49 protein-coding genes, 1 tRNA gene, 3 rRNA genes and 2 pseudogenes (2 of these 55 cut by a window edge) are annotated in these 57,671 nt (G+C 63.4%); 52 read left to right on the forward strand and 3 right to left on the reverse strand.

The features are described 5' to 3' along the window. The 3 genes in view from ABIB56_RS09910 to ABIB56_RS09920 are tightly spaced (at most 52 nt apart) and all read left to right on the forward strand, a layout consistent with a single transcriptional unit that may run on beyond the window. Positions 1–289: the 3' portion of an SseB family protein gene (locus ABIB56_RS09910; protein WP_354569043.1), read on the forward strand. Its footprint begins 473 nt before the window's first position; 289 of the gene's 762 nt are visible here — the last part of the coding sequence; its start codon lies off the left edge, out of view; it ends in the stop codon at positions 287–289. 52 nt (positions 290–341) lie between these two features. Beyond that, positions 342–653, forward strand: a complete 312-nt coding sequence (locus ABIB56_RS09915) for a hypothetical protein (RefSeq protein ID WP_354569044.1) — start codon at positions 342–344, stop codon at positions 651–653. After that, on the forward strand, positions 654–1,451 hold the full coding sequence (locus ABIB56_RS09920) for an HAD family hydrolase (protein WP_354569045.1): 798 nt from the start codon (positions 654–656) through the stop codon (positions 1,449–1,451). A 27-nt stretch (positions 1,452–1,478) separates the two neighbouring features. On the opposite strand, the gene ABIB56_RS09925 is transcribed toward ABIB56_RS09920, so the two are convergent. Further along, positions 1,479–1,886: a DUF1844 domain-containing protein gene (locus ABIB56_RS09925; RefSeq protein ID WP_354569046.1), complete on the reverse strand. Its 408-nt coding sequence runs from the start codon at positions 1,884–1,886 to the stop codon at positions 1,479–1,481. Positions 1,887–2,194: 308 nt separating this feature from the next. On the opposite strand from ABIB56_RS09925, the gene infC reads away from it, so the two are divergent. From infC to ABIB56_RS10140, 43 genes are all read left to right on the forward strand, one after another. Then, the gene (gene infC / locus ABIB56_RS09930; RefSeq protein ID WP_354569098.1) at positions 2,195–3,226 is read left to right on the forward strand and encodes a translation initiation factor IF-3; all 1,032 of its coding nucleotides are present in this window, start codon (positions 2,195–2,197) and stop codon (positions 3,224–3,226) included. A 37-nt stretch (positions 3,227–3,263) separates the two neighbouring features. After that, entirely contained in the window at positions 3,264–3,458 is a 195-nt protein-coding gene (gene rpmI / locus ABIB56_RS09935) for a 50S ribosomal protein L35 (protein WP_354569047.1), read from the forward strand. A 26-nt stretch (positions 3,459–3,484) separates the two neighbouring features. Beyond that, on the forward strand, positions 3,485–3,874 hold the full coding sequence (rplT, locus tag ABIB56_RS09940) for a 50S ribosomal protein L20 (RefSeq protein ID WP_354569048.1): 390 nt from the start codon (positions 3,485–3,487) through the stop codon (positions 3,872–3,874). A 175-nt stretch (positions 3,875–4,049) separates the two neighbouring features. Then, positions 4,050–4,853, forward strand: coding sequence for a TrmH family RNA methyltransferase (locus ABIB56_RS09945; RefSeq protein ID WP_354569049.1), 804 nt, complete (start codon positions 4,050–4,052; stop codon positions 4,851–4,853). A gap of 80 nt (positions 4,854–4,933) precedes the next feature. Then, positions 4,934–5,722 carry an amino acid ABC transporter ATP-binding protein gene (locus ABIB56_RS09950; RefSeq protein WP_354569050.1) on the forward strand — a complete coding sequence of 263 codons (789 nt, stop codon included), beginning with the start codon at positions 4,934–4,936 and terminating at the stop codon, positions 5,720–5,722. Positions 5,723–5,773: 51 nt separating this feature from the next. Then, positions 5,774–6,631, forward strand: coding sequence for a glutamate ABC transporter substrate-binding protein (locus tag ABIB56_RS09955; RefSeq protein ID WP_354569051.1), 858 nt, complete (start codon positions 5,774–5,776; stop codon positions 6,629–6,631). Between the two features lie 73 nt (positions 6,632–6,704). Then, positions 6,705–7,352 carry an amino acid ABC transporter permease gene (locus ABIB56_RS09960; RefSeq protein WP_354569052.1) on the forward strand — a complete coding sequence of 216 codons (648 nt, stop codon included), beginning with the start codon at positions 6,705–6,707 and terminating at the stop codon, positions 7,350–7,352. After that, positions 7,349–8,233, forward strand: a complete 885-nt coding sequence (locus tag ABIB56_RS09965; RefSeq protein WP_354569053.1) for an amino acid ABC transporter permease — start codon at positions 7,349–7,351, stop codon at positions 8,231–8,233. Before ABIB56_RS09960 ends, ABIB56_RS09965 begins: the two co-directional genes overlap by 4 nt. A gap of 52 nt (positions 8,234–8,285) precedes the next feature. Beyond that, positions 8,286–9,326: a phenylalanine--tRNA ligase subunit alpha gene (gene pheS, locus ABIB56_RS09970; protein WP_354569054.1), complete on the forward strand. Its 1,041-nt coding sequence runs from the start codon at positions 8,286–8,288 to the stop codon at positions 9,324–9,326. Then, positions 9,326–11,818, forward strand: a complete 2,493-nt coding sequence (gene pheT / locus ABIB56_RS09975; protein WP_354569055.1) for a phenylalanine--tRNA ligase subunit beta — start codon at positions 9,326–9,328, stop codon at positions 11,816–11,818. The genes pheS and pheT overlap by 1 nt, the downstream gene beginning before the upstream one ends. Positions 11,819–12,053: 235 nt before the next feature. Further along, positions 12,054–13,097, forward strand: coding sequence for an N-acetyl-gamma-glutamyl-phosphate reductase (argC, locus tag ABIB56_RS09980; RefSeq protein WP_354569056.1), 1,044 nt, complete (start codon positions 12,054–12,056; stop codon positions 13,095–13,097). Beyond that, entirely contained in the window at positions 13,094–14,245 is a 1,152-nt protein-coding gene (gene argJ, locus ABIB56_RS09985) for a bifunctional glutamate N-acetyltransferase/amino-acid acetyltransferase ArgJ (RefSeq protein ID WP_354569057.1), read from the forward strand. Before argC ends, argJ begins: the two co-directional genes overlap by 4 nt. Beyond that, positions 14,245–15,144 (forward strand): acetylglutamate kinase, encoded by a 900-nt coding sequence (gene argB, locus ABIB56_RS09990; RefSeq protein WP_354569058.1) that lies wholly within the window; start codon positions 14,245–14,247, stop codon positions 15,142–15,144. Before argJ ends, argB begins: the two co-directional genes overlap by 1 nt. Continuing rightward, positions 15,141–16,361, forward strand: coding sequence for an acetylornithine transaminase (locus tag ABIB56_RS09995; RefSeq protein ID WP_354569059.1), 1,221 nt, complete (start codon positions 15,141–15,143; stop codon positions 16,359–16,361). The genes argB and ABIB56_RS09995 overlap by 4 nt, the downstream gene beginning before the upstream one ends. Then, complete coding sequence (gene argF / locus ABIB56_RS10000; RefSeq protein WP_354569060.1) at positions 16,358–17,287, forward strand: ornithine carbamoyltransferase; 930 nt, start codon at positions 16,358–16,360, stop codon at positions 17,285–17,287. The genes ABIB56_RS09995 and argF overlap by 4 nt, the downstream gene beginning before the upstream one ends. 45 nt (positions 17,288–17,332) lie before the next feature. Then, on the forward strand, positions 17,333–18,529 hold the full coding sequence (locus ABIB56_RS10005) for an argininosuccinate synthase (RefSeq protein ID WP_354569061.1): 1,197 nt from the start codon (positions 17,333–17,335) through the stop codon (positions 18,527–18,529). A 2-nt stretch (positions 18,530–18,531) separates the two neighbouring features. Next, positions 18,532–19,965, forward strand: a complete 1,434-nt coding sequence (gene argH / locus ABIB56_RS10010; protein WP_502917589.1) for an argininosuccinate lyase — start codon at positions 18,532–18,534, stop codon at positions 19,963–19,965. Between the two features lie 3 nt (positions 19,966–19,968). Next, positions 19,969–20,115 carry a hypothetical protein gene (locus tag ABIB56_RS10015; RefSeq protein WP_354569063.1) on the forward strand — a complete coding sequence of 49 codons (147 nt, stop codon included), beginning with the start codon at positions 19,969–19,971 and terminating at the stop codon, positions 20,113–20,115. Beyond that, complete coding sequence (locus ABIB56_RS10020; RefSeq protein WP_354569064.1) at positions 20,115–20,732, forward strand: DNA-3-methyladenine glycosylase; 618 nt, start codon at positions 20,115–20,117, stop codon at positions 20,730–20,732. Before ABIB56_RS10015 ends, ABIB56_RS10020 begins: the two co-directional genes overlap by 1 nt. A gap of 61 nt (positions 20,733–20,793) precedes the next feature. Then, positions 20,794–22,095, forward strand: coding sequence for a tyrosine--tRNA ligase (gene tyrS / locus ABIB56_RS10025; RefSeq protein WP_354569065.1), 1,302 nt, complete (start codon positions 20,794–20,796; stop codon positions 22,093–22,095). A 614-nt stretch (positions 22,096–22,709) separates the two neighbouring features. Then, positions 22,710–24,230, forward strand: a 16S ribosomal RNA gene (locus tag ABIB56_RS10030). A 518-nt stretch (positions 24,231–24,748) separates the two neighbouring features. After that, positions 24,749–27,871, forward strand: a 23S ribosomal RNA gene (locus ABIB56_RS10035). Between the two features lie 112 nt (positions 27,872–27,983). Then, a 5S ribosomal RNA gene (gene rrf / locus ABIB56_RS10040) occupies positions 27,984–28,100 on the forward strand. Together the 16S, 23S and 5S rRNA genes form the textbook arrangement of a ribosomal RNA operon. A gap of 140 nt (positions 28,101–28,240) precedes the next feature. Further along, positions 28,241–29,215 (forward strand): tetratricopeptide repeat protein, encoded by a 975-nt coding sequence (locus tag ABIB56_RS10045; RefSeq protein WP_354569066.1) that lies wholly within the window; start codon positions 28,241–28,243, stop codon positions 29,213–29,215. After that, entirely contained in the window at positions 29,169–30,209 is a 1,041-nt protein-coding gene (locus tag ABIB56_RS10050; RefSeq protein ID WP_354569067.1) for an HAD-IIA family hydrolase, read from the forward strand. Before ABIB56_RS10045 ends, ABIB56_RS10050 begins: the two co-directional genes overlap by 47 nt. 16 nt (positions 30,210–30,225) lie before the next feature. Further along, positions 30,226–30,402 (forward strand): hypothetical protein, encoded by a 177-nt coding sequence (locus ABIB56_RS10055; protein WP_354569068.1) that lies wholly within the window; start codon positions 30,226–30,228, stop codon positions 30,400–30,402. Beyond that, positions 30,395–31,198, forward strand: coding sequence for a TlyA family RNA methyltransferase (locus tag ABIB56_RS10060; RefSeq protein ID WP_354569069.1), 804 nt, complete (start codon positions 30,395–30,397; stop codon positions 31,196–31,198). The genes ABIB56_RS10055 and ABIB56_RS10060 overlap by 8 nt, the downstream gene beginning before the upstream one ends. A gap of 34 nt (positions 31,199–31,232) precedes the next feature. Next, positions 31,233–32,177, forward strand: coding sequence for an NAD kinase (locus ABIB56_RS10065; protein ID WP_354569070.1), 945 nt, complete (start codon positions 31,233–31,235; stop codon positions 32,175–32,177). After that, a complete protein-coding gene (gene recN / locus ABIB56_RS10070) occupies positions 32,174–33,871 on the forward strand; it encodes a DNA repair protein RecN (protein WP_354569071.1) in 1,698 nt (565 codons plus the stop codon). Before ABIB56_RS10065 ends, recN begins: the two co-directional genes overlap by 4 nt. Before the next feature lie 66 nt (positions 33,872–33,937). Beyond that, positions 33,938–35,626: a CTP synthase gene (gene pyrG, locus ABIB56_RS10075; protein WP_354569072.1), complete on the forward strand. Its 1,689-nt coding sequence runs from the start codon at positions 33,938–33,940 to the stop codon at positions 35,624–35,626. Beyond that, positions 35,616–36,248 carry an NUDIX domain-containing protein gene (locus ABIB56_RS10080; protein ID WP_354569073.1) on the forward strand — a complete coding sequence of 211 codons (633 nt, stop codon included), beginning with the start codon at positions 35,616–35,618 and terminating at the stop codon, positions 36,246–36,248. The genes pyrG and ABIB56_RS10080 overlap by 11 nt, the downstream gene beginning before the upstream one ends. After that, complete coding sequence (locus ABIB56_RS10085; protein WP_354569074.1) at positions 36,241–37,179, forward strand: site-specific tyrosine recombinase XerD; 939 nt, start codon at positions 36,241–36,243, stop codon at positions 37,177–37,179. The genes ABIB56_RS10080 and ABIB56_RS10085 overlap by 8 nt, the downstream gene beginning before the upstream one ends. A gap of 119 nt (positions 37,180–37,298) precedes the next feature. Beyond that, on the forward strand, positions 37,299–38,189 hold the full coding sequence (locus ABIB56_RS10090) for a ParA family protein (RefSeq protein WP_354569075.1): 891 nt from the start codon (positions 37,299–37,301) through the stop codon (positions 38,187–38,189). Next, positions 38,173–39,009 carry a segregation and condensation protein A gene (locus ABIB56_RS10095; protein WP_354569076.1) on the forward strand — a complete coding sequence of 279 codons (837 nt, stop codon included), beginning with the start codon at positions 38,173–38,175 and terminating at the stop codon, positions 39,007–39,009. The genes ABIB56_RS10090 and ABIB56_RS10095 overlap by 17 nt, the downstream gene beginning before the upstream one ends. After that, positions 39,002–39,598 carry an SMC-Scp complex subunit ScpB gene (gene scpB, locus ABIB56_RS10100; RefSeq protein WP_354569077.1) on the forward strand — a complete coding sequence of 199 codons (597 nt, stop codon included), beginning with the start codon at positions 39,002–39,004 and terminating at the stop codon, positions 39,596–39,598. The genes ABIB56_RS10095 and scpB overlap by 8 nt, the downstream gene beginning before the upstream one ends. Continuing rightward, a complete protein-coding gene (locus ABIB56_RS10105) occupies positions 39,588–40,373 on the forward strand; it encodes a pseudouridine synthase (RefSeq protein WP_354569078.1) in 786 nt (261 codons plus the stop codon). The genes scpB and ABIB56_RS10105 overlap by 11 nt, the downstream gene beginning before the upstream one ends. A gap of 68 nt (positions 40,374–40,441) precedes the next feature. Beyond that, positions 40,442–41,533, forward strand: a complete 1,092-nt coding sequence (locus ABIB56_RS10110; protein ID WP_354569079.1) for a prephenate dehydrogenase — start codon at positions 40,442–40,444, stop codon at positions 41,531–41,533. Next, a complete protein-coding gene (gene cmk, locus ABIB56_RS10115; protein WP_354569080.1) occupies positions 41,530–42,198 on the forward strand; it encodes a (d)CMP kinase in 669 nt (222 codons plus the stop codon). The genes ABIB56_RS10110 and cmk overlap by 4 nt, the downstream gene beginning before the upstream one ends. 41 nt (positions 42,199–42,239) lie before the next feature. After that, complete coding sequence (gene der / locus ABIB56_RS10120; protein ID WP_354569081.1) at positions 42,240–43,760, forward strand: ribosome biogenesis GTPase Der; 1,521 nt, start codon at positions 42,240–42,242, stop codon at positions 43,758–43,760. A gap of 84 nt (positions 43,761–43,844) precedes the next feature. Next, complete coding sequence (locus ABIB56_RS10125) at positions 43,845–44,390, forward strand: MOSC domain-containing protein (protein WP_354569082.1); 546 nt, start codon at positions 43,845–43,847, stop codon at positions 44,388–44,390. Between the two features lie 69 nt (positions 44,391–44,459). Then, positions 44,460–44,533 (forward strand) — tRNA-Pro (locus ABIB56_RS10130). A 345-nt stretch (positions 44,534–44,878) separates the two neighbouring features. Then, complete coding sequence (locus ABIB56_RS10135) at positions 44,879–45,199, forward strand: helix-turn-helix domain-containing protein (protein ID WP_354569083.1); 321 nt, start codon at positions 44,879–44,881, stop codon at positions 45,197–45,199. An 8-nt stretch (positions 45,200–45,207) separates the two neighbouring features. After that, positions 45,208–46,020: an ImmA/IrrE family metallo-endopeptidase gene (locus tag ABIB56_RS10140; RefSeq protein WP_354569084.1), complete on the forward strand. Its 813-nt coding sequence runs from the start codon at positions 45,208–45,210 to the stop codon at positions 46,018–46,020. A gap of 47 nt (positions 46,021–46,067) precedes the next feature. Here the strand turns inward: ABIB56_RS10140 and ABIB56_RS10145 are convergent, their stop codons facing one another. Further along, positions 46,068–46,337 carry a hypothetical protein gene (locus ABIB56_RS10145; RefSeq protein WP_502917591.1) on the reverse strand — a complete coding sequence of 90 codons (270 nt, stop codon included), beginning with the start codon at positions 46,335–46,337 and terminating at the stop codon, positions 46,068–46,070. A gap of 205 nt (positions 46,338–46,542) precedes the next feature. On the opposite strand from ABIB56_RS10145, the gene ABIB56_RS10150 reads away from it, so the two are divergent. From ABIB56_RS10150 to ABIB56_RS18495, 6 genes and pseudogenes are all read left to right on the forward strand, one after another. After that, complete coding sequence (locus ABIB56_RS10150) at positions 46,543–48,045, forward strand: TIGR02677 family protein (RefSeq protein WP_354569085.1); 1,503 nt, start codon at positions 46,543–46,545, stop codon at positions 48,043–48,045. Then, on the forward strand, positions 48,042–49,223 hold the full coding sequence (locus ABIB56_RS10155) for a TIGR02678 family protein (protein ID WP_354569086.1): 1,182 nt from the start codon (positions 48,042–48,044) through the stop codon (positions 49,221–49,223). Before ABIB56_RS10150 ends, ABIB56_RS10155 begins: the two co-directional genes overlap by 4 nt. After that, on the forward strand, positions 49,220–53,272 hold the full coding sequence (locus ABIB56_RS10160; RefSeq protein ID WP_354569087.1) for a TIGR02680 family protein: 4,053 nt from the start codon (positions 49,220–49,222) through the stop codon (positions 53,270–53,272). Before ABIB56_RS10155 ends, ABIB56_RS10160 begins: the two co-directional genes overlap by 4 nt. After that, a complete protein-coding gene (locus ABIB56_RS10165) occupies positions 53,269–54,471 on the forward strand; it encodes a TIGR02679 family protein (RefSeq protein ID WP_354569088.1) in 1,203 nt (400 codons plus the stop codon). Before ABIB56_RS10160 ends, ABIB56_RS10165 begins: the two co-directional genes overlap by 4 nt. A 550-nt stretch (positions 54,472–55,021) precedes the next feature. Continuing rightward, a pseudogene (locus tag ABIB56_RS10170) lies at positions 55,022–56,261 on the forward strand (IS256 family transposase). Positions 56,262–56,959: 698 nt separating this feature from the next. Beyond that, positions 56,960–57,520: pseudogene (locus ABIB56_RS18495) on the forward strand (TOTE conflict system archaeo-eukaryotic primase domain-containing protein); the annotation flags it as partial. On the opposite strand, the gene ABIB56_RS10175 reads toward ABIB56_RS18495, so the two are convergent. Then, on the reverse strand, positions 57,467–57,671 hold the end of the coding sequence (locus ABIB56_RS10175; protein WP_354569089.1) for a hypothetical protein. The gene runs 365 nt beyond the window's last position; 205 of the gene's 570 nt are visible here — the last part of the coding sequence; the start codon falls outside the window, past its right edge; it ends in the stop codon at positions 57,467–57,469. The pseudogene ABIB56_RS18495 and the gene ABIB56_RS10175 sit on opposite strands and share 54 nt — an antisense overlap.

The following is a 57,671-nucleotide window of genomic DNA, read 5'->3' on the forward strand; positions in this document are numbered from 1 at the left end:
GTCCCAGGGCTGGATGCCGAGCTACCTCGATGACGGGGTACTCCGCGAGTTCATGGTTGCTGCGCGGCCCGAGCCCGCAGTCGCAGGCGTGGTGCTCGACGCCGGGGATCCGGATGCCCGGCTGGCCGGTCCAGAACTCGTCGTGCGTCTCGCCCTGGTCCCGGGCCTGGCCAAGGGCGACCTCGACGCGCTGCTCGCCCGCCTGCAGGAACGGTGGGCGACGAGTGCTCTCATCGCCACGCGGGTGGATTCGATGCGCGTACAGCTCACGGCCGCGCCATCCGCTTAGCTGGCGGTCATTCCCGGGCCTACTCGCAGCGGGCGGGTCTACGCTGACTGTCATGAGCGGCAACGGATCGGGGCGCGAGCCCAGCGGGTGGCTGTTCAATGAGAAGCCCCGGGAGCGTCGTACACCACCGACTCGCCGGCCATTCTCCCTGCGCAATCGTTCGATCTACTGGTGGCTCAATGTCATCTTCGTCGTCGTGCTGCTCGGGATGATCTTCGGCGCCGCCGCGCAGCCCTGGTTCTTCGTGGTGGCCATCGTCTGGATGGGTCTCGGTGTGTTCGTGACGGTCAGGGCGCGCCGCAACCAGCCTCCGCCACCCCGCCTGTTCGACGACGAGTCGGGCGATAGCCGGAATAATGGCTGAGTGACTTCCGAACGCACCCCGCTCCGCCTGATCGTTCTCGACCTCGATGGCACCCTGCTCGGCGCGGCCGGTCTGGTGAGTGAGCGGAACGCGGCCGCACTGCATCGCGCTTCTGAGGCCGGCGCACGCGTCGTCATCGCAACGGGACGCCCACCGAGGTGGATCGAACCGTTGAAGGTCGATGTGCCGTCGTCGACCGCGCTGTGCTGCAACGGTGGGATCATCATGGATCTCGACTCCGGTACCGTCATCACCTCCTACCCGCTCGACGGTGCACGGCTGCTGACGGCGATTACCGAGCTGCGATCTACCGGCGCCGAATTCTCGGTCGGCGTCGAGGGACTGCCGGAGTTCGGCATCGCGCTGGAACCAACCTTTCCCTTCCGTGGTGATTCGGAAGTTCGTCGCACTGAAGTGGCTGAACTCTGCGCCGCCTATGTCGTGAAGGCGCTCATCCGCACCGAGCCGGGTGAGGAACAGGCGGTGATCAGCCATTTCGACAGTTTCTACCGTGACGATTTCACTCTCACCCGCTCGACCAATGACGGTTTGATCGAGATCTCGCTCGCCGGCATCACGAAGGGTGCGGTGATCGAGGGACTCGCGAAGGAGTGGGGCATCTCTCCCGAGCACGCGATCGCGTTCGGCGACATGCCCAACGACATCGAGATGCTGCGCTGGGCCGGATGGTCGGTGGCCATGGGCAACGCGGATGACACGGTCAAAGCAATCGCGTCAGAGGTGGGAGAGCACCACGATCACGACGCCGTCGCGCAGGTGCTGGAGCGCTGGTTCTAGCGCGAGCATCCCGACGGCCTCATCGGGTCAGTTGACGGGGCCTGTCCACTTCTCGCCAGCGCCGAAACCCGGTGCATCGGGAATCGTGGATGCTTCGCGGAAGGCGAGTTGCACGGAGCGCAGTCCGTCGCGCAGCGCCCTGGCATGCTGGTCTCCGAGGTCCGGCGCGCTCGCCGTGACGAGTCCGGCAAGAGCGTTGATGAGTTTGCGAGCCTCGTCAAGGTCGAGCTGGCTCTGCGGATCATCCGCCAGACCGCATTTGACGGCGGCCGCGCTCAACAGGTGCACGGCGACCGTGTTGATCACTTCGATGGCCGGCACGTCGGCGATATCGCGGGCGGCGCTGTATTCCTGACCTGCGCTGTGTTCTTGGCCGGCGCTGTGTTCTTGCGCGGCGCTGTCGTCGAAGGCGTGGACGTGCTCTGTCTCGCTCATTAGGGGAATCCTCTGTTACACTGAACGCTGGCTTCGAGACTTTTGGTTTCGAAACGAAAGTGGAGATTCTCCCACCCGCGCTTGACCGCTTTGCGTGTCTATTCGACACACCGTTCTTTACTGAATAAATCAAGGTTACCGGGTTGTTGGTGCCCCCTCTGCGTGCTCCCAAGGCAGGCAGAGAGTCCAGGGTGCTGTGCTTGGTGACCGGATAATTCGGATGCTGGTGCACAAATTTTCTTCTTCGTCGTGAGCTTCGACATCCCGTCGGCTCGCTCTGGCCAACAGAACTGACTAAGGAGTTACGCATCAGCGATCCCCGTACCAATGACCGAATCCGCGTGCCGGAGGTCCGACTTGTTGGCCCCAACGGCGAGCAGGTCGGTGTAGTGCGCATTGAAGACGCAATTCGTCTTGCCCAGGAGGCCGACCTGGATTTGGTTGAGGTTGCTCCCAATTCCAAGCCTCCCGTTGCCAAGATCATGGATTTCGGCAAGTTCAAGTACGAAACTGCGCAGAAGGCGAAAGAAGCCAAGCGCAACCAGTCGAACACGATCCTCAAAGAGGTTCGCTTCCGGCTCAAAATCGACGTTCACGATTACGAGACCAAGCGCAAGCGTGCCGAGGGTTTCCTTCAGGGCGGTGACAAGGTAAAAGCCATGATCCTGTTCCGTGGCCGCGAGCAGTCGCGTCCGGAGCAGGGCGTTCGCCTGCTGCAGCGTTTCGCCGAGGACGTGTCGGAATTCGGCACCGTCGAATCGACCCCGACCATCGATGGCCGCAACATGGTCATGGTGATCGGGCCCCTCAAGACGAAGGCCGAGGTGAAGGCCGAGCACGATGCGAAGCGCCCCGCTTCGAAGCCCGCTCGTTCCGAGCGCCCTGCCGCAGCTGTCCCAGAGGCAGTATCTGCGGCGTCCGTGAAGGCCGCACCGGTCGTCGCAGCCCTGTCAGAAGCTCCGGCTCCGGCCGCAGCGAAGGCGGCAGAGGCTCCAGCGCAGCCTGCTGAGGTTCCCGCGAAGGCCGCAGAGGCTCCCGCTAAGGCCGCTGAGGCTCCCGCGAAGACCGCCGCTCCTGTGAAGGAAGCGCCGGTTGCTGAGGTCGCTCCGGAGAAGCCCGCCGCCCCCACAGCAGCGAAAGCTGCTCCGGCAAAGGAAGCGCCCGCCAAGGCCGCTCCGGTCGCAGCTGCACCGGCCGCAACCAAGACCCCTGCCCCGAAGGCGCCCGCTTCCAAGGCGACGCCCGCGACGGCAGCCAAGCCCGTTCCGACGCCCGGCGCTGTGCCGAAGCCTCGCGCCGTGGCACCGAAGACTGCACCAGCAGATGTTGCGACGGATTAGTCACTAATTCTGTCGAGTAGCACGAATAAGGAGAGAAATGCCCAAGCAGAAGACGCACTCCGGCACCAAGAAGCGATTCAAGGTCACCGGTAGTGGAAAGATCATGAAGCAGCAGGCTGGCATGCGCCACAACCTGGAGTCGAAGTCGGGCCAGCGCAAGCGCCGCCTCAACCAGGACCAGGTCATCGCTCCGGCGAACGTCAAGGCCATCAAGAAGCTTCTCGGCAAGTAACGCCGACTACGAATAAGGACTAGGAAATGGCAAGAGTAAAGAGGGCCGTCAACGCCCACAAGAAGCGTCGGGTAATCCTCGAGCGCGCATCCGGTTACCGCGGCCAGCGTTCGCGCCTCTACCGCAAGGCCAAGGAGCAGGTCACCCACTCCCTCGTCTACGCCTACCGCGATCGTCGTGCCCGCAAGGGTGACTTCCGTCGCCTGTGGATCCAGCGCATCAACGCTGCATCCCGCGCCAACGGCCTCACCTACAACCGCCTCATCCAGGGCTTGAACCTGGCCGGCGTCGGTGTCGACCGTCGTATCCTCGCCGACCTCGCCGTGACCGAGCCCGCCACGTTCGCCGCGCTCGTCGCCACTGCGAAGGCCGCTCTCCCGGCCGACACCTCGGCCCCGAAGGTCAGCGCCGCGTAATTCCGACCTCGAAGGAAGCCCGGTGACCGATGGTTGCCGGGCTTTCTTGGTAAGTGCGCTGTTGTTTCGGCCTTCCGCTGTCGCGAATTGCGCAGCGGAAGGCCGAAACAACAGCGCAGGGCGGAGACAGGCGTGAGTTCAGCCCGCATTCACCGCGCCCGAATAGGATGGGCCCGTGCTCGATAACCCCCGCTCGCCCCGCGTGAGAAGCGTCGCCAAGCTCGCCAAGCGTGAGGCTCGGGCGACCACGGGCCTCTTCCTGCTCGAGGGTCCACAGGCCGTCGCTGAGGCGATGACTTTTCGTCCGCAGCTGGTCGTTGAGCTCTACGCGACCCCGACCGCCATCGAGCGTTACACCGATATCGCTCAGGCCGCAGTGGATGCCGGCGTCGATGTCGAATTCGTCACGGAACAGGTTCTCGATGCCATGGCCGACACCGTCACCCCCCAGGGGATCGTCGCGGTCTGCCACCAGTTTCCGACCTCGGTCAAAGACATCCTGCGCTCGGAGCCCAAGCTCATTGCGATCCTCGAGGAGGTGCGCGACCCTGGCAACGCCGGCACCATCATCAGGGCGGCGGATGCTGCGGGCGCTGACGGCGTGATCTTCACCGGTCGCAGCGTCGACCTCTACAACCCCAAAGTGGTGCGGGCCTCCACCGGCTCGATCTTCCACCTGCCGGTCGCGGTCGGAGCCGAGCTCGAGAGTGTGATTCAGAAGGCGCGCGAGGCCGGTCTCACCGTGCTCGCCGCCGATATCAAGGGCGACGACCTGCTCGCAGCACGTCGCGAGGGCCTGCTGGTGCAGCCGACAGCCTGGCTCTTCGGCAACGAGGCGCGTGGCCTGTCCGACGAGCACTTCGCACTCGCCGATCGGGCCATCACGGTGCCGATCTACGGTCATGCCGAGTCGATGAACCTGGCGACGGCGGCATCCGTCTGCCTCTATGAAAGCGCGTTCGCCCAGCAGGATGCTTAGCGGGGATCAACGATCACAAGTCGGCATCGTCCTCGGCCTGTCACACACCCGCGACGTGCCGTGACGTATGGTGATGTCGTATGGAGCCCCTGAATTCGACACCGGCCACCTCCAATATCACTGCGCAGCGTGGCCAGCCCCTCGTGGTTCTCAGCGATGTCAACAAGCATTTCGGTGCCTTGCATGTGCTGAAGGACATCAGCACCACGGTGAACCGCGGCGAAGTTGTCGTGGTCATCGGGCCGAGTGGATCGGGCAAATCAACGCTCTGTCGAGCAGTCAATCGCCTGGAGACCATCGATTCCGGCACGATCAGCATCGACGGCACCGTGCTCCCCGAGGAGGGAGCGGACCTCGCACGACTGCGTGCCGACGTGGGAATGGTCTTCCAGTCGTTCAATCTCTTCGCCCACAAGACGGTGCTCGAGAACGTGTCACTCGCGCCCATCCGAGTGCGGAAGATGTCCAAGAAGGCGGCCGAAAGCAAGGCGATGGAACTGCTGGAGCGTGTCGGGGTGGCAAATCAGGCGTCCAAGATGCCTGCTCAGCTGTCCGGCGGACAGCAGCAGCGAGTGGCGATCGCACGCTCGCTTGCGATGTCTCCGAAACTGATTCTGCTCGATGAGCCGACCAGCGCTCTCGACCCGGAGATGATCAACGAAGTGCTCGACGTGATGGTCGGGCTGGCTCGCGATGGCATGACGATGATCGTCGTGACCCATGAGATGGGCTTCGCACGGAAGGCCGCGGATCGCGTGCTCTTCATGGCCGACGGAGAGATCGTCGAGGAGGCGAAGCCCGAAGCCTTCTTCACGGCACCGAAATCGCCACGCGCGCAAGACTTTCTCTCCAAAATACTTGCGCACTGAACGTGGCGCATGATGCACCAGTAACCAACTCCAAGAGAGGGACAACAGCGCATGAAATCAAGAAAGCTTGCACTCATCGGGCTGGCCGCGGCGAGCGTACTCGCACTGGCCGCCTGTGCGGGAGGCGATTCAGGGGCGACATCGACGCCCGTCGCGAAGCCGTCGTTCGCAGCCGGAACGACTATGGCGAAGCTGGCCGATGCCGGCAAGATCACTATCGGCACCAAGTTCGACCAGCCGCTCTTCGGCCTGGATGGCCTCGACGGCCCACAGGGGTTCGACGTGGAGATGGGCAAGCTCATCGCGTCGAAGCTCGGAATCGCCGCTAACAAGATCGAATGGAAAGAGACCGTCTCCGCGAACCGTGAGCCGTTCATTCAAAACGGCACCGTCGATCTGGTGGTCGCGACCTACACGATCAACGATGCCCGCAAAGAGGTCATCTCGTTCGCTGGACCCTACTACACGGCTGGACAGTCGATCCTGGTAAAAGCAGACAACAAGAGCATCAAGAGCGAGAAGGACCTGGTGGGAGAGTCGGTATGTTCGGTCACCGGTTCCACCCCGGCTGCCAAACTCGCTGAGATCGGTGCAAAGCCGCTGCTGACGGACACTTACTCCAACTGCCTGGAGCCGTTGCGCGGCGGCCAGGCCGTTGCGGTGAGCACCGATAACGTGATCCTCGCGGGTCTTGCAGCCCAGAACGAGGGCGAATTCAAGGTTGTCGGCAAACCCTTCACGCAGGAGCCTTACGGCATCGGCGTGAAAAAAGATGACACGGAGTTCCGCAACTTCATCAACGACGTGCTCGAGGCCTCCTACAAGGATGGCGCGTACAAGAAGGCATGGGAAGACACCGCCGGCAAGGTTCTGCCGTATGTGAAACCCCCGGCAGTCGACCGGTACTAAAAGCTCAAATGGAGCGGGACAGCCCTTAGCGGCTGTCCCGCTCCCGACATAATGCGGAAGGGACGGCCAGCGCGTGGACGCGATCATTGCGAACCTGCCTCGGTTCTTCACCGGCTTCGGCGCAACGCTCAGCCTGCTGTTGATCTCAGGGGTATTGGCTCTCGTCATCGGCACGATCATCGCGGCGATGCGAATCTCACCGATCCCCTCGTTGCGTGGCTTCGCGACGGTCTACACCGAGGTGCTCCGGAACACGCCGCTCACCCTTGTATTGTTCTTCTGCGCCATCGTGCTGCCCTACCTGGGGTCGACGTTTCCTTATTACTTCAGTGCCGTTATCGGACTGACGCTGTACACCTCGCCGTTCGTCGCGGAAGCGCTGCGCTCAGGAATCAACGGTGTTCCGGTTGGCCAAGCTGAGGCGGCGAGAAGCCTCGGGCTCGGCTTCGGTCAGAGTGTCGGCCTCATCATCTTTCCCCAGGCTTTCCGCATGGTGATTCCGCCGCTCATCAACGTCCTGATCGCCCTGACCAAGAACACCTCGGTCGCGGGCGGCTTCTTCGTGGTCGAGCTCTTCGCCGTCGCGAAGGAACTGACGAACGCCAACGGTAACGCGGTGATCCCGGTCCTTCTCGCGATAGCAGTGTTCTATCTGGTCATCACTGTGCCTCTGGGCATCCTGGCTGGTCGTCTCGAAAAAAGGTGGGTGGTGCAGCGATGAGCACCTCGGTATTGTTCGACGCACCCGGTCCCAAGACCCGTCGCCGTTCACGCATCGTGTCGATTGTCGTCCTGGTGCTCATCGCTGCGCTTCTCGTCTGGGTAGGGCTTACGCTCGGCGCCCCGCGTAAGGCGTCCGGGGGGCTCACTCTCCCGGGCTACTTCGACCCCAGCCGCTGGGACGTGTTCACTAACCCGGTGCTGTGGAGACGGGTCGGGCTCGGGTTGCTCGCCACGCTGGAAGCGGCTGCCATCGCGGCGACCTTCGCGATCCTGATCGGAATCGGATTCGCCCTTCTCCGAACCTCGGTCTATGCGGCGGTTCGGGTACCGACGACGATCATTCTGGAGTTCTTCCGGGGCATGCCAGTTCTGCTCATGATGCTGTTCATCCTTCTTGTCGCATCGACAGGTGCTTTCTGGGCCGTGGTCATTGCGCTCGCCATCTACAACGGCGCGTTGATCGGCGAGTCACTGCGTGCCGGTTTGGTCTCGTTGCCTCGCGGGCAACGAGAAGCCGGGCTGAGCCTCGGCCTCACCCGCCTGCAGACCAAGATGCGTATCGAGTTTCCGCAGGCTTTTCGGCAGATGCTGCCGATTATTGTTGCCCAACTCGTCGTTCTGCTGAAAGACACCAGCCTCGGCTACATCGTGGGTTACAACGAGCTGATTCGCACCACGATGAACAATCTCTCCAGTGCCCTCGGTAACCGATATCTGTTCTCGTTCTTCCTCGTCACCCTGGCGATCTACCTTGTCGTCAACCTGTCGCTGTCGGCCTTCGCCCGCTGGCTGGCCAAGCGCGGCGCCTCCGGCGGACGGCCGTCACGGGATGAGGAAGTCATGGACTCCAAGATCTCGGTCGTCGGCGGTCCGCAGTAGGCAGCGTCGTGCCGACACGGGAGCCGGATCCATCCCGGTAAACTTGTGACTCGTGCCAGAGCTCACCCCCATCACCGAAGACAACGTCGCCGCGGCGGTGGATGCTGCGCTCGCAGCCATCGCTGAGGCGCCAGACACGGCCAGCCTGAAGTCGGTGCGCGCGCAGCACATCGGTGAGGCCTCCGCGCTGGCCCGTATGAACGCGACGCTCGGATCGCTGCCCAACGGCCAGAAGGCTGCCGCCGGCAAGCTCATGGGTCAGGGTCGCGGTCGGGTGACCAAGGCCGTCGAGCAGCGCGAGGCAGAACTCGCCGTCGTCGAAGAACGCGAACGACTCGCGGCCGAGACAGTGGATGTCACGGCCTTGGCGTCCCGTTGGACTCCCGGTGCGCGGCATCCACTCAACCTGCTGCAGGAACTGATCGGCGACGTCTTCGTCGGCATGGGTTGGGAGATCGGGGAAGGACCGGAACTCGAGAACGAGTGGTTCAACTTCGACGCGCTCAACTTCGACGAGGATCACCCTGCTCGCGCCATGCAGGACACCCTCTTCGTCGATCCGGTCGATTCGCACCTGGTGCTGCGCACGCAGACCAGCCCTGTGCAGATCCGCTCGCTGCTCACCCGCGAGCTTCCCGTCTACGTGGTCTCTCCCGGCAAGGTGTTCCGCACCGACGAACTCGACGCGACCCACACTCCGGTGTTCCACCAGGTCGAGGGCATCGCTATCGACAGGGGGCTCACCATGGCGCACCTGCGCGGCACCCTCGAGCATTTCGCCCGCATCATGTTCGGCGAGGAGGCGAAGATCCGTCTGCGCCCCAACTATTTCCCGTTCACCGAGCCGAGTGCGGAGATGGATGTCTGGCAGCCGAACGCCAAAGGCGGCGCCCGCTGGGTCGAGTGGGGCGGATGCGGCATGGTCAATCGCAACGTGCTGCGCGCCGCGGGTATCGATCCCGACGAATACCAGGGCTTCGCCTTCGGCATGGGCATCGAGCGCACGCTGCAGTTCCGCAACGACCTCAACGACATGCGCGACATGGTCGAGGGCGATATCCGTTTCAGCCAGCAGTTCGGAATGGTGGTCTGATGCGTATCCCGATCAGCTGGCTCAGCGAATTCGTCGACGTTCCTGCCGATGTCACCCCTGAAGACGTTCACGCCGCCCTCGTCAAGGTCGGCCTCGAAGAAGAAGATGTGCACGGCTTCGAGGTGACCGGACCGGTCGTCGTCGGGCAGGTTCTCGAGTTCACGCCCGAGCCGCAGAGCAACGGCAAGACGATCAACTGGTGCCAGGTGGATGTCGGCGAGGCCGAGCCACGAGGCATCGTCTGTGGTGCCCACAATTTCGCCGTCGGCGACAAGGTGGTGGTGTCGCTTCCCGGCGCCGTACTGCCCGGACCCTTCCCGATCTCCGCTCGTAAGACCTACGGCCATGTCTCCGACGGCATGATCGCCTCGGCGCGCGAGCTGGGGCTCGGCGAGGAGCACGACGGCATCCTCCGTCTCGCCCCGCTCGGCCTCGATCCAGAGGTCGGCACGGATGCGATCGCACTGCTCGGTCTCGACGACTGGGCCGTCGAGGTCAACATCACTCCCGACCGCGGCTACGCATTCTCCATCCGTGGCATCGCCCGCGAGTATTCGCACGCCACCGGTTCCCCGTTCCGCGATCCCGCAGCCGCAGTGACGCCGATCGAGGGCTCTGGTTTCTCCGTGACCGTTGACGACCGCAACCCGGTGCGTGGCGAGGTCGGTGTATCCGTCTTCGCGACCCGCGTGGTCCGCGGCATCGACGCGACCGCGCCGTCGCCCGCATGGCTGGTCGGGCGCCTCAAGCTCGCCGGCATCCGCTCGATCTCGCTCGTCGTGGATGTCACGAACTACGTGATGCTCGAACTCGGCCAGCCGATCCACGGTTACGACCTCGACAGGCTCAGCGGTGGCATCACGGTGCGTCGTGCGGCTGAAGCCGAGGAGCTGGTGACCCTGGATGGGCAGCGCCGGAAGCTGCATCCTCAGGATCTCGTCATCGCGGACGACTCCGGTGCCATCGGTCTCGCCGGCGTGATGGGCGGGAAGTCGACGGAGATCGGCCACAGCACCTCGAACGTGCTCATCGAGGCCGCGAACTTCGATCCGGTGTCGATCGCACGCACCGCTCGTCGCCATAAACTGCCGAGCGAGGCCTCCCGACGGTTCGAACGCGGGGTGGATCCGGATGTCGCCGATGCCGCAGCCGCGCGTGTCGTCGAGCTGCTCGAACAGCTCGCCGGCGGGAAGGCTGACACACTCGGATCGCGCCTGTATGCGGCGACCGCCGCGAAGCCGATCGAGCTGCCGAACGGCTACGTGAACGCGATCGTCGGAGCGGACTACTCTGACGCGGAGACGCTGTCGGCACTCGAAGACATCGGGGGAGTGATCGAGGCGACGGATGGTGCATTGCTCGTCACGCCGCCGACCTGGCGTCCCGACCTCACCGACAAAGCGACTCTCGCGGAAGAGGTAGCCCGCATCGTCGGCTACGACCGCATCCCTGCGGTTCTCCCGGTTGCGCCTCCCGGCCGCGGTCTGACCCGCCAGCAGCGCCTTCGCCGCTCGACCGCGCAGGTGCTCGCGGCCAACGGTCTCACCGAGGTGCTGGCCTACCCGTTCGTCAACAGCGCGTCCAATGACACTTTCGGCTCGCCCGTCACCGGGAAAGTTCCGGCGGTCAGGCTGGCCAACCCGCTCGATGGTGAGGCGCCATTCCTGCGCACCTCACTGGTGCCAGGGCTGATCTCAACCGCGCACCGCAACCTGTCTCGCGGGCTCGTCGACCTCGGCATCTACGAACTCGGTCTCGTCTTCCGCCCCGAGTCCGGTCGCACCTACGGCAGTGGGCCGCTGCCCTCCGGTGTGGTGCGCCCGAGCGATGGCGAGCTCGCCGAACTGCTCGACAGCATCCCGCCGCAGCCACTCCACCTCGGAGCGCTCTTCGTCGGTGCTGCGATCGCCAAGCAGCCGGGCCAGCCCGCAGTGCAGCGGGGGCTCACGGACGCGCTCGACGCCGCGCGCCAGGTCGCGATCGCGGTTCATGCCACTGTCTCCATTCGCACTGGCTCGCACCAGGCGCTCCACCCGGGGCGGACTGCCGAGATCTTCGTCGGCGACCGGAGCATCGGATACGCCGGGGAACTACTGCCGGCACTCGCCGAGGGGTACGACCTGCCTCGCGTGACCGCGGTGCTCGAGATCGATCTCGGCCTGCTCATCGACCTGGCCGCTCGCGAGGTGTCGCCGACGCCGATCGCCACCTTCCCCGCGGCCACGCAGGACCTCTCGCTGGTAGTGCCGATCAGCACACCGGCCGGCGAAGTGCTGGCTGCGGTGGTCCAGGGCGCGGGTGAGCTGCTCGAAGATGCGCGGCTGGTCGACGACTATCGCGGCTCGGGCGTTGCGGAGGGCAGTCGTTCGCTGACCTTCGCACTGCGCTTCCGCGCGACCGACCGCACCCTGACTGCTGTCCAAGCGAGTGACGCGAAGCTGGCCGGCGCGGCACTCGCCGCCAAGCACTTCGGCGCCACCGTTCGCGAATAACGGATGCTCGGCGAAGTTCTACTATGCTCGACCCGTGGACAATTACCGCGAAACAGGATCGGCCGACCGCCGCACGTCAGTGCTCCGTGGTCTCAACCGCCTTTTCGTGGGCCTGCGCGGCGAGCGAGTAGGGGCGACGCTCCTCGATTGACCTGCTGCCTTCGGGCATAGTGGATGTGTCGAGATAGCGCCGCCGGATCATCCCTCGTCAATCCACTCAGAAAAGGCAAGAGCTATGTCCTATTCCGTCGCTGTGGCAGGTGCCAGTGGCTACGCCGGTGGTGAGCTGCTCCGTTTGCTGTCCAGCCATCCTGATTTCATCGTCTCAACGGTCACCGCGTTCCAGAACGCCGGCCAGAGACTCGTCGATGTGCAGCCGCACCTCCGTTCACTCGGCACTCTGAGTCTCGCTGAGACCACCCCGCAGAATCTCGCCGGTCACGATGTGGTCTTCCTCGCCCTGCCGCACGGCAAGTCGGGTGAGGTCACCGCACAGCTGCCCGAGAACATCCTTGTCGTCGACTGCGGTGCCGATCACCGTCTCACCGATCCCGCCGACTGGGCGGCGTTCTATGGCAGCGAGTACTTCGGAGCCTGGGCCTACGGCGTGCCGGAGTTGATCGTCGGCGGCGGCAAGCAGCGTGACAACCTGGTCGGGGCGACTCGCATCGCGGCACCCGGCTGTAATGCAAGCACGGTTGCTCTTTCTCTCGCTCCGGGCATCGCCGGCGGGGTGATCGAAGAGAAGGACCTCGTCGCGGTTCTCGCGGTCGGGCCATCCGGTGCGGGCAAGAGCCTCAAGCTCGAGAACCTCGCCAGCGAGATCCTCGGATCGGCCAATCCCTATGCGGTGGGCGGCACACATCGCCACATCCCGGAGATCCAGCAGTCGCTGCGGGGCGCGGGCGCCGTGGATCCCACGATCTCCCTCACCCCGGTGATCGTGCCGATGTCGCGGGGCATCCTCGCGACGTCCACTGCCCGCATCCTGCCCGGCACCAGCGCCACCGCGGTGCGCGACGCCTGGGCTGCGGCCTACGCGGATGAGCCGTTCATCCATCTGCTTCCCGAGGGGAAGCTGCCGCGGTCCGGTGATGCCATCGGCGCGAACACCGCTCTCATGGGCCTTGCCGTCGATCAGGCCGCTGGTCGTGTCGTCGTCATCACGGCGCTCGACAACCTGGTCAAGGGCACCGCGGGGGCTGCCATCCAGTCGGCCAACCTCGCGCTCGGTATTCCCGAGACGACGGGCCTTCCCATGGACGGAGTCGCACCATGAGCGTCACACATCCTCGGGGTTTCGAGGCGGCGGGCGTCGCCTCAGGCCTCAAGTCATCCGGCGACAAAGACATCGCACTCGTAGTCAACCGCGGGCCAGCGCAGGCGGCGGCCGCGGTATTCACGAGCAATCGCGCCAAAGCCAACCCGGTCATCTGGTCTCAGCAGGCCGTCAGCGACGGTCTGATCAGCGCGATCGTGTTGAACTCGGGCGGCGCCAACTGCTACACAGGTTCCCGCGGTTTCCAGGTCAGCCATTCGACCGCGGAGCACGCGGCAGGCCTGCTCGGCTCATCGGCGTCTGACGTGCTCATCTGCTCCACCGGCCTGATCGGCGACCAGCTGGACCTCGGGAAAGTCACCGCCGGGGTGACGGATGCCTACAACATCCTCGGTCCCGACGGCGGTGAGGATGCCGCGACCGCGATCATGACCACGGACACGCACCCGAAACAGGTGATCGTCGAACGCGACGGCTGGTCACTCGGCGGCATGGCGAAGGGCGCCGGAATGCTCGCGCCGGGGCTGGCGACAATGCTCGTCGTGATCACCACCGATGCCGACCTGTCGCCGGCGCAACTGGATACCGCGCTCCGAGTTGCCACCAGGGTCACCTTCGACAGGCTCGATTCGGACGGCGCGATGTCGACCAACGACACCGTTGCGCTGCTTGCGTCTGCGGCATCCACCATTTCACCAGATCTGGACGAGTTCGAGGCCGCGCTGACGGAGACCTGCGAGAAGCTGGCGGCACTGCTTCAGGAAGACGCCGAGGGCGCCGCGCACGACATCAACATCGAGGTCGTCAACGCGGCAACGGAGGACGAGGCCGTCGAGGTCGGGCGTGCCATCTCGCGCAACAACCTCTTCAAGGCGGCGGTCTTCGGCAACGATCCCAACTGGGGTCGCGTGCTCGCCGCTGTCGGCACGACCAGTGCCGCCTTCGACCCCTACGACATCGACGTGACGATGAACGGGATACGCGTCGCCCATGCCGGCGAACCCGACCAGTCTCGCGACCTCGTCGACCTGACTGGCCGGGCCGTTCACGTACTCGTCGACCTGCATGCCGGGTCGGCGACCGCCACCATCCGCACGAACGATCTCACGCACGACTATGTGCACGAGAACAGCGCGTACTCCAGCTGATGGGCGCTCACAGCAGTCACGCGTCGGTGAAAGCCGCGGCTCTGATCGAGTCCCTCACCTGGCTCAAGCGCTATCAGGGCCAGACCATCGTGGTGAAGTTCGGTGGCAACGCCATGGTGAACGAAGAGCTCAAGCAGGCATTCGCTGAGGACATGGTCTACCTGCGCCAGGTCGGTGTGCGCCCCGTTGTCGTGCACGGCGGTGGCCCGCAGATCTCTGCGGAACTGGAGAGGCGCGGCATCCCGAGCGAGTTCCGTGGCGGGTTGCGTGTGACAAGTCCCGAGGCGCTCGAGGTGGTACGCGATGTGCTCACCACCCAGGTCGGACCGGAGATCGTGGCTCTCATCAACGAACACGGTCCGTTCGCCCAGGCCATCTCCGGCGAAACCGACCGCCTCTTCGCGGGCACCCGTCGCGGCACCGTCGTCGACGGCGTAGAGGTCGATCTCGGCCAGGTCGGGGATGTGACATCGGTGAATCCGGCCACCGTGCTGGCGATTCTCGACGCCGGACAGATCCCCGTGGTCTCGTCCATCGCGCCCGATGCCCAGCAGCATGGCCAGACACTCAACGTGAACGCCGATTCTGCCGCTGCATCACTCGCTGTGGCGCTCGACGCAGCCAAGCTCATCATCCTCACTGATGTCGCCGGTCTCTACCGTGACTGGCCCAATCGAGACTCGCTCGTCACGACGATCGAAGCGGAAGAGCTGCGTGCACTGGTTCCATCGCTTGAATCGGGCATGATTCCCAAGATGGAAGCCTGCCTTGAAGCTGTAGACGGCGGAGTCTCCGCGGCCGCGATCATCGACGGTCGCGTGCTTCACGCGATCCTGCTCGAAGCATTCACCGCCGAGGGAAACGGAACAGAAGTCGTATCGAAGAAGGAGGAGTCGTGACCGAGCAAGGCAATGCGGTGCACATCAACGTTGGCGAACAGGATTGGCGGCAGCGCTTCGGTGACGCCATGATGGGCTCGCTCGCGGCCCCACTCGCGATGCTCGTCCGTGGCGAAGGCGCACACGTCTGGGACGTCGACGGCAAGCGTTACCTCGACTTCCTCGCCGGCATCGCGGTAAACGCACTCGGCCATGCGCATCCCGTGCTGGTGGATGCGGTCAGCAGCCAGGTGGCCACCCTCGCGCATGTCTCCAACTACTTCGCGAGCCCGCCGCAGCTCGAGCTGGCCGAGCGCCTCCGCCGGATCACTGGCGCCGGCGACCGTGGTCGGGTGTTCTTCTGCAACTCGGGCACTGAGGCTGTCGAGGCGGCGATCAAACTCGCGAGGCTCAACCGCGGCGACGGTTCCCGTACCCGCATCCTGTCGCTGGTCAACTCCTTCCATGGCCGCACGATGGGTTCGCTCTCCCTCACCGGCAAGCCGGCGATGCGCGAGCCGTTCGAGCCACTGCTGCCGGGGGTCGAGCACATCGACTCGACCGTCGAGGCTCTCGAGGCAGCCATCGACGACACCGTCGCAGCGGTCTTCATCGAGCCGATCAAAGGCGAGGCCGGCGTTCTCGACCTACCAGAGGGTTTTCTCGCGCGTGCTCGAGAGCTCACGCAGGAGCACGGTGCGCTATTGATCCTCGACGAGATCCAGACCGGTGTCGGACGCACGGGAAGCTGGTTCGCCTTCCAACAGTCAGGCATCGAGCCCGATGCGCTGGTGCTGGCGAAAGGGATTGCCGGGGGAGTGCCCATCGGCGCGCTCGTGACCTTCGGGTGGGCATCCGACCTCTTCACCCCTGGCCAGCACGGCAGTACTTTCGGTGGCAATCCGCTGGCGACCGCGGCAGGCAACGCGGTGCTCGGTGAGATCGAGCGCGCGGGACTGATCGAGAATGCGGCCATCATCGGCACGACGCTGCGCGAGATCATCGCGTCCATCGACTCGCCACTGGTCGCGGAGATCCGCGGGCAGGGTGCTCTCGTCGGGATCGGGCTGAGCAAGCCGGTCGCCGCCGAAATCGCGACCAAAGCCATGGAACTGGGGCTCATCGTCAACGCGACGAACGACTCCAGCATCCGTATAGCACCACCCCTCATCATCGGCGACGCGGAATTCGAGGAGTTCCGCGAGTTGTTCACGAAAACTCTGGAGGCTGTCTCGTGACCCGACATTTCCTGCGCGACGACGACCTCACCCAGGCCGAGCAGAGCGCTGTCCTCGACCTCGCGGTCGAACTGAAGAAGGATCGCTTCGCGGTGAAGCCGCTGGCCGGCCCGGAGACGGTCGCCGTGATCTTCGACAAGTCCTCGACCCGCACTCGCGTCTCGTTCGCCGTCGGAATCGCGGATCTCGGCGGAAGTCCGCTCATCATTAGCACGGCGAACAGCCAGCTCGGTGGCAAAGAGACCGCGACAGACACCGCGCGCGTGCTCGAGCGTCAGGTCGCCGCGATCGTCTGGCGCACTTTCGCCCAGTCCGGTCTCGAAGAAATGGCGCTCGGAACCACTGTCCCGGTGATCAACGGTCTCTCGGATGATTTCCACCCATGCCAGCTGCTGGCCGACCTGCTCACCATCCGTGAGCACCGTGGAGAACTCGCCGGACTCACATTGACCTTCGTGGGGGACGGGGCAGACAACATGGTGCATTCCTACCTCCTCGCCGGAGCCACCGCGGGCATGCACATCCGTATCGCGTGTCCGGAGGGTTACCTGCCCAAGGATTCAGTGGTGGCGGATGCTGACGCCATCGCGGTGACCACGGGTGGCTCGATCGCGATCTACACCGATCCGATCGAGGCGGTCGCCGGAGCGGATGTGGTGGTCACCGACACCTGGGTGTCCATGGGTAAAGAGGAGGAAAAGGCGCAGCGCCTGGTCGACCTCGCACGATATCGCGTGGATTCAGAGCTCATGGGCCTCGCTAAGCCCGACGCGCTCTTCCTGCACTGCCTTCCTGCGGATCGCGGGTACGAGGTGACCGCAGACGTCATCGACGGTGCACAGAGCGTCGTCTGGGACGAAGCTGAGAACCGGTTGCATGCCCAGAAAGCCCTGATGGTCTGGCTGCTGGAGCAGTCAGGTCGCTGAGTTAGCCACCCATAAACTTGAACACACAACACAAGGAGCAAATCAATGGCGGAACGCGTTGTCCTCGCGTACTCGGGCGGACTCGACACCTCGGTGGGGATCGGCTGGCTGAAGGATGCGACAGGTAAAGAGGTCGTAGCCCTCGCCGTCGATGTCGGGCAGGGTGGCGAAGACATGGAGGACATCCGCCAGCGCGCCCTCGATTGTGGTGCCGTCGAGGCGATCGTCGTCGATGCGAAGGACGAATTCGCTGACGACTTCCTCATGCCCGCACTCAAAGCCAACGCCCTGTACCAGAAGCGTTATCCGCTGGTCTCCGCGCTCAGTCGTCCGGTCATCGCTAAGCACCTCGCGATCGTCGCCAAGCAGCTCGGCGCCGACAGCGTGGCCCACGGCTGCACCGGCAAAGGTAACGACCAGGTGCGTTTTGAGGCTGCCGTAGCCGCCCTCGCGCCGGAGCTCACCAGCATCGCGCCGGTGCGGGATCTCGCCCTCACCCGCGACAAGGCCATCGTCTACGCCAACGAGCACAACCTGCCGATCCGCCAGAGCGCGGCGAGCCCTTATTCGATCGATAAGAATGTCTGGGGTCGCGCCGTCGAGACCGGCTTCCTCGAGGACCCGTGGAACGCACCCATCGAGGACATCTACGAGTACACCCAGGACCCCAGCGTTGAGAAGCCGGCGGACGAGGTCACGATCACCTTCGCCTCCGGGATTCCGGTCGCGATCGACGGTGTCGCCTACAGCACGCTGCAGATCATCGAGAAACTCAATGAGCTCGCGGGCAAGCACGGTGTCGGACGCATCGACGTCGTCGAAGACCGCCTGGTCGGTATCAAGAGTCGTGAGGTGTACGAGGCACCCGCCGCGATGGCTCTCATCGCCGCGCATGAGGCCCTCGAAAGCCTCACCCTGGAGCGAGACCTCAATCGCTATAAGCGCGGAGTCGAGGCCGAATGGTCCGATCTGGTCTATGACGGCTTGTGGTTCTCGAGCCTCAAGCGGTCACTCGATGTCTTTATCGATGACACGCAGAAGTACGTGAGCGGCGACATCCGTCTCACGCTACAGGGCGGTCGCGCCGTCGTCACCGGCCAGAGGAGCGAGCAGAGCCTCTACGACTTCAATCTCGCCACCTATGACACCGGTGACACCTTCGACCAGTCGTTGTCCAAAGGTTTCATCGAGATCTGGTCGCTGCCGAGCAAGATCTCGGCGCGCCGCGAGATAGCTGGTTGAGTTTGTCGACGCCGGGCGATCAGGTAGCGAACCGGGCCGGTGAAGCCGGCGCCCTCTGGGGTGCCCGCTTCACCTCCGGACCATCCGATGCCCTCCAGGCATTGAGCAGGTCAACCCACTTCGACTGGCAGCTCGCGGGCTACGACATCGCGGGCTCGCGGGCTCATGCCAGGGCTCTTGCCAACGCCGGCTACCTCGATGTCGATGAGCTCGCGGGCATGCTCTCGGCACTTGACGCGCTGCAGGCGGCCGTGACGGATGGCACATTCCGGCCGACCTCGGCCGACGAAGACGTGCACTCAGCGCTTGAACGCGGCCTCATCGATCTCGCGGGTCCGGCCCTGGGAGGCAAGCTCCGCGCCGGCCGGAGCCGAAACGACCAGATTGCCACGCTGACGCGCATGCTGCTGCGCGATCACGCCAAGCGCATCTCGTCGCTCGTCGTCGACCTCGTCGATGCGATCTCGGCCCAGGCCGTCACTCATGAGACGGCAGTCATGCCCGGCCGCACGCACCTTCAACACGCCCAGCCGGTTCTGCTCGCACACCATCTGCTCGCGCACTGCTGGCCACTCGTGCGCGATCTCGAGCGATTCAGGGACTGGGATGTCCGCGCCAACTCATCGCCCTACGGTTCGGGGGCTCTCGCCGGCAACACGCTGGGGCTCGATGTGCTCGGCGTTGCCACCGACCTCGGCTTCGACGCCAGCGTCGAGAACTCCATCGACGGCACCGCCAGCCGGGACGTCGTCGCGGAGTTCGCTTATGTCACCGCCCAGATCGGCATCGATCTGTCGCGCTTCGCCGAGGAAATCATCCTCTGGAACACCAGAGAGTTCGGTTTCGTCACGCTCAGCGACGCCTACTCGACTGGCTCGTCGATCATGCCGCAGAAGAAGAATCCCGACATCGCCGAGCTCGCTCGTGGCAAGGCGGGCCGGCTCATCGGCAACCTCTCAGGTCTGCTCGCCACGCTCAAGGGTCTCCCGCTCGCCTACAACCGCGACCTTCAGGAAGACAAGGAGCCGGTCTTCGACTCGATCACCACCCTCGAGGTGCTGCTACCCGCGTTCACCGGTATGGTCTCGACGCTCGACTTTCATGTCGAACGCATGGCGGAACTCGCCCCGCAGGGTTTCTCTCTTGCCACAGATGTGGCGGAGTGGCTGGTGAAGCAGAAGGTACCGTTCCGCGACGCTCACGAAATCACCGGGGCGCTGGTCTCATTTTGCGAAGGGCGCGGTGTCGAGCTCGACGAACCCACTGACGAGGAATTCGCGGCGATCTCGCCTCATCTCACCCCTGAGGTGCGCGGTGTACTCACGGTCGCTGGCTCCATCGCGAGCCGCACGGGTGCCGGCGGAACAGCCCCCGAGCGTGTCGCAGAGCAGTTGGCCGCCCTGACCCGGCGGATCAGGGAACTCGAGGAGATCTAAGAAATGACCCTGAGCAAAGACGACCGTCCGAAAAAGCCGGAGCAGACACGCACCCAGAAGATCGTGATGTGGTGCATCTATGGTGTCGTCGCGGCAATGGCGATAACGGCGGCGATCATCTTTTTCGCGAGCGGCGCGAGCCTCTTCTAGTGTTCGATCGCGATTTTCTGGCGCAGCCGGCGATCGAGGTCGCACCAGCGTTGCTCGGCGCGATCCTCATGAAGAATTCGCTGGAGGGCGTCGTCTCCGTGCGGATCACCGAAGTCGAGGCCTACCTCGGCGCGCTCGATCCCGGTTCCCACGCATTCCGTGGAAAAACCAAACGTAACGCCGTCATGTTCGAGGAACCGGGTTTTCTCTACACGTACTTCACCTACGGGATGCATGTCTGCGCGAACGTCGTCTGCTCGCCTCCCGGCACCGCGTCCGCCGTACTGCTGCGAGCGGGGGAGGTCGTCGAGGGTATCGAGCTCGCCAGGTCCCGACGTCTCACGACAAAGATCGACACGGATCTCGCTCGCGGGCCCGCCCGTCTCGTGGTGGCTCTCGGCATCACCCTCGCCGACGGGGGAGCGGACCTCGCGGTCGAACCCTTCGAACTGACTATGCCCGAGCATTCGCAACCCTTCGAGTCCGGTCCGCGAACAGGTCTCTCCGGCGACGGCGGAACGGATGCTTTCCCCTGGCGCTACTGGATCCCTGGCGCGCCGAGCGTTTCGCCTTACAAACGGCACGTCCCCAAGAAGCGTTCCCAGCCGATCAGCTAGCCTTGGCGCGCGAATGAACCATCGAGGGCAAGCGAATAGGCGACGCTGGTAATCTGGGCCGGTGCCAGCATCCGAAATCCTGTCCGACCAGCGCAACGACGATTCGTTCGACGACGTCTGGGAAGAGATCGTCTGGCGTGGACTGGTCCATGTCTCGACCGATGAGGCCGAGCTCAAGTCGGTTCTCGCGGGGGAGCCCATCACCTACTACTGCGGCTTCGATCCGACGGCACCGAGCCTGCACCTGGGAAACCTCGTGCAACTCCTCACCATGCGCCGCATTCAGCTTGCCGGTCACAAGCCGCTCGGCCTGGTCGGTGGCTCGACCGGTCTGATCGGCGATCCGCGGCCGACGGCCGAACGCACACTCAACACCAAGGACACCGTTGCCGAGTGGGTCGGATATCTCCAGGAGCAGGTGTCGCGTTTCCTCAGCTTCGAGGGCGACAATGCCGCCCGCCTGGTTAACAACCTGGACTGGACGGCGCCACTCAGCGCCATCGACTTCCTTCGGGACATCGGCAAGCACTTCCGCGTCGGCACCATGCTCAAGAAGGATGCCGTCAGCGCGCGTCTCAACAGCGACAGCGGCATCAGCTATACCGAGTTCAGCTACCAGATTCTGCAGGGTATGGACTTCCTCGAGCTCTTTCGTACCTACGGCTGCGTGCTGCAGACCGGTGGGAGCGACCAGTGGGGCAATCTCACCAGCGGAACCGACCTCATCCGTAAGGCGGAAGCCGTCTCGGCGCACGCAATCGGTACGCCGCTCATCACGAACAGCGACGGTACCAAGTTCGGTAAGAGTGAAGGGAATGCGGTCTGGCTCGACCCTGCGCTCACGAGCCCTTACGCCTTCTACCAGTTCTGGCTCAACAGCGATGATGCCGACGTGATTTCGCGCCTCAAGATTTTCACCTTCCTCTCGAAAGCCGAGATCGACAGGCTTGCGGATGCCGTGGCCGCGGAGCCGTTCAGGCGGGAGGCACAGCGCACTCTCGCCCTCGAGGTCACGACCCTCGTGCACGGCGGCGAAGCGACCCAGGCGGCCATAGAAGCTGCGGGTGCACTGTTCGGCCAGGGAGACCTCGCCGAGCTCGACAGCGGCACTCTCGAAGCAGCCCTGAGGGAACTCCCGAACACCACCACGACCTCCGACACCCTCGTGGTGCAGCTACTCGTCGATACCGGCCTAGCCGCGAGTCTCGGTGAGTCTCGGCGTGCCCTCGAACAGGGCGGGGTCTACCTCAACAACACCAAGGTCGAGGATGTCGCGCTCACCCTAGCCAGCAGCACCCTCCCCGGCGGCATGGCTGTCCTGCGTCGTGGCAAGAAAACCCTCGCCGGCATCTTCGTCGAGTAGCCAATCAGTGCGACACGCCCGGGATTGCGCATAATTTGACCGCCCCCCAAACGGCACGTAATCTTCTTACTTGTCACCCCAAAGGTTCGAAAAGCCGAAGAGCTTCCGGCCTCAAGAGGGACAACAATCCGAGTCAAATAGCAGTGAACCTCTTGTAGGAAGCTGTCTTCAGATCTTAGGATGAATAACCCACCTCGTGAGATTGTCCAGACGGTTTGGTGCGCGCTTTTCAAGCCGCTCCGGTCGATTTGACAAGGCCAGCGAAGGTGGTAAGTTAGACAAGTTGCCCGGCGCGAGAGTGCAGGCGACAAACAGGTAAAAGAGTTGCCCTGGCAGCCGAGTCGCGAGACGAGGCACCGGGAGCGTCCGATCCTTGAGAACTCAACAGCGTGCACAATGTCAAATGCCAAAAACCTCGTCTGTAGGAACTGTTTTCTAACGGTTACCGCAGAGGAGATTCCTTTGGAAAACATTTAAACAACAAAGCAAGTCAGTATTGATTTGTTCTGTCAGTTTCAAACTTGTGTCGGCCGCCTATTCCGGTGGCTTGACACACTAGATGTGCCACTGCGCTGTCTAAGGCTTTGCTTTAGCGCGAGGTGTGCAATCAAACATTTACGGAGAGTTTGATCCTGGCTCAGGATGAACGCTGGCGGCGTGCTTAACACATGCAAGTCGAACGGTGAAAGAGGAGCTTGCTCCTCTGGATCAGTGGCGAACGGGTGAGTAACACGTGAGTAACCTGCCCTTGACTCTGGGATAAGCACTGGAAACGGTGTCTAATACCGGATACGAACTTCGAAGGCATCTTCAGGAGTTGGAAAGAATTTTGGTCAAGGATGGACTCGCGGCCTATCAGCTAGTTGGTGAGGTAAAGGCTCACCAAGGCGACGACGGGTAGCCGGCCTGAGAGGGTGACCGGCCACACTGGGACTGAGACACGGCCCAGACTCCTACGGGAGGCAGCAGTGGGGAATATTGCACAATGGGCGCAAGCCTGATGCAGCAACGCCGCGTGAGGGACGACGGCCTTCGGGTTGTAAACCTCTTTTAGTAGGGAAGAAGCGAAAGTGACGGTACCTGCAGAAAAAGCACCGGCTAACTACGTGCCAGCAGCCGCGGTAATACGTAGGGTGCAAGCGTTATCCGGAATTATTGGGCGTAAAGAGCTCGTAGGCGGTTTGTCGCGTCTGCTGTGAAAACTGGAGGCTCAACCTCCAGCCTGCAGTGGGTACGGGCAGACTAGAGTGCGGTAGGGGAGATTGGAATTCCTGGTGTAGCGGTGGAATGCGCAGATATCAGGAGGAACACCGATGGCGAAGGCAGATCTCTGGGCCGTAACTGACGCTGAGGAGCGAAAGCATGGGGAGCGAACAGGATTAGATACCCTGGTAGTCCATGCCGTAAACGTTGGGAACTAGATGTAGGGTCCATTCCACGGATTCTGTGTCGCAGCTAACGCATTAAGTTCCCCGCCTGGGGAGTACGGCCGCAAGGCTAAAACTCAAAGGAATTGACGGGGGCCCGCACAAGCGGCGGAGCATGCGGATTAATTCGATGCAACGCGAAGAACCTTACCAAGGCTTGACATATACCGGAAAAGGCTGGAAACAGTCTCCCCGCAAGGTCGGTATACAGGTGGTGCATGGTTGTCGTCAGCTCGTGTCGTGAGATGTTGGGTTAAGTCCCGCAACGAGCGCAACCCTCGTTCTATGTTGCCAGCACGTAATGGTGGGAACTCATAGGAGACTGCCGGGGTCAACTCGGAGGAAGGTGGGGATGACGTCAAATCATCATGCCCCTTATGTCTTGGGCTTCACGCATGCTACAATGGCCGGTACAAAGGGCTGCAATACCGCAAGGTGGAGCGAATCCCAAAAAGCCGGTCTCAGTTCGGATTGAGGTCTGCAACTCGACCTCATGAAGTCGGAGTCGCTAGTAATCGCAGATCAGCAACGCTGCGGTGAATACGTTCCCGGGCCTTGTACACACCGCCCGTCAAGTCATGAAAGTCGGTAACACCCGAAGCCAGTGGCCCAACCGCAAGGAGGGAGCTGTCGAAGGTGGGATCGGTAATTAGGACTAAGTCGTAACAAGGTAGCCGTACCGGAAGGTGCGGCTGGATCACCTCCTTTCTAAGGAGCATGTGCAAGTCCGTCTGTATACAGCGGAATTAACTTGCCAAGTCATTTCGGAGGCATACGTCCTCCGGTGGCGCTCATGGGTGGAACATTGACATTGTGACCAGGTTGGAGACCTGGACTTAGTACGCCTTCTTCGGAAGGCTGGAAAGGTCCACGTCGAAAGCCTGGTCTTCTGCACGCTGTTGGGTCCTGAGGGACCGGGCTGGCCTGCTCCTTTGGGAGTCGGTTGACTGGACTTCTGGACCAACGATGACCTTCGGGTTGTTACGGTCTTGGACTTCGATCCCTGGCGAACTACCGGCACATGATTACTCATGACACGGCAAGCACAGGTAAGACGAAGTACCGCCCGTACTTTGAGAACTACACAGTGGACGCGAGCATCTTAGAGACTGCTCGTCAATGACATCCGGGCTTGCCCGGGCGTTCGGCGATGAGTTGATCTCTTCATTAAAGATTTTGCAATGCGTTGTTTATTCAACGTTGCGCTGATTTTTGTGTAATTTTGTCATCAAGTTTCTAAGTGCAAACGGTGGATGCCTTGGCATCTGGAGCCGATGAAGGACGTATAAATCTGCGATAAGCCTCGGGGAGCTGATAATAGAGCCTCGATCCGAGGATTTCCGAATGGGGAAACCCCGCTGGGTATAGCAATATAACCCAGTGACTCCCGCCTGAATATATAGGGCGGGTAGAGGGAACGTGGGGAAGTGAAACATCTCAGTACCCACAGGAAGAGAAAGCAAAAGCGATTCCGTAAGTAGTGGCGAGCGAAACCGGAAGAGGCCAAACCGATCATGTGTGATAGCCGGCAGGCGTTGCATGGTCGGGGTTGCGGGACTTTTTAGCAGTTACTGCCGTACTGCAACAGTTACAGCGCGATATAGACGAATGGCATTGAAAGGCCAGTCACAGAGGGTGCCAACCCCGTAGTCGAAATGTCGTAATGGCTGAAGAAGTATCCCAAGTATCACGGGGCCCGAGAAATCCCGTGTGAATCTGTCAGGACCACCTGATAAGCCTAAATACTCCCAGATGACCGATAGCGGACAAGTACCGTGAGGGAAAGGTGAAAAGTACCCCGGGAGGGGAGTGAAATAGTACCTGAAACCGTTTGCATACAAACCGTTGGAGCCTCCTTAGTAGGGGTGACAGCGTGCCTTTTGAAGAATGAGCCTGCGAGTTAGTGATCAGTGGCGAGGTTAACCCGAGTGGGGTAGCCGTAGCGAAAGCGAGTCTGAATAGGGCGTTATAGTCGCTGGTTCTAGACCCGAAGCGAAGTGATCTATCCATGGCCAGGTTGAAGCGACGGTAAGACGTCGTGGAGGACCGAACCCACTTCAGTTGAAAATGGAGGGGATGAGCTGTGGATAGGGGTGAAAGGCCAATCAAACTTCGTGATAGCTGGTTCTCTCCGAAATGCATTTAGGTGCAGCGTTGCGTGTTTCTTGCCGGAGGTAGAGCTACTGGATAGCTGATGGGCCCCAAAAGGTTACTGACGTTAGCCAAACTCCGAATGCCGGTAAGTGAGAGCGCAGCAGTGAGACGGTGGGGGATAAGCTTCATCGTCGAGAGGGAAACAACCCAGACTACCAACTAAGGTCCCAAAGCGTGTGCTAAGTGGGAAAGGATGTGGAGTTGCATAGACAACCAGGAGGTTGGCTTAGAAGCAGCCACCCTTGAAAGAGTGCGTAATAGCTCACTGGTCAAGTGATTCCGCGCCGACAATGTAACGGGGCTCAAGCACACCACCGAAGTTGTAGATTTCGTATAGTAGCCCGGCCCACTTTTGTGGGTCCAGGCGTACGGAGTGGTAGGAGAGCGTCGTGTGGCGAGCGAAGCGGCGGTGTAAACCAGCCGTGGATGCCACACGAGTGAGAATGCAGGCATGAGTAGCGAAAGACGGGTGAGAAACCCGTCCTCCGAAAGAACAAGGGTTCCAGGGCCAGGCTAATCCGCCCTGGGTAAGTCGGGACCTAAGGCGAGGCCGACAGGCGTAGTCGATGGACAACGGGTTGATATTCCCGTACTGACGAAGAACCGCCCAAGATAATCCAGCGATGCTAAGTGTCTGAATCCCATAGATGGATCCCTTCGGGGTGAAGCGTTGGGCCTAGCACACGACCCTATGCTGGTGCGTTTAGCGTATTAACAGGTGTGACGCAGGAAGGTAGCTGAGCCGGGCGATGGTTGTCCCGGTCTAAGGATGTAGGGCGAACGATAGGCAAATCCGTCGTTCACATAGCCTGAGACCCGATGGGTAGCTCTTACGAGCGAAATCAGTGATCCTATGCTGCCAAGAAAAGCATCGACGCGAGGTTCAAGTCACCCGTACCCCAAACCGACTCAGGTGTTCAGGTAGAGAATACCAAGGAGATCGAGAGAATCGTGGTTAAGGAACTCGGCAAAATGCCCCCGTAACTTCGGGAGAAGGGGGGCCCGCGGTGTGAAAGGACTTGCTCCTGGAGCACCATACGGCCGCAGAGACCAGTGGGAAGCGACTGTTTACTAAAAACACAGGTCCGTGCCAAGTCGCAAGACGATGTATACGGACTGACGCCTGCCCGGTGCTGGAAGGTTAAGAGGAACGGTTAGCCGCAAGGCGAAGCTGAGAATTTAAGCCCCAGTAAACGGCGGTGGTAACTATAACCATCCTAAGGTAGCGAAATTCCTTGTCGGGTAAGTTCCGACCTGCACGAATGGCGTAACGACTTCCCAGCTGTCTCAACCGCGAACTCGGCGAAATTGCACTACGAGTAAAGATGCTCGTTACGCGCAGAAGGACGGAAAGACCCCGTGACCTTTACTACAGCTTGGTATTGGTGTTCGGTGTGGCTTGTGTAGGATAGGTGGGAGACTGTGAAGCTTGGACGCTAGTTCAGGTGGAGTCATTGTTGAAATACCACTCTGGTCACTCTGGATATCTAACTTCGAACCATAATCTGGTTCAGGGACAGTGCCTGGTGGGTAGTTTAACTGGGGCGGTTGCCTCCTAAAAAGTAACGGAGGCGCCCAAAGGTTCCCTCAATCTGGTTGGCAATCAGATGTCGAGTGTAAGTGCACAAGGGAGCTTGACTGTGAGACTGACAAGTCGAGCAGGGACGAAAGTCGGGACTAGTGATCCGGCAGTGGCTTGTGGAAGCGCTGTCGCTCAACGGATAAAAGGTACCTCGGGGATAACAGGCTGATCTTGCCCAAGAGTCCATATCGACGGCATGGTTTGGCACCTCGATGTCGGCTCGTCGCATCCTGGGGCTGGAGTAGGTCCCAAGGGTTGGGCTGTTCGCCCATTAAAGCGGTACGCGAGCTGGGTTTAGAACGTCGTGAGACAGTTCGGTCCCTATCCTCTGCGCGCGCAGGAAATTTGAGAAGATCTATCCCTAGTACGAGAGGACCGGGATGGACGAACCTCTGGTGTGTCAGTTGTTCCGCCAGGAGCACCGCTGATTAGCTACGTTCGGAATGGATAACCGCTGAAAGCATCTAAGCGGGAAGCCAGCTTCAAGATGAGATTTCCATGACTTAGGTCGAGAGGCTCCCAGCTAGACTACTGGGTTGATAGGCGGGATGTGGAAGCGAGGACTAAAGACTCGTGGAGCTGACCCGTACTAATAAGCCGATAACTTGATAACACTTTTGCTTGCGTCCACTGAGTGGTTCCCGATGTACGGTCGGGAATCAGCACAACAGATGCTCTTTTAGAGAGCACGCTGTTGGCTAATTCGAAACCTATATCCATAGTGTTTCGGCGGCCATAGCGAGAGGGAAACGCCCGGTCACATTCCGAACCCGGAAGCTAAGACTCTCTGCGCCGATGGTACTGCAAGGGGGACCTTGTGGGAGAGTAGGACACCGCCGGACTTCTTTGTAAGATGGCCACCCACTGCGTCGAATAGACGCGGTTGGGTGGCTATTTTGCGTTAACCACCTATCTTCCGACGCAGCCTCAAGCTGCGCCGGCGACAGCTCAATAGAGATTCTTCGAGAACTGAGGAGACACTGTGTCCGATTTTGGAGACCGCGGTAGGCGGCCTGGAGAGAGGCCGGGCGGCGGCAAGCCAGAAGGCGGCAGGCCTCCTCGCGGCGGCGATCGTCCCCAGCGTGGCCGTCCCGAGGCGGACCTATCGAAGGATCCACGCGAACGTCGCGCGGGCGACCGCCCAGGGTATCAAGGCCGATCACCTCGTGACGAGCCGAGTGAGGATCGCGACCCTTACGGCATCCGTTCCGTCCGCAACCGGCACGACGACCCTGAGATCCCCGACACCGTCCAAGCGAAGGATCTGGACCGTGTGGCGCGTGCCCAGCTCAAGACGCTGAGCAAGGAGAACGCCGACGGCGTGGCTCAGCATCTCGTGATGGTGGGCCAGCTGATCGAGACCAATCCTCAGCTCGCCCATGCGCACGCGGTATCCGCAGCTCGTCGTGCAGGGCGCATCGCCGTCGTGCGCGAGACGCTGGCGATCACGGCCTATTCGATCGGCGATTTCGGCCTCGCTCTTCGGGAACTCCGCACCTATCGACGCATCTCCGGCCGCGACGACCAGCTACCGCTCATGGTGGACAGCGAGCGTGGGCTCGGCCGACCGGACAGGGCCCTTGAGCTCGCTCGTTCGGTGCCGCGCTCTTCCCTGTCCGTCGACGTGCAGGTGCAGTTGGCGATCGCGATGTCCGGCGCACGCCTGGACCTCGGCCAGACGGACGCCGCTCTCACCGAGTTGCAGATACCGCAGCTGAACCCCGACAAGGCCTTCTCCTGGAGCCCCGCGCTGTTCGATGCCTATGCCTCCGTGCTCGAGGATCTCGGCCGTGACGACGAAGCCGAAGAATGGTGGCAGCGCTCCGATCGTGCCAGCGAGGTGCTCGACTCAGGTGGCGAGTCCGGCGAGGACGACCTGGTCGAAATCGTTGAAGAGGATGCGGACGACGATGTGGAAGAGGAACCAGCCGACGGCGGGGAGTCGAGGAGTGAGTGATGTGACGCCACTCGATGGCGTGGACGTGGTGCTCGCCGACCTGGACGGCGTGATCTACAGGGGCTCCGATGCGATTCCCTATGCGGTCGAGAGCATCAATGCGGTGGCCGACGGTCGCCGGGTCGGGTACATCACCAACAACGCCTCCCGTACCCCGGCATCCGTGGCCGAGCACCTGTCGAGTCTCGGTCTGAGAGTTGAACCGGATGATGTCGTCACCTCGCCGCAGGCGGCCGTGCGGCTACTCGCCGGACTTGTGCCCGCTGGCGCGACGGTGCTCGTGGTTGGCGGTGACGGGCTGACTTCAGAGGTGGAAAAGGCCGGGTTCTCGGTGACGCTGTCCGCGGAGGACAAGCCCGCCGCGGTGATCCAGGGCTTCGCTCCGGACGTCGGTTGGACCCAGCTCGCTGAAGCATCGTTCGCCCTGCAGGAAGACATCCCGTGGGTCGCGACCAACACCGACTGGACCATTCCACAGGCTCGCGGTGTGGCTCCCGGCAACGGAACGCTGGTGTCTGCGGTGCACGCCGCGGTCGGGCGACTGCCCGTGGTCGCGGGCAAGCCCGAAGCGGCGATCTTTGAGGAGGCGGTGCGGCGTTTCGGTGCGTCGAAGGCACTGTTCCTCGGCGATCGGCTGGACACCGACATCCTCGGCGCGAATCGTGCCGGTATCGATTCTGTGCTGGTGCTCACTGGCATCGACAGGGCGAAGCAGGCGCTCGCGGCCGACAAGAACTCGCGGCCGACCTACATCCTCGACGACCTGCGCCAGCTTCATGAGCCATATCCGGCCACGAAGGTCTCGAATGACGACGCCACCGGCGATCGGATCGTCTCGGTCGGATCGTCGGCGGTACGAGTGGCGGGCAATGCCGTGACAGTGGAGCGTGCGGGGGAGCACCCTGTGAACCTGTTGCGGGCGGCAGCATCCGCGATCTGGAATTCTGGCATGGCGATCTACGCGCTTGAGGTCGCACCGGAGCTCTACGCGTAAGAGGTAGCGTTGACGCATGGCTGATGAGAGCACGACGGAGAACGGCAGTGGTGGCGAGACGGATGCCCTGCTGTCGCGCCTGCAGGTAATCGAGGATCAGCCGCTCGACCAGCGCGCGCCGGCATACCGGCAGATCCACGATCGGCTGCAGACCATTCTCGAGGGCGGGGACGCTCCACAGCAGCATGGCTGAACTTCGACTGGATGCGGCACTCGCTGAGCGCGGTATCGTGCGTTCGCGCACGCAGGCGGCCCGATACATCGCTGACGGCTCGGTCACGATCGATGGTGCGATGGCCGTCAAAGCGTCGACGAGAGTGACCGACGACCAGGTACTCGCGCTCACCGCGCTCGATCATTATGTCAGCCGAGCCGCCCACAAACTTCTGGCGGCTCTCGACGAGTTCCCTGTGCCGATCGAGGGGCGCGCAGCCTTCGATGTCGGTGCATCGACGGGGGGCTTCACCCAGGTGCTGCTCGAGCGGGGTGCTGCCTCTGTCGTCGCCCTCGATGTCGGCCATGGGCAGCTCGATCCTTTTATCGGCAATGATTCCCGGGTCACTGTCATCGAAGGGTTCAATGCTCGCGAGTTGACGGTGGAGGGTCTGGATGCCGAGGCTCACCGTGCGGTGCGCGCGGAGGTCGTCGTCTCCGACCTGTCCTTCATCTCGCTGACCACGGTGCTGCCTGCCATGGTTGGAACAGTGGGACTCGCGGCCGACTACATCCTGCTGATCAAGCCGCAGTTCGAAGTGGGGCGCACCGGCATCCGCGAGGGCATCGTTCACGCGCCGGGGCTGCGCGCCGACGCCATCAGCGGGGTGCTCTGGGCGGCCTGGGATCGTGGGCTCGGCACGGCAGGGCTCATCTCCTCACCCATCCTCGGAAACGCCGGAAACCATGAGTATCTCGTCTGGTTGAGCGCAACCGCAGGTGGCAATCCGACAGAATGGAGTGACCGGGTGACGACTCTGTCCCGCCCGACCTGACGTTTCATCCGATAGTTGAAGTTCGGCCCGACGCATGAGGAGATCACCAGTGGCTGCACGGTACATGCTCGTCGTCGCGCACACCGGACGAGAGGATTCGCTCGACGCCGCGGTCTCGGTGAATCGCCAGCTCATCGCCGCCGGTGTGGTGCCGGTGATGAAGCCGGACGAACACGACGATGTCGCGCATAAGGCGCCAGACCTCTCACCCGCGATGGAGGTACTCGGCGAAACCGTCGGCATCAAGGAGCTTGAACTCGTGATCGTGCTCGGCGGCGACGGCACCATTCTGCGTTCGGCCGAGCTGGTACGAGGATGCGCGGCTCCACTGCTCGGCGTGAACCTCGGACATGTCGGGTTTCTCGCCGAAAGCGAGCGGGACAACCTCACCGAGGCCGTGAGCAGGGCGCTCGCGCGCGATTACGAGGTTGAGGAGCGGATGACACTGTCCGTGCGCGTCAAGGTCGCCTCGGAGGTCGTCTACGAGACCTGGGCTCTCAACGAAGCCACCGTCGAAAAGGCAAGCCGGGAGCGGATGCTCGAAGTCGTCATCGAGGTCGATGGCCGGCCGTTGTCATCTTTCGGCTGCGACGGCGTGGTCATGTCGACGCCGACCGGTTCCACGGCCTACGCATTCTCCGCCGGCGGACCCGTGGTCTGGCCCGGGGTGGACGCCATGTTGCTCGTTCCGCTGAGCCCGCACGCCCTGTTCGGGCGACCTCTCGTGGTCGGGCCTGACTCGGTCTTTGCGGTGGAAGTTTTGCAGCGTACCCAGGGCACCGGTGTGCTCTGGTGTGACGGCCGTCGCACGCACGACCTACCCCTTGGTGCACGTGTGGTCGTGCGACGCTCCAACGTTCCGGTGCGGCTGGCTCGCCTGCATCAGGGTCCCTTCACCGACAGGCTGGTCGGCAAGTTCAACCTGCCGACGAACGGCTGGCGTGGTCCGAACAGCAACGATGACGGTGCAGTGGCGTGATCGAAGAAATCTCCATCCGCAACCTGGGGGTGATCGGTGAGGCGACGCTGCCTCTCGGGCCGGGGTTCACGGCCGTCACCGGTGAGACCGGTGCGGGTAAGACAATGGTGGTCACCGCTCTCGGCCTCCTGCTCGGTGAGCGCTCCGACAGTTCGATCCTCCGCCAGGGTGGCGACTCTGTGGTCATCGAAGGACGCTGGCAGATCGACCCCACCGGTTCGGTCGCCGAGCGGGTTCGCGACGCCGGTGGCGACATGGACGGCGACGAGTTGATCCTCGGGCGTTCCGTCTCGAAAGACGGCCGGAGCCGGGCCGTCGTCGGTGGTCGTGCGGCACCCGTCGGCGTTCTCAACGAGATCGGCCAGCAACTCGTCGTGGTGCACGGACAGTCCGACCAGGTGCGGCTACGCTCCGCGACCGCCCAGCGCGAAGCTCTCGATCGTTTCGCGGGTTCTGAGCTGTCGAATCTTCTCGGCGAGTACGAGGAGACCTACCGCCGCTGGCAGTCGAACCATGGCGAGCTCGATGTTCTCGTCGCGGAGCGCGACCGCCGCGCACTGGAGGCCGACGAGCTGCGCGTCGCGATGGCCGAAATCGAGGCCGTCGCGCCGATCCGGGGTGAGGATGAGGAGCTCGCCGAGCGCGCCGAGCGGCTCAGTAACCTCGAAGACCTTCGCCTTGCCGCCGCGCAGGCGCACGAACTGATCTCCTCCGAGAGCCTCGACGAGATACCGGATGTGCTGGGACTGCTCGAGACCGCACGGCGCCAGGTGGAGCGGGCATCCGATCACGATCCGACCCTGATACCGATCATGGAGGCGATCGCGGGAGCCAGCTTCGCGGTGTCGGATGTCTCCGCCCAGCTGTCCAGTTATCTCGGCGGTATCGATGCCGATGGAGCACGCGAGCTCGAGATCGTGCAGGAGCGCCGTGCGGATCTCTCCACTCTCACCAGGAAGTACGGTCCGGGCCTCGACGATGCCATCGACTATCTCGACATCGGCAGCACCCGACTGCTCGAGCTGGACAACGATTCCGATCGCATCGACGCGCTCGGCATCGAGGTGGGGGCTGACCGTTCACGGGTCGTGGCGCTCGCAGCCCGGCTCAGCTCTGTTCGCCGGGATTTCGCGACGCGACTTTCCGAGCGCGTGACCGCGGAACTCGGTGCGCTCGCCATGCAGAACGCGCGTCTGGTGGTGGAGGTCGCCGATCGCCAGGATTACACCCTGAGCGGCAAAGACACCGTGTCGTTCCTGCTCGCCGCACACCAGGGGGCGGAGCCGCGGCCGTTGGGCAGGGGAGCATCCGGAGGCGAGCTCTCGCGGGTCATGCTCGCGATCGAGGTCGTCATCGCCGGCAGCGACCCGGTGCCCACTTTCATCTTCGACGAGGTGGATGCGGGAGTGGGCGGGGCATCCGCCATCGAGATCGGGCGTCGACTCGCCCAGCTGGCGAAAACCGCCCAGGTGATCGCGGTGACGCACCTGGCCCAGGTCGCAGCCTTCTCGAACAACCACCTGCGCGTGGTCAAAGACAGTGACGGCGAGGTCACCGCCAGCAGCGTGCAGCAATTGCAGGGCGACGAGCGGGTGGTGGAGATGGCTCGCCTGCTCTCCGGTCTGCAGGAGTCCGAGAGTGGGCTCGAACACGCACGAGAACTGATCGAGACGGCTCGTTCGCTCGACAGCTGAGACTGGCCGATATCCGGCACGTCGCGCCACGCAGAGCGCCTCTTCGCCCTGATAAGCTGTAACCCCGTGGTGGTCAAACATAAAGCGGATACAACTAAGCACATCTTCGTCACCGGCGGTGTCGTTTCGAGTCTCGGTAAGGGACTCACGGCAGCAAGTCTCGGTAACCTTCTCACCGCTCGCGGTCTCCGCGTCGTCATGCAGAAGCTCGACCCGTACCTGAACGTGGATCCGGGCACCATGAACCCCTTCCAGCATGGCGAGGTCTTCGTCACAGACGACGGGGCGGAGACCGACCTCGACATCGGCCACTACGAGCGATTCCTCGATATCAACCTCAGCCAGGCTGCCAACGTCACCACCGGCCAGATCTATTCGACGGTTATTGCCAAGGAGCGCCGAGGCGAGTACCTCGGCGACACGGTGCAGGTGATTCCGCACATCACCGACGAGATCAAACGACGTATGCGCCTGCAGGCATCCGAAGACAATAAGCCCGACGTGATCATCACCGAGGTCGGAGGCACGGTTGGCGACATCGAGTCGCAGCCATTCCTTGAGGCCGCACGCCAGGTGCGTCACGAGATCGGTCGGTCCAACTGCTTCTTCGTGCACGTGTCGCTCGTTCCCTACCTCAACGCCTCTGGCGAGCAGAAGACGAAGCCAACCCAACACTCGGTTGCTGCGCTTCGCTCCATCGGTATCCAGCCGGATGCGATTGTGCTGCGTTCCGATCGCCCCGTTCCCGAGGCGATGAATCGCAAGATCGCCCTGATGTGCGACGTGGACCCAGAAGCCGTCGTGAATGCGATCGACGTTCCGAGCATCTACGACATCCCGACCATGCTGCACGACCAGGGACTCGACGCCTACATCACCGAGCACTTCGGTCTCGAGACGAACGACGTCGACTGGTCGGGCTGGAGCGATCTGCTCAAGGCCGTGCACGAACCGAAGTTCGACGTGACGATCGGGCTAGTTGGCAAGTACATCGATCTTCCGGACGCCTACCTGTCGGTGACCGAAGCGCTGCGTGCCGGCGGTTTCGCGCAGCAGGCGAAGGTCAACATCCGTTGGGTGCCGTCGGACGAGTGTGAGACGCCAGAGGGCGCGGCAAAGCACCTGTCGGATGTCGACGGCATCTGTGTTCCCGGCGGCTTCGGCGTTCGTGGCATCGAGGGCAAGCTCGGCGCTCTCGAGTTCGCGCGGGAGAACGGCATTCCAGCCCTCGGTCTCTGCCTCGGGTTGCAGTGCATGGTGATCGAGTACGCCCGGAACGTCGTCGGGCTCGACGGTGCCTCATCGTCGGAGTTCGACCCTGAGACCGAGTTCCCGGTGATCGCGACCATGGCGGAGCAGGTCGACATCATCGCAGGCGGAGACCTCGGAGGCACGATGCGCCTCGGCCTGTACCCGGCAGACCTCGCGGACGGCTCGATCGTCGCCGGCGCCTACGGAGCGGCGCAGGTCTCAGAGCGCCACCGTCACCGCTACGAGGTCAACAACGCATACCGCGGCCAGATCGCGGATGCCGGGCTCCGCTTCTCCGGAGTCTCCCCAGACGGTCACCTGGTCGAGTTCGTCGAGCTGCCGCGCGAGGTGCACCCCTACTACGTCGGAACGCAGGCACACCCTGAACTCCGCTCACGCCCCAACCGCGCGCATCCGCTGTTCAAGGGGCTCGTCGGCGCGGCTCTCGAACGCCAGGAGGCCAGCCGCCTGTTCGAGGTCAAGGACGAGTCGAATGACCGATGAGCTGGTCGACGACGCCTTCCCGGTGAAGGTCGAGTCGAGCGACGTTCGGTTCCATGGACATGTCTGGAACATCCGCCAGGATACGTTCGAGTACGGCGACTCGAGCATCACGCGGGAGTACGTTGACCACACTGGGGCGGTCGCGATCCTCGCCATGGACGACCACGACCGAGTGCTGCTGATCAAGCAGTATCGGCATCCGATCGGCGCCCGAGACTGGGAGATTCCGGCCGGGTTGCTCGACATTGACGGCGAATCGCCGGTGATCGGCGCCCAGCGGGAGTTGGCCGAGGAGGTCGACCTGGTCGCCGCGGACTGGAAGCTGCTCTGCGATTTCGCCATCTCTCCCGGTGGCAGCAACGAGGTCATCCGCGTCTACCTCGCCCGGGGCTTGACGGCTACCGATAGCGTTTTCGACCGCGGTGAGGAAGAGGCCGACATCGAGACTCGCTGGGCGGATCTCGACGAGGCGGTGGACGCGGTGCTGACGCGCTCCGTCGGCAACTCGATCCTGTCTATTGCTGTACTGGCTGCCCAGGCGTCGCGCGCACGCGATTGGACGAACCTCGGCGACGCGGATTCGCCGTGGCCGCGGCATCCGAAGCTGCGGTCACGTGACTAACGAGCAGGCATCGGCACTCGACGGCGCTGTCGACCGATATCTGCGCCACGTCTCGATCGAGCGTGGACTCGCCGTCAATACGGTAGCAGCCTACCGGCGCGATCTCACGGGCTACCGCGACAGTCTCGCCGCCCGGGATGTGACGACTCCTGAGGGGATAACCCAGGCCGACGTGTCGGCCTTCGCTCAGGAGCTGCGCACGCGGCCGGAAGGGGCGCTCACCGCCTCCTCGATGGCGCGGATGCTGTCGTCGGTGCGCAGCTTCCACCGGTTTCTGCTCGAGGAGGGGCTCGTCGTCGTGGATGTTGCGGTGGATGTGAAACCACCGAAGCTCGCAAGTCGGCTGCCCAAGGCGATCAGTATCGAGCAGATGGCGGCCGTGCTGGATGCGGCGATCGGCGACGACATCCAGTCGCTGCGGGACAAAGCGCTGCTCGAGTTGCTTTACGCGACGGGTGCGCGCATCTCCGAGGCTGTCGACTTGAACGTCGACGACGTCATCGGAGATGAGGGGGGCAGCGTGGATGTCGTGCGACTCTTCGGCAAGGGCGGCAAACAGCGGATCGTGCCGCTCGGCAGTTTCGCGCGGAGTGCCATCGACGCCTACCTCGTGCGGGCGCGTCCGCTGCTGTCGGTTCGCGGCAAGTCCACCCCGGCACTGTTCCTCGGACTGCGCGGGCAGCGCGTGTCACGCCAGAACGCGTGGCTCATCATCCGGGCGCGGGCGGAGAAGGCTCGGCTCGGCTTCGAGATTTCGCCGCACACGTTCCGCCACTCCTTCGCCACCCACCTGCTCGCCGGGGGAGCGGACGTACGCGTGGTGCAGGAGTTGCTCGGCCATTCCTCAGTCGCGACGACCCAGATCTACACGCTGGTGACCGCCGACACCCTGCGCGACATGTACACGACGGCCCATCCGCGAGCCCGTTAAGAGCGCCGGATGCGCGGGTGCGGAGAATCACGCAGGCGAGCCTCGCGATCCCGCAGCGACGCTTGGGTAGAATCGTCTCGGTCGGCAGGCGCCGGCGACCAAAGGTAAGGAATGTCGGGATGACAGCTAAGCGGAACAGGTCGGCTGAACAACTCACCGGTATCGACGTCCCCGCGAACGGGCCGACTGGTCGCCCACTCAGGCCTTTCGCCGAGCCTAAGCCGCTCGGCTCCCATGGTCCAGCGCGCATCATCGCTCTCTGCAACCAGAAGGGCGGAGTCGGCAAGACCACAACCGCCATCAGCCTCGGAGCCTCTCTCGCCGGCTACGGCCGTCGCGTTCTCGCCATCGACTTCGACCCCCAGGGGGCTCTTTCCGCTGGGCTTGGCGTGGCGATGCACGACGTCGCGAACATCTACGACCTCATGCTCGGCACGGTAAAGGACGCCCACGAGGCGATCCAGGAGACATCGACGCCGAACCTCGACATCATCCCCGCCAACATCGACCTGTCAGCGGCCGAGGTGCATCTCGTCAACGAGGTCGCGCGCGAACAGATCCTGGCCAGGGTGCTGCGCCAGGTGAGCGGCGAATACGACGTGATCCTCATCGACTGCCAGCCGTCTCTCGGGCTCTTGACCGTTAATGCGCTCACCGCGGCGCACGGCGTGCTGATTCCCCTGGAATGCGAGTTCTTCGCCCTTCGTGGTGTGGCGCTGCTGGTGGAGACCATCGACAAGGTCAAGGACAGGCTGAACCCGGCCCTCGACCTGGACGGCATCCTCGCCACGATGTACGACTCCCGCACGCTGCACTCCCGCGAGGTGCTGGAGCGCGTGGTCGAGACCTTCGGCGACAAGGTGTTCGAGACTGTCATCGGCCGGACGGTGAAGTTTCCGGATGCCAGCGTCTCCGGTACGCCGATCACCCAGTTCGCTCCCGATCACCAGGCGGCGGAGGCCTACCGTCAGCTCGCCAGAGAGTTGATCTCCCGTGGCGCAATCGCCTAGCGCCAACACGCAACTGTCCGTCGGCGAGCCGGACGAAGCATCCGGGTTCTCCGTCAGTCTGAGCAACTTCAACGGTCCGTTCGACCTGCTGCTGTCGCTGATCGCCAAGCATGAGCTCGACATCACCGAGATTTCGCTGAGCATCGTCACCGGCGAGTTCATCTCCTACCTTCGCCAGCTCGATTCGGTCGAGGAGCTCGATCAGGCCAGCGAGTTCCTGGTCGTCGCGGCGACACTGCTCGACCTCAAGGTCGCCGGACTCCTGCCGCAGGGCGAACTGGTGGATGCCGAGGACGTCGCGCTGCTCGAGGCACGCGATCTGTTGTTCGCCCGCCTGCTGCAGTACCGCGCCTTCAAGGAGGTGACGACCTGGTTCTCCGGCCAACTCGACGCCGAATCCACCCGTCATGTGCGCTCGGTGCGCCTGGAGGAGAAGTACCGGCGGCAGACGCCAGAACTGGTATGGACGCTGAGCGCGGAGGACTTCGCCGCGCTCGCCGCTCTCGCTCTCACGCCGCGCGAGCTTCCCACTGTCGGGCTCGACCACCTGCACGCGCCGCTGGTGAGCATCCGGGAACAGGCGGCCCACATCGTGGCGATGCTGCGCAGCGAGGAGACGATGACCTTTCGTCAGCTGATCGCCGGGGCGGAACTGAAGGGCGTCGTCATCGCACGCTTTCTCGCGGTGCTCGAGCTGTATCGCGCCGCATCCATCTCTTTCGACCAGTTGGAACCGCTGGGCGAACTCACGATCCGCTGGACCGCCGAACAGTGGTCAGAGGAGAGCCTGGCCAGTTTGGGAGCTGATTACGATGGTTGACACCGAAACGATGCTGATCGAGGAGACCGCACGACCGATCGTGGACCTCGAGCGGGCGATCGAAGCGATTCTCATGGTCGCGGATGAGCCGCAGAGCCTCGTCTCCCTCGCCACCTCGCTCGGCAGCCCAGTGCCAGCCGTGCGGCAGTCGATCGAGCGCCTAGTCGCCGACTTCGACGGCGAGAACGGTGGGGTGCGTCGTGGCTTCGAACTGCGCGAGGTCGGCGGCGGATGGCGGATGTACGTGCGTGCGGAGTACGACGACGCCGTGCGTGACTTCGTGCTCACCCAGAACCCCAGTCGGCTGTCGCAGGCGGCACTCGAGACCCTCGCCGTGATCACCTACAAGCAGCCGATCAGCCGCGGTGCGATCGCCTCGATCCGTGCGGTCAACGTCGACTCCGTCGTGCGCACACTGCTCGGGCGGGGACTCATTACCGAAGCGTTCACCGACAGCGAGACCGGCGCCATCCACTACGCCACCACCGACACCCTGCTCGCGCAGCTCGGCGTCAATTCCCTCGACGAACTGCCGCAGATCTCGCCGCTACTCGCCGACGGCTCGGAGGGTTTCGACGATGTCCGTTGACCGCGACCCCGCCGAGGACGGCGTGCGCCTGCAGAAGCTCATGGCGGCGGCAGGCGTCGCATCCCGCCGCGTCTCGGAGAACCTGATCGAGGCCGGCCGGGTCGAAGTGAACGGCGAGGTCGTGACCGAACTGGGACGGCGTGTTCTCGAGACGGATCTCGTCGCCGTGGACGGTGTCGCCATCCAGCTCGACACCTCGCGCCGCTATCTCATGCTCAACAAACCTGTTGGCATCGTGAGCTCGCTGCAGGATGACCGTGGCCGCCCCGACCTGCAGCGCTTCGTCTCCCGCTACGACGAGCGGCTCTTCAACGTCGGACGCTTGGATGCGCAGACCTCCGGACTCCTGATCCTCACCAACGACGGCGAACTCGCCCACGTGCTCGCGCATCCATCCTTCGGCGTGATGAAGACCTACATCGCCAAGGTCGAGGGCCGCGTCTCTGCCCAGACCGTGGCAAAGCTGACCGCCGGCGTCGAACTCGAGGATGGCCCGATCACCGCAGACAAGGCACGCATCGTCGGCCAGGCAGGCGCATCGGAGACCATGGTGGAGATCACCCTGCACTCGGGGCGCAACCGGATCGTCCGCAGGATGCTCGAGGAGGTCGGTCATCCGGTGATTGATCTCGTGCGCAGGCAGTTCGGTCCGCTTCACCTCGGCACTCTGGCCCACGGCGAGATCCGCGACCTCACTAAGGTGGAACTCGGGGCATTGCTGACCATCTCGCGCGAGGCGAACCGCACGGTGGCCGGCCAGACCGAGGAAGGATAGCAGCGTGCCGGCACACATACCTCGGCGGCTCCATCGCGCTTCGCCTCAACCTCCCACAGTAGGCGGACATGAACGGTAGTCGGATCATCGGACAGGTGCGCGTCGTGGGCGCGGGCCTTCTCGGCGCGAGTGTCGGCCTCGGGCTGAAGACACTGGGTGTCGATGTGGTGGTGCATGACGCGTCGCCCGCCAACCTGAGCCTCGCGATCGATTACGGGGCGGGCCGCGCCGCACGCGACACCGACAACCCGACGCTCATCGTCGTTGCGGTGCCGCCGGATGTCACGGCATCCGTCGTCGCGGCCGAACTCGCCGCCTACCCTGACGCCCTGGTGACGGATGTCGCGAGCGTGAAGGTGGCTCCACTGGCAGGGCTTCGTGCGGCAGGGGCCGACGTGGCCAGGTACATCGGATCGCACCCCCTTGCCGGACGGGAACGCGGGGGAGCCATCTCCGCCCGCGCCGACCTCTTCCTCGGTCGTCCATGGGTCATCGCCCCGCACGATGACATGCCAGCGGCCCAGGTCGGCATCATCGAAGACCTGGTGCTCGACCTCGGGGCTGCCCCGGTGACGATGACCGCGGAGCAGCACGACAGCAGTGTTGCTCTCGTCTCGCACGTTCCCCAGGTGATCGCGACACTGCTCGCAAAGCAGCTGCTCGGATCCACGGAGGCCGCGCTGTCCCTCTCTGGGCAGGGCCTCAGGGACACGACGCGCATCGCCTCCAGCGATCCGGAGCTGTGGGTACAGATTCTCGGCGCGAACTCGACAGATATCGTCGAGATCCTCCGCCGCTTTCGGGAGGATCTCGATGGCCTGCTCGGAGCGCTGGACGCACCAGCAGTTCCCGGGGCACGTCGCGCTCTCGCCGAGGTGCTGGCCGCGGGCAACGCCGGCGTCGCCCGCATCCCTGGCAAACACGGCCAGGATCGCCGCTTCAGCCAGATCGTGATCATGGTCGATGACAGGCCGGGGGAGCTGGCCAGGCTGCTCACCGAGATCGGCGAAGCGGGCGTGAATATGGAAGACCTCCGGCTCGAGCACTCGCCGGGTGCCGAGATCGGACTCGCCGAGATATCCGTGCTGCCCGAGGTGGAGCAGCGACTGGTCGAAGAACTCGAAGCCGGCGGATGGAAGATTGCGGGAGCGTGGAAATGACCAGGACTTTGGTGGCGATCGATGGTCCGGCGGGGAGCGGCAAATCGAGCGTGAGCCGGGCATCCGCTCGTGCTCTCGGTTTCGACTACCAGGACAGCGGAGCCGCCTATCGCGCCCTCTCCTGGAACGCTCTCGAGCGCGGCGTCGACACCCAGGATGCGGAGGCGGTGATCGCGTCGCTCGGCGATTTCGACTATTCGATCGGCACCGACCCCGACGATTACTACGTGCGCGTCGGCCCAACGGATGTCACGGAGGCTATCCGTGATCCGCGCATCTCCGCCGTGGTCTCCCACATCGCGCGCGTGCCTGCTGTGCGTTCCTACCTCGTCGACCTTTTCCGCCGGGTCATCGAATCGAGCGAACGACCGGGGATCATCACCGAGGGCCGGGACATCACGACGGTGGTCTCACCCGACGCCGATGTGCGAATTCTGCTCACCGCATCCGAAGAAGCTAGAATGGCCAGGCGTTCAGCTGAAATCCCCGGGCAGTCTGCCGGGAAGGTTGCCGAGCAACTCAGTTCGCGCGACGCCCAGGATTCCCGGGTTGTCGACTTCATGAACGCCGCCGATGGTGTGACCACCGTCGATTCAACCCATCTCGACTTCAACCAGACCGTGTCAGCGGTCGTTGCCCTGGTTAATCAGGCGCGGGTTGAGTAACGTGCGAAGCGCGTGCATCGAAACCACTTAAAGGACAACGCATGGCAGACCAGGACCTCGAACGGGACGACTATCCCGAGTTGGATCCGCAGCTGGGTGAGAAGCTTGCCGCCCTCGACGAGGCGGATGCCCTGCAGCGCTCGAACGCGCTGCGTGCGGGCCTCCTGGACTACGAGCTGGACGAAGACGACCTCGACATCCTCGACAGCGCGGTTGACGATCCTGACGCTGTCATCTACCTGCCCGCGCTTCCGGTGCTCGCGATCGTCGGACGACCCAACGTAGGAAAATCGGCGCTGGTCAACCGCATCCTCGGTCGCCGCGAAGCCGTCGTGCAGGACACCCCCGGCGTCACTCGCGACCGGGTGGCCTACAAGGCCGAGCACGGAACGCGCCGCTTCACCCTGATGGACACCGGCGGATGGGAGCCGGACGCCAAGGGGATCAACGCCTCTGTCGCAGCCCAGGCCGAGATCGCCGTCGACCTCGCGGATGCGGTGCTGTTCATTGTCGACGCGAACGTGGGTGCGACGTCCACGGATGAGCATGTCGTACGGATGCTGCGCGCAACGAAGAAGCCGGTGATCCTCGTCGCCAACAAGGTCGACGACGCTCGCCAGGAGCCGGAAGCCGCAACGCTCTGGAGCCTCGGACTCGGCCAGCCGTGGCCGGTCTCGGCCCTGCACGGCAGGGGAGTGGCCGACCTGCTCGACCACGTTCTCACCGTGCTGCCCGAGGTCTCCGCTGTCGCCAAAGAGGAGGTCGGAGGTCCACGTCGCGTCGCGATCCTCGGCCGCCCGAACGTCGGCAAGTCGAGCCTTCTCAACAAGGCGATCGGCGAGGAGCGCGTGGTCGTCAACGACCTCGCCGGCACCACTCGCGACCCTGTCGACGAGCAGGTCGAACTGGGCGGAAAGGTGTGGCGCTTCGTCGACACCGCCGGCATCCGTCGTCGGATCAACCTCGCCCAGGGAGCTGACTTCTACGCCTCGCTGCGCACCAGCGCCGCACTCGAGAAGGCCGAGGTCGCCGTCGTGGTTCTCGACGTGAGCGACGTGATCAGCGAGCAGGACGTTCGCATCATCGACCTCGTGCTCGAGTCGGGCCGCGCCCTCGTGCTGGCCTTCAACAAGTGGGACCTCATGGACGACGACCGTCGTCGCTACCTCGAGCGCGAGATCGAACAGGATCTCGCCCACGTGGCCTGGGCTCCGCGGGTGAACATCTCCGCGCGCACCGGTCGTCACCTCGAGAAGCTGGTTCCCGCCCTCGAGACCGCCCTCGAGTCCTGGGACACGCGCATCCCGACCGGCAAGTTCAACGCGCTGGTCGCCGAGCTTGCGGCGGAGCATCCGCACCCCGTTCGCGGTGGCAAGCAGCCGCGCATCCTGTTCGGCACGCAGGCTGCGACCCGCCCGCCGACCTTCGTGCTGTTCACCACCGGATTCCTCGACCCCGGTTACCGCAGGTTCATCACCAGGCGCCTGCGCGAGATCTTCGGCTTCGAAGGAAGCCCGATCAACGTGAACATGCGCGTGCGTGAGCGCCGCAAGCGCACCTAGCCCCGCCGTCGATCGAGCAGCCTCGTCGATCGAGCAGCCTCGTCGATTGAGCCTGTCGAGATCCCCTCGACCTAGACTTGATCCATGCCTGTACTCATTACTCCCTGCGTCGTCAGCGCCCTGAGAACTGACGATGGCACAGTCGGTGTCACCGCGATCGACAAGCGTTCCGTAGCAGGGGCAGTGAAGGTGAACCGCTACGGCCTCCACGCCGACGTACAGGCTGATCGCAAGAACCACGGCGGTCTCGATAAAGCGCTCTACGCCTACGCCCAGGAGGATGCGGATTTCTGGGAACTCGAACTCGGCCGGCCGCTTGCACCCGGCTGGTTCGGCGAGAACCTGCGCGTCTCCGACATCGACGTCAATGCTGCACGGGTGGGCGAACGCTGGCGGATCGGCGACACCGTCGAGGTGGAGGTGACCATGCCGCGCTCACCCTGCGCCACCTTTGCCCGCTGGGTCGGAGGCGCGGATGAACGCGGCTGGGTCACAAGGTTCGGTACGGAGGGCCGCCTCGGCACCTACCTGCGCGTGGTACGGACCGGGTCGATCACTGCGGGGGACTCGATCGAGGTGCTTTCTGTACCATCGGAGGCCGTGACAGTTCTCGAGATGTTCCGAGCCTGACGGTGCGCGCGAGCAGCCCCATGAAACGGTAAGCTTTCTCTTCGTGCCCGCGGTTCAGGGCACAAGCCACGGGCTGTGGCGCAGCTTGGTAGCGCACTTGACTGGGGGTCAAGGGGTCGCAGGTTCAAATCCTGTCAGCCCGACAAAAAAGTCCTGATGAGATGGTGTATCTCATCAGGACTTTGTCGTTATTGTGGCGCATAGGGGGACCAAAAGAGGACCAATTTCGTGCACCGGGGTTGTCAAATCTGGGCTTGGTTGCCCTCATGGTTTAGTCGGCTGAGGCGTTCTCTGGCGAGATTCCGGGGTTCTCTGGTTCTAGCCACTGGAGAGGGCGCTGACCCACTTGACTTCTGGTTTGTTGGGATCGTTAGCCTTGCTGCATCCACCCAACTCACAGAAGATGGACTGGATCGGGTGGTCCCGAGGAGCTAAACTGAATCAACTTTATAAAAGTGATTCAAGAGGTGTTTGTGATGATATCTAATATGAGCGTAGCGATCGAGAGCGCTCGTGCGGCTGCTGGCTTGTCGCAGCGTGCACTTGCAGATCGAACCGGGCTCTCGCAAGCGACCCTGAACCGAATCTTGAGTGGTGAGCGGACTGCGAAGATGACTGAGGTCATCCAGATCGCCGACGCTACCGGCTGCACAGTTGCTCAGCTGACCGGTAGCGGTGTTGCGGCGCGCGTGCAGTGTGCGGCGCGTGCGACAAACGGATCGAGCATGGCAACGATGCGCCAGCGACTGTTGCACTTCATAGAGCTTGACGCCTACCTCGATGACCAGGGGATTTCCGTAGCGCGATGAGCCTCAGCATGGAACAACAGGCGAAGCAAGCTGCCGACGAGTTCAGACGCAAGCATCGGCTTGGGGTGCAGCCGCTCGGCGATTTGGTTGCGTTCATCGAGCAGACCACCGGTTACGACGTAGCGATCCTCGATGCCGATCCTGACGAGCATGGCCTGACCATGCGCGACCCGCTTCGAGGCGCTATTTTCCTCGGGGTTGCTCGTAGCCGGCATCCGATGCGCCAGCGCAGCACGCTCGCTCATGAACTGGGGCACCTGGTCTTCGAGGGGTGGAATGAGGGGGTCGAGTCCGCGAAACGATCGCCTGAGGAGATCCGAGCGGATGCCTTCGCGCGCCATCTCCTTGTTCCCATCGAGGGAATCACAGAGTTTCTCGGGGATCGTGACTCGGTTTCAGAGGTGGAACTTGCCGCTGTGGTGCAGCGGTTCTTGGTCTCGCCTGCGATCGCAGCGATCGCGTTGCGTGACGCTGGCTACGTCAGTCCCTCGACTGCGCAGAACTGGATGCAGTATCGGACTTCTCAACTTGCTACGCGATATGGATGGAGCGATCACTATGCTGCCCTCCAAGATGATTCAGGCCGCCTTCGCGCACCTCAATCGTTGGTTGCTCGGGCCATTAAAGGGTACGCGGAAGGAATCGTGAGTGCGCAGGTCATCGCTACGCTCCGTGGAGTCGGCCTTGATTCGATACTCAAAGAGCTTCACAAGGCCGGAATCATCCCGGTCCAGCACAAGGCGACAGACGTGAGCGTTGAAGACTTGCCGGACGTAGATGTAGACCTCAGCGACCTGGAGGACGATGACGCTCCCTTATGAGCCAGCGTCCCATCATGGATGCAGGCCCCGGCATCAACTTCTTCTCCCTAAATAAAGAGCGGTCCCTTCGCCTTTCCATGGGGGGCATAGAACTTGAGTAAATCCAGCTGCGTCTCGACCACATCGGCGATGAAACGAAACAAATGAGTTTGCGGTAACCACTCATCCAACGACGGCGGAACCAGCATCACCGCATGAGGCTCGAACGCCCGAAACCGTTTGTTGACACCCGCGCCAACCTCAACACCGGCCCCGGCCGGCTCGACATACTCAAGATCAGCCGCGTCAAAGAGACCATCCAAATCACCCTTACCCAATTTCCCAGCCCACCACCGAAAGACCGGGAAATCAGGCGGCGTTTTAACTACTGACCCACGCGCCTAGAGGCGGGAGACTGTTCAAACTTCGGCACCCCTGGTGTGCGTCAGGCTCGCTCGCACACGATCCAGACTGCCCTTAAGCTCCGCGCCGCCGAAATCTTATTAAAAGAGCAGTGTCGCCCGCCTTCGCTACGCTGTTCGAATGACTGAGGCGAGCTATGGGGTATTCCGCTATCTCGCCGCGACAGAGCATGCTGATGCGTATCGGTCGATCATGCGGGAGTTTGCTGCGGCGAAGGCGCGTTTCATCGTTCATCTCCGACCGGAGGAACTTGCGGATACCGTCGAGCGCACAGTCAATCTTTCTGCTCTCCTGGCGCAACTGGTCGAGTGGGGCAATCTCAAAGCCGATCCCGACACGAGCAAAGTGTCGTCGGTGGAAGAGTTCAATCGGGCTCGCTTCGTGTACCAGTTCACCTTGGCAGGAGAATCCGCGGAGCGCGTCCTGGGCGATTTCGATAGGACGTTCGGTGCCGCGGGCGCCCTGCAATCCTGGGCGCTCGACGATATTGTCGACCAATTGCGTGTCATCCGCGCGCAACTGGATTTTCCCGAGCTGGACGAGGCCAAGTCGGCACTCGCTCTCAGGACTCTGACGGATCGTTTCACCGGTCTTGCCGAAAACGCGCAAGCGTTCAGTGGCGACCTTCAGCGCACGATTGACTTGCGTGGCGTGGACACGGATGCGTTCATCGCATACAAAGAGCGGCTGATCGGTTACCTCCAACGCTTCATCCAGGACTTGGTCTCCCGAACCGCCGAGATCGCCGGGCTTCTCGAACCCATCTCCGCCTCCGACGAGGACAGGATTCTGCGCTCGATTGCTCTCAGGGAGGCTGCGGATGTCGCGCCCGACGCCGAGGGTTCCAGTCAAGCGCTCGAGATGTCGCTGACGCTCTGGCGAGAGCGATTCGCGGGCTTTCGCCAGTGGTTTGTGGGGAACACCGGTACCGCCAGCCAGTCCCAGCAACTTCGTCACATGGCGATCAATTCGATCCCGGCGATGCTGGGAGTTGTGCAGCGGCTCGGGGATCGTCGAGCCGGCCGAAGCGACCGTGCTGCGGACTTCCGAACGCTCGCACTCTGGTTCGCCGAGGCGCCAACCGACGACGATCGACACCGTCTCGCAGCGGTCGCTTTCGGTTTGTATTCTGCACGGCACTTGGCCATCGACGACCACACATTGGATGAGCGGGCCAAGCATCCCGTGCCACCGAACACCCCGTGGGCCGACGCGCCGCCGATCGAGATCAGTCCTCGATTGCGCGCGACCGGGAGCTATGAGCGACGCGGATCTCCGACGAAGGTGCGCGACCGGGCGGCGGCGCGCCGCGCGATCGCGCGGTCCGTCGAAGCCCAGCGAATCGAGCTCGCCCGATTGCGCGAGCAACTTCTCAATGACTCACCGGCCGAGGTTGGCGACTTTCCGCTGGTCGATGTGGAGGCACGAGCTGTCCTGCTCCACTTGCTCAGCGACGCGCTCGCACATCGTGGTCGACCCGACGATGTAGTCGTAACTCGCAGCATCGACGGCTCATACGAAGTGGAAGTTCATCCGGCCGATGGGAGTCGCTCGACACTCGCGATGGTCGATGGTGTCCTGGAAGGCCCCGCACACCGCATTCGCATCGGAGAGGCAAGATGAGCGCGCTCGCGACGGCGATAGACGAGAGCCGCTCAACTGAGCGCCGCCGTGCGTTTCGCGCCTTGCTGGCACGCCCGGTGCTCGCTGCGCGTGGCCCCACCGAAGCCGACTATCGACGGGTCAGGAAGTTCGAGACCGAGCTGAGAGTCTGGCTTGACGCCAATACCGGGTGGCGGCTCACTGTCGACACGAGCGCTGCCCGCCTGCACAAGCGCAGAACAGGCGATGATCCCACTCGGGGTCTCGTCGATGGTCAACGACGACTGTTCACCCGGCGTCGGTATGTGTTGCTCGCGTTGTCTCTGGCTGTGCTCGAGCGGTCCGGCGGGCAAGTGACGCTGGGCCGCCTAGCTGATGACGTGATCGGGGAGCTGGGCGATCCGCGATTCGCGGCGGCCGGCCTCGAATTCACGCTCGGCGGTCGTGACGAACGATCAGACATCGTCGCGGTGGTGCGAGTGCTTCTGAGCATCGGCGCGCTGCGGCGCGTCGAAGGCGACGAGGAGCGATTCGTCGACGCCAGCGTCGACGTGCTCTATGACATCGAGCACGGCATCGTGGGCGTCATGCTGCAGTCGGCACAAGCCCCATCCGGAATCGGACGCGGCGGCTTCGAAGGTCGGCTGGCCGCGGTAACGGAGCAGCAGTTTGTCGATACGGATGACGCACGGAATCGCTCACTTCGCCGCATCCTGACCCGACGACTGCTTGACGACCCCGTGGTCGAGTACACCACCCTGACCGAGAACGAGAGTGCGTACATGGCGAACCAACGGCGCGCCATCACCGACCGCATCACCGACGCAACGGGGCTGGTCGCCGAAGTGCGAGCCGAAGGAATTGCCATGCTCGACCCCGAAGATGGACTGACCGACGTGCGGATGCCGGAGGGAGGCGCCCCGGGTCATCTTGCGCTCCTGGTAGCGACCCGACTTGCATCGGAAGGGCGAATGACACAGGAGGCCGTCGTGTCGTACGTCTCCGAGATGTGCGAGACGAATGCGACCATCTGGGGAAGCACCATCCAGTCGAGGCCCCGATCGGAGCTCGCACAGGAGGCGGTCTCGCGGCTCCGTGCACTGTCGTTGGTGAGCGTGGGGGCGGACTCCATCTCAGCGCATCCGGCTCTCTCGAGGTTCCGACTCGGCACCGCGCGTGTGTCCGGCGGTGTGTCGTGACGCTCCCCGCGCCCTCGCCGGGAAGATACAAGCCGCTGCGTTGTGGCCTGGTCGAGCTGTTCCTGTACGAAGCACAGGAGTTCCCGTTCCGCGACGGTCGGCTCCTGCTGCGCGGCGACAACGGCAGCGGCAAATCCAAGGTGCTCGCGCTGACCTTGCCCCTGCTGCTCGATGCAAACCTGTCTCCCATCCGCATGGAGCCGGATGCTGATCCGAACAAACGCATGGCGTGGAACCTGCTCATGGGTGACGCCCACGAGGAGCGGACGGGCTACAGCTGGGTAGAGTTCGGCCGCGTCGACGACGACGGCACAGAGCATTTCGTCACGATCGGCTTGGGATTGAAGGCGGTGCGGCAGCGCGGCGTTGTTAAACAATGGTGGTTCATCACCGACCAGCGAATCGGTGACGAGCTTCATCTCATCGATCGCACGCGGACAGTGCGCACTCGCGAGCGGCTCATCGAGGCAATCGGAGCACGGGGTACGGTCTTCGACACGGCAGAGCGGTACAAGCGAGCGGTGGATGAGGCCCTGTTCGGCCTGCACGATCGTTACGACGCGCTGGTCGACCTGCTCGTACACCTCCGGCAGCCGCAGCTGTCGAAACGGCCCAATGAACAGCAGCTCAGCGCGGCGCTGACCGAGTCGCTGCGGCCGATGCCGGATGCCCTGATTGACACTATCGCCCAGTCGTACCAGTCGCTTGAAGAGGAGGAGCGCGCCCTCGCATCCATGCGGTCGAGCACGGTCGCGGTCGCCGCGTTCACCGCCGAGAATGAGCGATACGCTAGGGTCGCTGTTCTTCGTGCAACGGCCTCTCCGAGACGAGCGCAGTCGGAGTACGAGGAGCAGAACAGGCGGGCACGGGATGCCGGGGCGCGCTTCGAGCGTGCCCGCGCGGCTCTCGAGATGGCCGAGTCGGACGCCGCCGCGGGGGGTGTGCGACTGGCGCAGCTGCAGGGTGCGCGCGAGGCACTGCGGGAGCGCCGCGAATCCGATGAGCTGGTGCAGTTCGCTTCAGCAAGGGATCTCGCCGCTGCCCTGCGCTCCGCTGCCTCGGCAGCGGAGAACGCACTGCGCCAGGCGACAGTCGCGGCCCGGGCCGCGCAGAATGCGCTCGATCAGGTTCTCGATGATCTTGCCCGCCAGAATGAGAAGATCGAGATTGCACGACAGACCGTGCTGGCATTGGCGTCGTCTGCGCGGATCGAGTTGCCGGTCGACTCTGAGAGCGCAGAGACCGTCGCGCGTTCGAGCTCGACAGAAGTCGCCCGCCGACAGGGACATGTCACTCATCTCGACACACTCCTCGACACCGTGGCTGAGACCGAACGGGCACGCGCCTCGGCGCAGAATGCGGTCGATGAGGCCGAGACCCGACTCTCGCACGAGGACGAGACAATGCTGGCGGCTCAGGCACACGCGGCGGACGCTGCCGCCCTCTGGTTCGAACAACTGAGCGAACAGGTGGGCACAGCGGTACTCCTCCGTGGCGACGGTCTCGACGAGGCACTCGAGGAGGCGAGGGACTGGACTTCGGTGCCGCTGGCGGGCGCGAATCCCGCGTCGCGATGGGCGGATGAGACAGTTCGGCGAGTGGACGCGGAGCTCGAGGCCGAGCATGCCGCCCACGCCACCGAGTTGAGTCGCCTGCGACGTGCCATTGATGAACTCGAAGTGGAGACCTCCGAATTGATGGCCGGTACGATTCGTCGGCCATCTGCGGCTCCCACCCGTCCGGCGCGGCGTCACGACGGTGGGGGAGCGGCGTTCTGGGAGTGCGTGGACGTGCGGTCTCATGTTCCGGCCGAGGACGCCGCCGGAATGGAAGCCGCGCTGGAGGCGGCCGGGCTTCTTGATGCTTGGATCAGCAACGATGGCACCGTGATCGGAGTGGAGGGTGATGCTGTGCTGCGGCCAGTCCCGCGCGACGGGCCGTCGCTGTTTGACCTGCTTGTTCCCCTGGATGTGCGCACAGTTCCGTCGGCAACGGTCGAATCGATCCTGAGAAGCGTGGCGCTCAGCGATGACCCCAGGGAGGGTCAGGTCGCGATCTCGACGTCGGGAGGCTTCGCTCTAGGTCCCCTCGTCGGATCCTGGCGCAAACCGTCCGCGGAGTACCTGGGGTCGACGGCACGCGAGCAGGCACGGCTGGCCCGACTGGAGTCAGCAGAGTCCGAGCACGATGCGCTCCTCGCTGAGTTCACCGGATGGGAACACCAGCGTGTTCTCGTGAGCGACGCACGGGCATCCCTCAAGGCCGAACGTGACGGCCTTCCGGATGACACGCCCGTTCGATCGACAAACTCCAGCGCTGCTTTCGCGGCCGAGCGACGCACGGAAGCGGACCGCGCCGTACACGCACGACGAGGCATGTTAGCCGGTGCAATCGAATCCCAGTCTGTCGCCGGTGTGGCTGTCGCTGAAGCGGCCGAGCTGTATTCGATCGACGTCGGAACGCTGGACGCCGTGCGAACCGCACTCGGAAACCTTCCGGCTGCGGTGCTCCTGCTGGTTAACGGTCTCGAGGAGTGGGAGAGGCTTCAGCGCCGGGCCACCACCAGCGAAGCGACCGACGGCAACGCCGTCGAAGCGCGTACCGCAGCGGAGCGCGATGCCCAGAGCGCGCTGGCTAAAGCCGTCTCGGCCGAGCAGCGCCGCGACACACTCGAAGCGACAGTGGGCAAGGAAGCCCGGGAGATCGAGCGGGAGCTCGAGGGCGTCGAGCGCGACCTCCAAACTGCCACGTCACAGCGCACCCGGCTCGATAGCGAGGTCCGCACGGCGTCCAATGAGGTCGCCGTGGCGACGATCGAGGTCACCGCGGTCGAGGAGGCTGTCGTCTCCGCGACCGCCCGGCGCGACGCGGCAGCCGGGGAATTCCGCTTGTTTGTCAGCACCGGACTGCTCGCCATCGCGGTTCCCGCACTGGAGATTCCAGACCTCGGTACGCCATGGGCACCAGATCCGACCGTGAGGATCGCCCGCCGCGCGCTTGAGCTTCTCGGCGGGAACGACGCGGGCGCTGACGATTTGGATGCAGCGGCGGGCCGGCTCAACCGCGCTTTCGAAATCCTGCAGGGTGAGCTGAGCGCCCAGGGACGCCAGTGCGCTTGGGAACAGCGCCATGGCGTTGTTGTTGTCTCGGTCCAGCACGGCTCGGAGTACGTCGCGCCTGGATCGTTGCTCGCCGAACTCGAGCGTGAGCTCCTCGACCGCGAACGACTGCTCACCGAGAAAGAGCGCGCCATCCTCGAGACGCACCTGATCGACGAGGTCGGTGCCCAGCTGCACGATCGGGTCAGGGAGGCGCAACAACAGGTCGCCCTCATCAACCAGGAACTGGACCGGCGCCCGACTCGAAGCGGTCTTAGGCTGCGGATCATCTGGGAGGCAGCGGATGGCGAACTCGACAAACAGGGCCGTGCGCTTCTGCAGCAGAGCGCTGCGGCGTGGTCGCCCGCCGATCGAGAGGCGATCGGTGACTACCTGCGGTCTCGAATCTCGAGCTCCCGCGCGGAGGAACCGGACGGAAGTTGGCACGAGCGCCTTCGCGCCGCTTTCGACTACCGTTCGTGGAATCGTTTTTCGGTGCAGCTCCACCAGAACGGGGTGTGGCGCTCTGCGTCTGGTCCCGCCTCGGGCGGAGAGCGAGTTCTCGCGGCCAGCGTTCCCCTGTTTGCGGCTGCGGCCAGCTATTATGCCTCGGCGGGCAACCCTCACGCGCCCCGGTTGATCCTCCTGGACGAAGCTTTCGCTGGAGTCGATGACCGATCCCGAGCGAGCTACCTTGGTTTGCTTGCCGAGTTCGATCTCGACGTAGTGATGACGAGCGAACGAGAATGGGCGACCTATCCCGAGATTCCCGGAATCGCCATTGCCAATCTGTTCCGACTCTCGGGAACCGATGCGGTTTTCGTTGAACACTGGACCTGGGATGGTGTGAGCCGCGAGCGGGTCGCCGATGGCGGGACATCTGCCATCGAGTCGGCGCCTCCCCTCGAGTGGGGACAGGACGCGCTCGTCTTCGAAATCGACGAGACATGACCGGCGAACCTGCGCACGTGCAGCGATTGCTAGGGGAGCCCGGACTCCAGCGGCTTGTCAACCAGCTCGTGCAGCGGATCGAGGGTGGACGTCCACTCCTGGGCCGGTTGGCCGTGCGGATCCTCGACTCGGGGGAGCGATCGGCAATCGCTGCGCTCATGGGTCGCAGTCCCGGGTCAGGCTCGACCATCTCCGTGGACCTCCAGCTCCTCGACCGCATCGTCCGGGACAGCGGGGCCGCTGCGTCGCTCGCCGAGGCGGTGCACTATCTCCGCGGACCACTGGTGGTGCGCGCCGAGTTCGCCGACGCGCAGCGACTGGCGTGGGACGAGGTTCATGCACCGCTGGATAACTATCTGGCCGAGCATCCCGACGCTGCATCCTGGGCACAGTCGATTCGGTCACGGGGCCAGCTTCGTCGATTGGCGCGAACTCCGGATGCCGCGCGGGAACTTCTCGAGCGGGTCCTGGGTGTCCTTGAGCAACTGCCGTCCAGCGGCGAAGCGCTTTCGCGGCTGGCGGCGCGTGTTCTCGGCTCCGCTCACGCGCTTGATGTCGGGACCCCGGAGTCCGCCCTCGTGCTTTCGGCCGTCGCGGAAGCCGGGGTCGTGCCGCCAGGATCGCAGGGACGCAGGGAAGTCTGGGCTCGAGCCGGGATAGCGATGGACGAACTCTCGAGCACAGTGCTCGTTCACCGGCTTCTGCTTCCCGGCGCGCTGGGGCAACTGACGTGCACAGGCGAACCGGTGGTCATCACACTCCGTCAGCTTCGACGGCTCGAGATTTCCGTTCCGTCGAGTCCGGTCTTCGTGTGCGAGAACCCGTCGATCGTTGATGCGGCGGCTCGTGAGCTCGCAGCGGATTCTCCCCCGATCGTTTGCATCCAGGGCCAACCGAGCCTCGCCGCAGTTGTGCTGCTGCGCGCAGTGGCGAGCGCGGGCATCCGGTATCACGGCGACTTCGACTGGGGTGGATTGCGCATCGCTAATCGGGTACATGAGTTGTTCGGGTTCGAGCCGTGGAGGTACAGCGCATCTGACCTCGATGAATCGGCTCACTTGCCCGGCACCGACCTGAAGGGATCCCCCGTCGACGCCCGATGGGATGCCGCGATCCGTCCAGCTCTCGAACGGAGAGGCTCGCGTCTAGAAGAGGAGCAAGTGATCGACAAGCTTCTGGCGGATCTGTCGGTGGGGTGAACCTTAGCCGCGAGCGTTGATGACGGCCGCGATCCCCTGCTCCTGATCCTCGAGCCACGTCTCGAGGATTGACTCGAGTTCCGCGACCCGTCGAGCACGGAGAGTCATGCCGCATCGCTGCCTTCCCAACTCGCGACAGATAGCCTTAACGTGCAGAGAGTTGAGAGGTGAATATTGTGGTTGCGAATCTGGCATCCGTATTCACGTTCGGCGTCGCTCGAGCCGCAGGCCTGCGGAAGGACCAGGTTTACGACCTTCTCGCGAAGGGTTAGATCGAACGAGTAGGCCGAGGCGTGTATCTGCGTCCTGACACGATCGACTCTGCCTTCGCCTCGCTCGCCGCAGCAACGGCTGTGCGCCAAGAGGCGACATTGTGTCTGACGAGCGCGCTCGTACACCACTACCTGAGCGACACCACCCCGTTTAAGTCCGGGTTGCGTCCTTTAACGTGGTGTATCGGATCTCGGTGAGCGTGTCGTCGCAGACGGCGACGGTCACCGCGTGATCCTTCGAGAGAACCGCTAAATCCATCTCGAAAGGAACTACGACGATGACCGTCGCACCCAGTATCGACCCTGCCCGCTTCCTCCACGAACACCTCGAGCAGGCGTCGCCGGACTTGCTCCGGGACATGCTCACCACTTTCATCAACACACTGCTATCTGCTGACGCGGACGCCGTCTGCGGGGCCGATTACCGCACCGTCTCCGACGATCGCACGAACCGGCGAAACGGTTACCGGCACCGCGATTTCGACACCCGTGCCGGCACGATCGATGTTCAGATTCCGAAGCTGCGGCAGGGCACCTACTTCCCCGACTGGTTGCTCGAACGACGCCGCCGCGCCGAACGGGCCCTGACGACGGTCGTGGCAACCTGTTACCTCCTCGGCGTTTCGACGAGGCGGATGGAGAAACTTGTCGACTCCCTCGGCATCACCTCGTTGTCGAAGTCGCAGGTCTCGGTGATGGCCCGCGATCTGGACGAGCACGTTGCCGAGTTCCGGACTCGACCCCTGAATGCTGGCCCTTACACGTTCGTGGCCTGCGACGCCCTGACGATGAAAGTCCGTGAGGGCGGCCGGGTGGTCAACGTCGCGGTGCTGGTCGCCACCGGCGTCAACGGCGATGGGCACCGCGAAATCCTGGGCCTGCAGGTTGCCACGACCGAGGACGGGGCGGGGTGGTTGGCGTTCTTCCGCGACCTCACCGCCAGGGGACTGACCGGGGTGAAACTGGTCACCTCGAAACGCTCACGCCGGCCTGGTCGCCGCAACCGCGGCAACCCTGCCCGGAGCGGCCTGGCAACGCTGCCGAACCCACTACGCCGCGAACCTGATGAGCACCGTCCCGAAGAGCTCCTGGCCCTGGGTGAAAACGCTCCTGCACTCCGTCTATGACCAACCCGATGCCGAGTCGGTGCACGCCCAGTTCGACCGGGTCCTCGACGCGTTGGAACACAAACTGTCGAAAGCGTTCGCCCACCTCGACGCTGCCCGAGCCGACATCCTCGCCTTCACGGTGTTCCCCAAAGAACTCTGGCGGCAGATCTGGTCGAACAACCCGAACGAGCGCCTCAACCGGGAGATCCGCCGCCGCACCGACGTTGTTGGCATCTTCCCCAACCGCGACGCGATCATCCGCCTCGTCGGCGCTGTCCTCGCCGAGCAGCACGACGAGTGGGCCGAGTCCCGCCGCTACCTCGGCCTCGACGCCCTCACCAAATCCAAAGCCGTCGGCACCAGCCAACCCGAGGGGGTGACCCCAGACTTCCACGCCCTCAGCGCATAACAACACGAAGGATCACAAAGAAATCGATACACCACCATAAAAAACTTGACCTAAGTCCGATATCGCCCTCCCGTGTGGCACCCATCATCCCGTTGGGCTCGCTCAGGTTGCATGGCGCAGCTTCGACCCGACAACCTTCCATATCGGACGCGACCACATCGATGCCGGAAACGGATTCACGCTCACCACCTACTCAGCCGAGAGAACGATCGTGGATTGCTTCCGGCTTATGCACCAGGAAGGGAGCGATGTCGCCTACGAAGCGCTCCGACGGTGGGTGCGCCGCCGCAGAAACTCACCGGCAGTCCTGTAGAAGGTTGCGTCATTTTTCCCGAAGGCACAGCCGCGGATCCGCCAGGCGCTCGAGGCGCTCCTTTGACTCCGCTAACACCAGCACGAGACACTCCTGCAGGGCAGGAATATGACGAGCTGCGCACCCTCGCCCGCCGCGAGGGACGGGATCACGCCGAGATCGATGTTTTGCGGTCACGGATCGCAAAACTGGAGCGCGAGCTTGAGGAAGTTCGCAGTGAGTTCCGAGAACTTGAGCGTGTGAGGCTCGCCCCAGGAGAGATCCCGGTAGCTGCGCCTGCTCGTGGCGGCCCGCTGCTTATGGTGACGGCGGCATCGTCGAGTGTCGAGAAGCTCGCTTTGTTCCGCGCTCGCTTCGTCGGCAGGAGTGATGTCCATACGGTGCGATGGACCAGCGTGCGCACGGAAAGTCGGGGTGGAGTCCCGCGGTGCGCGGTGGGTTTTACACCGGACACGAGACAGCCGCGGACTATCTGCCGCTTGAAGAACGAATCGTCGAGCGGCACCTTCGAGGTGCTTCTCAACCTGGAGAGCGCGAGTTCCACGCTGGACTTTACCCGATGCTTGAGGGCGATCAGTGTCGTCTCTTGGTCTGCGACTTCGACGGCGTACAGTGGCGTCACGACGCCGAAGCATTCGTTGTTGAGTGTGAGCGTGCCGGGATCGACGTGCTCACGGAGGCGTCACGATCAGGTGCGGGTGCGCATGTCTGGATATTCTTCGCGGACCTTGTCCCGGCGGCGACGGCTCGCGCAGCCGGAATGCGGCTGCTGCGCACCGCCATGGCCCGTCGACCAACGATAGATTTCCAAAGCTACGATCGCTTCTTCCCGTCGCAAGACACCCTGCCGGAACGATCTCCTGGGCGGGCGCGCCTGGGCAATCTCATCGCGCTACCGCTGCAGGGTGACTGCCGCCGACGAGGGACTACCGTATTCGTCGATCCCGGGACCTGCGATCCGCATGAGGATCAGTTCGCGGCACTCGCGATGACGACCCCTGTACCCGTTGAACTGATCGCAGAGCTTCGGTTGATGAGCCTCGCGGAGTCGCGCGTGGGGCCCGCAGAGTCGCTGGGCGCACTTCCGCGGCGATCGG

The organism is Glaciihabitans sp. UYNi722, from assembly GCF_040549465.1.
In the GTDB taxonomy this organism is placed as follows: Bacteria; Actinomycetota; Actinomycetes; order Actinomycetales; family Microbacteriaceae; genus Lacisediminihabitans.

Bases quoted from the DNA above. Each gene is read 5' to 3' on its own strand.
- ABIB56_RS09915 (WP_354569044.1), top strand. From the start codon at position 342: ATGAGCGGCAACGGATCGGGGCGCGAGCCCAGCGGGTGGCTGTTCAAT.
- ABIB56_RS09925 (WP_354569046.1), bottom strand. From the start codon at position 1,886: ATGAGCGAGACAGAGCACGTCCACGCCTTCGACGACAGCGCCGCGCAA.
- rpmI (WP_354569047.1), top strand. From the start codon at position 3,264: ATGCCCAAGCAGAAGACGCACTCCGGCACCAAGAAGCGATTCAAGGTC.
- rplT (WP_354569048.1), top strand. From the start codon at position 3,485: ATGGCAAGAGTAAAGAGGGCCGTCAACGCCCACAAGAAGCGTCGGGTA.
- ABIB56_RS09950 (WP_354569050.1), top strand. From the start codon at position 4,934: ATGGAGCCCCTGAATTCGACACCGGCCACCTCCAATATCACTGCGCAG.
- ABIB56_RS09955 (WP_354569051.1), top strand. From the start codon at position 5,774: ATGAAATCAAGAAAGCTTGCACTCATCGGGCTGGCCGCGGCGAGCGTA.
- ABIB56_RS09965 (WP_354569053.1), top strand. From the start codon at position 7,349: ATGAGCACCTCGGTATTGTTCGACGCACCCGGTCCCAAGACCCGTCGC.
- pheT (WP_354569055.1), top strand. From the start codon at position 9,326: ATGCGTATCCCGATCAGCTGGCTCAGCGAATTCGTCGACGTTCCTGCC.
- argC (WP_354569056.1), top strand. From the start codon at position 12,054: ATGTCCTATTCCGTCGCTGTGGCAGGTGCCAGTGGCTACGCCGGTGGT.
- argJ (WP_354569057.1), top strand. From the start codon at position 13,094: ATGAGCGTCACACATCCTCGGGGTTTCGAGGCGGCGGGCGTCGCCTCA.
- argB (WP_354569058.1), top strand. From the start codon at position 14,245: ATGGGCGCTCACAGCAGTCACGCGTCGGTGAAAGCCGCGGCTCTGATC.
- ABIB56_RS10005 (WP_354569061.1), top strand. From the start codon at position 17,333: ATGGCGGAACGCGTTGTCCTCGCGTACTCGGGCGGACTCGACACCTCG.
- ABIB56_RS10015 (WP_354569063.1), top strand. From the start codon at position 19,969: ATGACCCTGAGCAAAGACGACCGTCCGAAAAAGCCGGAGCAGACACGC.
- ABIB56_RS10050 (WP_354569067.1), top strand. From the start codon at position 29,169: ATGTGGAAGAGGAACCAGCCGACGGCGGGGAGTCGAGGAGTGAGTGAT.
- ABIB56_RS10055 (WP_354569068.1), top strand. From the start codon at position 30,226: ATGGCTGATGAGAGCACGACGGAGAACGGCAGTGGTGGCGAGACGGAT.
- ABIB56_RS10060 (WP_354569069.1), top strand. From the start codon at position 30,395: ATGGCTGAACTTCGACTGGATGCGGCACTCGCTGAGCGCGGTATCGTG.
- ABIB56_RS10065 (WP_354569070.1), top strand. From the start codon at position 31,233: ATGAGGAGATCACCAGTGGCTGCACGGTACATGCTCGTCGTCGCGCAC.
- ABIB56_RS10080 (WP_354569073.1), top strand. From the start codon at position 35,616: ATGACCGATGAGCTGGTCGACGACGCCTTCCCGGTGAAGGTCGAGTCG.
- ABIB56_RS10090 (WP_354569075.1), top strand. From the start codon at position 37,299: ATGACAGCTAAGCGGAACAGGTCGGCTGAACAACTCACCGGTATCGAC.
- scpB (WP_354569077.1), top strand. From the start codon at position 39,002: ATGGTTGACACCGAAACGATGCTGATCGAGGAGACCGCACGACCGATC.
- ABIB56_RS10105 (WP_354569078.1), top strand. From the start codon at position 39,588: ATGTCCGTTGACCGCGACCCCGCCGAGGACGGCGTGCGCCTGCAGAAG.
- ABIB56_RS10110 (WP_354569079.1), top strand. From the start codon at position 40,442: ATGAACGGTAGTCGGATCATCGGACAGGTGCGCGTCGTGGGCGCGGGC.
- cmk (WP_354569080.1), top strand. From the start codon at position 41,530: ATGACCAGGACTTTGGTGGCGATCGATGGTCCGGCGGGGAGCGGCAAA.
- der (WP_354569081.1), top strand. From the start codon at position 42,240: ATGGCAGACCAGGACCTCGAACGGGACGACTATCCCGAGTTGGATCCG.
- ABIB56_RS10125 (WP_354569082.1), top strand. From the start codon at position 43,845: ATGCCTGTACTCATTACTCCCTGCGTCGTCAGCGCCCTGAGAACTGAC.
- ABIB56_RS10135 (WP_354569083.1), top strand. From the start codon at position 44,879: ATGAGCGTAGCGATCGAGAGCGCTCGTGCGGCTGCTGGCTTGTCGCAG.
- ABIB56_RS10140 (WP_354569084.1), top strand. From the start codon at position 45,208: ATGGAACAACAGGCGAAGCAAGCTGCCGACGAGTTCAGACGCAAGCAT.
- ABIB56_RS10150 (WP_354569085.1), top strand. From the start codon at position 46,543: ATGACTGAGGCGAGCTATGGGGTATTCCGCTATCTCGCCGCGACAGAG.
- ABIB56_RS10155 (WP_354569086.1), top strand. From the start codon at position 48,042: ATGAGCGCGCTCGCGACGGCGATAGACGAGAGCCGCTCAACTGAGCGC.
- ABIB56_RS10165 (WP_354569088.1), top strand. From the start codon at position 53,269: ATGACCGGCGAACCTGCGCACGTGCAGCGATTGCTAGGGGAGCCCGGA.